Origin of the sequence: Pseudonocardia sp. C8 (genome assembly GCF_014267175.1) — a bacterium.
GTDB lineage: Bacteria > Actinomycetota > Actinomycetes > Mycobacteriales > Pseudonocardiaceae > Pseudonocardia.
In genome coordinates, this window is the sequence record NZ_JACMTR010000002.1 from 1,283,229 (window position 1) to 1,340,463 (window position 57,235).

The following is a 57,235-nucleotide window of genomic DNA, read 5'->3' on the forward strand; positions in this document are numbered from 1 at the left end:
TTGGCGTCGTAGAGCCCGTTCAGCAGGTGGATGGCCCCGGGGCCGGAGGTGGCCGCGCACACGCCGACCTTCCCGGACAGCTTGGCGTAGCCGACCGCCTCGAAGGCGGCCAGCTCCTCGTGCCGGGACTGGACGAACCGCGGGGCCTCGTCGCCGGCCCGGGCCCAGGCCGCGACCAGGCCGTTGATGCCGTCGCCGGCGTAGCTGAACACGTGCTCGACATCCCACTCGCGCAGTCGGCGCAGCAGGTGGTCCGCAACGTTCCGTGCCATGCGTCCACTCCTCATCGGTGACGCAGGGCTCGAGGTGGCGGGTGAGGGCCTCGAGCCACGGCACCACCGTCCGTCGGTCGTCCGGGCCGGCGGCGGGCCGCTCCCGGAGGGCCCACCACTTCCTGCGCGTCTGCCCGGCGAAGGCGGGTCGCACACCTTCCGGAGCCGATCCCGGCCGGCCGTTCACCGATCCGGGCGCGGAACAGTGCCCGGGCGGGAGGGTCCGGACACGACGAAGGCCCGGTCCCTGCCGGGATCCGGGCCTCCGGTGGTTCGGGTCTCGCTGCCCGCACCGCGTCAGACGCGGGCGACCTTCCCGGCCTTCAGGCACGAGGTGCAGGCGTTGATCCGGCGGCGGTTCCCGCCGTTGATCGCGGCCCGCACGGTCTGGATGTTCGGGTTCCAGCGGCGGTGGGTGCGGCGGTGCGAGTGCGAGACGGACATGCCGAAGCCCGGACCCTTGCCACAGACGTCGCAGACGGCAGCCACGTCGGACACTCCTCGAGGTTGGCGAACAATTCATGAAGCCCGGGCGTGCCGGGGCTCGGCCGTCAAGTCTAGCGAGCCGCGCGCCGGTACCTCCGCGGGGGCCCGCCACGCAGCTCCGCACGACCCGCCCGACCTAGGCTGGCGGGGTGGCCCCGCCGTTCGACCCTGCGCTGCTGCGCCGCTGGATCGACACCGCCGCCGAGCGGCTCGCCGCCGGCCGGGCCGAGATCGACCGGATCAACGTGTTCCCGGTCGCCGACCACGACACCGGGTCGAACCTGCTGCTCACGGTCCGCGCGGCCGCGGCGGCGCGGCTGGACGGCGGCCCGGTCCGGGCGGCCGCGGCGCTCGCCGCCGCGGCGGTGCGCGGGGCCCGCGGCAACTCCGGGCTCATCCTGTCGCAACTGTTCCGCGGGCTGGCCGAGGAGCTCGCGGCGGACGCCGACGCCGCCGCGACCCGGGGGCCGGGCGAGGTGCTGGCGGGAGCGCTGCGCCGTGCCGCAGCACTCGCCTCGGCCGCGGTCACGGAGCCGCGGGCGGGCACCGCGCTCACGGTGCTCGAGGCCGCCGCCCACGCTCTGGCCGAGCGGGTTTCCCGGCGCGACGGCGGCCCCCGTTCCGGCGAGGGGGACGGGCGCGCAGGGGGCGGCGCGCTGGCCGGGATCGCGCGGGTCGCCGCCGACGCCGCCCGCGAGGTGCTCGCCCGCGGTGCGGGGCGCCCGGCCGAGCTGGTCCGGGCCGGGGTGGTCGACGCCGGCGGGTGCGGCCTCGTCGTCGTCCTCGACGCGCTGGTCGCGGCCGCCGGAGGCACTCCCGGTCCGCCCCCGCCGGTCCGGATCGGCGAGCCCACCGACCCGGACCCCGGTTCCTCGCCGTGCGTGCCGCAGCCGGTCTACGAGGTCACCTACTGGTTGGCCGACCCCGGGCCGGACGCCCTGGACCGGCTGCGGGCCCGGCTGCGCGGGCTCGGCGACTCGGTCGGCGTCGCCGGGGACGGGGCGGGCGGCCACCGGATCCACGTGCACACCACGGAGGCGGGGCCGGCCGTCGAGGCGGGGCTGGCGGTGGGCCGGCCGTCGTCCATCCGGATCGAGGCACTGCCCCCGGCGGCACCGACCCGGGCCCGCGCGGTCCTGTTGATGATCGAGAGCAGCGGTGCGGGGGCACTGGCCCGTGACGCGGGCGGCGACGTCCTCGTCGCCGACCCGGACCCGGCCCTCGACGAGGTGCTCGCCGCGATCCGCGCCACCGGGGCCGCGCACGTCACCGTCCTGCCGTGCGCGACGCAGCGCCGCACGCTCGCCGAGACCGCGGCGGACCGGGTCCGCGGCGAGGGGATCGAGGTCGTGGTCGTCCCGTCGTCCTCGGTGCTGCAGGGCCTGGCCGCGCTGGCCGTGCACGACCCGGACCGGCGGGCGTCCGACGACGTCGTCGCCATGGCCGAGGCCGCCGCCGGGACCCGCACCGGGGGCCTGGCCGTCGCCGAGACCGAGGCGCTCACCTGGGCCGGCCCGTGCCGGCCGGGAGAGGTCCTGGGCCTGTCCGACGGCGAGGTGGTGCTGATCGCCCCCGACCTCGCTGTCGGTGCCCTGTGGTTGGCTCACCGCATGCTCACTGCGGGTGGGGAACTCGTGACCGTGCTGCTCGGCTCGGCCGCCGACGACGCATTGGGCGAGCAGCTCGCCGACGACCTGCGGCGGACCCATCCGGAGGTCGACGTGCTGGTGCACCGGGGGGAGCAGGGCGACTACCCGCTGGTGCTGGGGGTGGAGTAGGTGGACTGGGACCTCGACAGCAGGCTCGACGGGCCGGCCGGGAAGAGGGCGGCGGACGCGCTGGCCCACCTCGGGCTGGAGACGGTCGGCGACCTGCTGCGGCACTACCCGCGGCGCTACGTCGACCGCGGCCGCCTGACCGACATCGCCGGACTGGTCGCCGGGGAGCACGCCACCGTCGTGGCGATGGTCGAGAAGGCGGACCTGCGCTACATGCGCAACCGGCCCCGGCAGCAGATGCTGAAGATCGTCATCCGGGACGAGAAGGGCGGTCAGCTGGAGTGCACCTTCTTCCACGGCCGGAAGCTGGAGCACCTCCTCAGACCCGGCGTGGTCGGCGTGTTCTCCGGCAAGGTCGGGATGTTCGCCAAGAAGCTGCAGCTCACCCACCCGCAGTTCGAGGAGATCGACGAGAACGACTCGCTGCGACCCTTCCTGTCGGTCTACCCGGCGAACGCGAAGGTGACCTCGCAGGCCGTGGCGCGGTCGGTCCGCCAGGTCCTCGACCAGGTCGACGACCCGACCGACCCGCTGCCCGAGGCGCTCCGGGAGCGGGAGGACCTGCCCGATCTGGGCCGGGCCCTGCGCCGCATCCACGTCCCCGAGACCGAGGCCGACATCCACGCGGCCCGGCACCGCCTCGTCTGGGACGAGGCGCTCGGGGTCCAGCTGGCGCTCGCCCTGCGCCGGCACGACGCGGCCGCCCGCCCGGCCCCGCCCTGCCCACGGGTCCCCGGCGGGCTGCTCGACGCGTTCGACTCCGACCTTCCGTTCCCGCTCACCGAGGGCCAGGAGGCCGTCGGTGCGGAGATCGCCGCCGACCTCGCGGGCGAGCACCCGATGAACCGGCTCGTGCAGGGCGACGTCGGTGCCGGCAAGACGATCGTCGCGCTGCGGGCGATGCTGCAGGTCGTCGACGCCGGCAAGCAGGCCGCGATGCTCGCCCCGACCGAGGTCCTCGCCGCCCAGCACGCCCGCTCGCTGCGCGCCATGCTCGGCGCGCTCGGCCGGGCCGGGGAGCTCGACGCCGACGAGGGCGCCACCTCGGTCACCCTGCTGACCGGGTCGATGGGGGCGAAGGCCAAGCGGCAGGCGCTGCTCGACGCCCAGTCCGGGGCGGCCGGCATCGTCGTCGGCACCCACGCCCTGATCCAGGACACGGTGGGGTTCGCCGATCTCGGCCTGGTCGTCGTCGACGAGCAGCACCGGTTCGGGGTCGAGCAGCGCGACGCGCTGCGGGCCCGCGGCGCGAGCGCCCCGCACATGCTGGTGATGACCGCGACCCCGATCCCGCGGACGGTGGCGATGACCGTCTACGGCGATCTCGCCGTGTCCGAGCTGAAGGGGCTGCCGCGCGGCCGGTCCCCGGTGACGACGACCGTCGTCCCGCTGGCCGAGCACCCGTCCTGGATCAAACGGGTGTGGCAGCGGATCCGCGAGGAGGTCGAGCGCGGCCACCAGTGCTACATCGTGTGCCCGCGGGTCGGTGACGCCGACAAGGACGACCCGGAACTGGCGGGACCGCCCCCCGAGAACGGGGAGCCGGACCGGCGGCCGCCGCTGGCCGTCCTCGACATCGCCCCGATGATCACCGAGAAGCTGGCGGGCCTGCGGGTCGGGATCCTGCACGGCAAGCTCCCGCCGGACGAGAAGGACGCGGTGATGCGCGCCTTCGAGGGCGGCGAGCTCGACGTCCTGGTCGCGACCACGGTGATCGAGGTGGGCGTCGACGTGCCGAACGCGACCGGGATCGTGCTGCTCGACGCCGACCGGTTCGGCCTGTCCCAGCTGCACCAGCTCCGCGGCCGGGTCGGCCGGGGCAGGGCGCCCGGGCTGTGCCTGCTGGTCACCGAGATGCCGGCGGCCACCGCCGCCCGCCAGCGGCTGGACGCGGTCGCCTCCACCACCGACGGTTTCGAGCTGGCCCGGCTCGACCTGGAGCTGCGCCGGGAGGGCGACGTGCTCGGCGCCAGCCAGTCCGGGGTCCGCTCCGGGCTGAAGCTGCTGTCGTTGCTGCGGCACGGAGACGTGATCGCCAAGGCGCAGCTGTACGCCCGGGACCTGGTGGACCACGACCCGGAGCTGCGGGAGCACCCGCGGCTGCGCGACCTGGTGGGGGAGACGCTCGGCGACGAGGAGCGGGCGGCCTTCCTCGACAAGGCCTGACGGGGATCAGGAACCGGGCAGCGCGCCGCGGGCCCGCGCGTCCAGCTGGGCCCGCGCCGGGCGGGGCAGGTGGACGACGCCGGCCCGGTCCAGCCGGTCCAGCTCGCTGCGGGCCCGGGCGTACGCGGCCAGCCGCTCCGGCTCGGAGTCCGAGTCCCGGGCGGTGGTCAGGAGCTTCACGACCCGCTCCACGGTGCGGCGTTCCTCCGGGTCGAGCCCGGACAGCCGGATCCGGTCGGCCGCCTCGACGGCCGCCCGCCAGGCCCGGCGGGCCTGCTCGACGGCGCGGACGTACGACGCGCCGTACGGCTCGCCCGGATAGCCGTCGGTGTCGAGCGCCTGCGCGGCGGCGAAGGCGTCGACGAACCGCGCGGTGGGGCCGACCGAGACGTCGGACAGCGCCGGGCGGTGCAGCACCGCGAGCGGGTCGGTCTCGTGCGCGGCGAACTCACCGCGGACGCGCTGGAAGTCGGCGCGGGCGCGGCGCCAGGACTGCTCGGCGGTCACCGCCGCCGTCGGCCCGGCCGCCTCGCCGGAACCGGACGCCGCCGACCGGCGCACCGCGCCCTGCACCGCCCGGAAGGTCCCGACCGCGACCAGGCCGAGGAGCAGGATCGCCAGGATCTGCGCGATCACGACCATCACCATGCCCACCGCCGTCCCCGCGAGGAGCACCACACCGGACACCACGACGACGACCCCGACCGGGTGCCGTGGCCGGCCGCCGTGCGGCAGCCGGTGGTGACGGCGGGCGGCGTGCCGCTCCGCCCGGTGCCCGGCCGGCCCGTGCCACGGGCCGGGGTGGCCGTGCCGCCCGGATGTGCGCCGTGTCATGACTCCTTGCTACCGGAATCGGGGCGGCCGCGGTGCGGTCCGACCGGGTGGCTCTGTGCGCAGGAGCGTCCCGACAGGTGGTCGGCCTGTGGTCCCGGGGCGTCCCACGTGTCAGGATCACCCGCCCGGTCTGCGGAAACCCCGCGGAACCGGGACTGGAGTCATCGAATCTGGACGAGGAGACAGATGTTCCGCAAGGTACTGGTGGCCAACCGGGGCGAGATCGCGATCCGGGCGTTCCGGGCGGCCTTCGAGCTGGGGATCTCCACCGTCGCGGTGTTTCCCTACGAGGACCGCAACTCGCTCCACCGGGCGAAGGCCGACGAGTCGTACCAGATCGGTGAGCCGGGGCATCCGGTGCGCGCCTACCTGTCGGTCGACGAGGTGATCAAGGCGGCGAAGAAGGCGGGGGCCGACGCCGTCTACCCGGGTTACGGGTTCATGTCGGAGAACCCGGACCTGGCGCGGGCGTGCCGCGAGGAGGGGATCACGTTCGTCGGGCCGCCGACCGAGGTGCTGCACCTGACCGGGAACAAGTTCCGCGCGGTCGCGGCCGCCCGGGAGGCCGGGGTGCCGGTGCTGGAGTCGTCGGACCCGTCGTCGGACGTCGACGAGCTGCTGGCCGCGGCCGAGCACATCCGGTTCCCGGTGTTCGTCAAGGCCGTGGCCGGCGGCGGCGGGCGCGGGATGCGCCGGGTCTCCGAGCCGGGCGCGCTGCGGGACGCGATCGAGGCCGCGATGCGCGAGGCCGAGTCGGCGTTCGGGGACCCGACGGTGTTCCTGGAGCAGGCCGTGGTGAACCCGCGGCACATCGAGGTGCAGATCCTCGCCGACGGCGAGGGCAACGTCGTGCACCTGTTCGAGCGGGACTGCTCGGTGCAGCGGCGGCACCAGAAGGTCGTCGAGATCGCGCCGGCACCCAACCTGGACCCGGAGATCCGGGACCGGATCTGCGCCGACGCCGTGGCCTTCGCCCGCACGATCGGCTACGTCAACGCGGGTACCGTCGAGTTCCTGCTCGACGAGCGCGGCCAGCACCACTTCATCGAGATGAACCCGCGGATCCAGGTCGAGCACACGGTGACCGAGCAGGTCACCGATCGGGACCTGGTGATCGCCCAGCTGCGGATCGCGTCCGGGATGACGCTGCCCGAGCTGCGGCTGACCCAGGACGACATCACGCTGACCGGGACCGCGATGCAGACCCGCATCACCACCGAGGACCCGGCCAACGAGTTCCGCCCGGACGTCGGGACGATCTCGGTGTACCGCTCGCCGGGCGGGCCCGGGGTACGCCTGGACGGCGGGACCGTGCACGTCGGCGCCGAGGTCAGCGCGCACTTCGACTCGATGCTGGTGAAGCTGACCTGCCACGGGCACGACTTCGCCAACGCCGCGCGCCGGGCCCGGCGGGCGATCGCGGAGTTCCGGATCCGTGGCGTCGCCACGAACCTGCCGTTCCTCGCCGCGGTGCTGGAGGACCCGGACTTCAAGGCCGGGAAGGTCACCACCGGGTTCATCGAGGAGCGCCCGCACCTGCTGCGGGCCCGGCCGTCGGCCGACCGCGGCTCCCGGATCCTGCAGTACCTGGGCGAGATCACGGTCAACCAGCCCAACGGCCCGCGGCCGGTGGTCGTCGAGCCCGCGGAGAAGCTGCCGGCCGTCGACCTGGAGGCGCCGGTGCCGGACGGGTCGGCGCAGCTGCTGCGCTCGCTCGGACCCGAGGGTTTCGCGCGGCGGCTGCGCGAGCAGACCCCGGTCGCGGTGACCGACACCACGTTCCGTGACGCGCACCAGTCGCTGCTGGCCACCCGGGTGCGGACCCGGGACATCGTCGCGGCGGCGCCGGTGGTGGCGCGCACGGTGCCGCAGCTGCTGTCGATGGAGTGCTGGGGCGGGGCGACCTACGACGTCGCGCTGCGGTTCCTGGCCGAGGACCCGTGGGAGCGGCTGGCCGCGATCAAGGACGCGGCGCCGAACATCTGCACGCAGATGCTGCTGCGCGGCCGCAACACGGTCGGTTACACGCCGTACCCGACCGAGGTGACCGACGCGTTCGTCGCCGAGGCCGCGCAGACCGGGATGGACATCTTCCGGATCTTCGACGCGCTCAACGACGTGTCCCAGATGCGCCCGGCGATCGACGCCGTGCGCGCGACCGGGACGGCGGTGGCCGAGGTCGCGCTGTGCTACACCGCCGACCTGTCCGACCCGGCCGAGGACATCTACACCCTGGACTACTACCTGCGGCTGGCCGAGCAGATCGTCGACGCCGGCGCGCACGTGCTGGCGATCAAGGACATGGCCGGGCTGCTGCGCCCGCCGGCCGCCCGCCGGCTGGTCACGGCGCTGCGGGAGCGGTTCGACCTGCCGGTGCACCTGCACACCCACGACACCGCGGGCGGGCAGCTCGCCACCCTGATGGCGGCGATCGACGCCGGGGTGGACGCCGTCGACGGCGCGGTCGCCTCGATGGCCGGCACCACCAGCCAGCCGTCGCTGTCGGCGCTGGTCGCAGCCACCGACCACACCGAGCGGGCGACCGGGCTGTCGCTGGCCGCGGTCGGGGACCTGGAGCCGTACTGGGAGGCGGTCCGCAAGGTCTACGCGCCGTTCGAGTCCGGGCTCGCGTCCCCGACCGGGCGGGTGTACCACCACGAGATCCCCGGCGGGCAGCTGTCGAACCTGCGCCAGCAGGCGATCGCGCTCGGGCTCGGTGACCGGTTCGAGCTGATCGAGGACTGCTACGCCGCCGCGGACCGGATGCTGGGCCGGCTGGTCAAGGTCACGCCGTCGTCGAAGGTCGTCGGGGACCTGGCCCTGCACCTGGTCGGGGCCGGGGTCGAGCCCGCCGACTTCGAGAAGGACCCGGCCGGCTTCGACATCCCGGACTCGGTGATCGGGTTCCTGCGCGGCGAGCTCGGCGCCCCGCCGGCCGGGTGGCCGGAGCCGTTCCGGACCCGGGCGCTGGAGGGCCGCAACCCGCGCGCCGAGCGGGCCGAGCTGTCCGCCGAGGACCGCGACGGCCTCGCCGACGACCGGCGCCGGACGCTGAACCGGCTGCTGTTCCCCGGGCCCACCGCCGAGTTCGACGCCCACCGCGAGCACTACGGCAACACCTCGGTGCTGTCGTCGAAGGACTTCTTCTACGGCCTCGAGGAGGACCTCGAGCACAACGTCGTGCTCGAGCCCGGGGTCACGCTGCTGATCGAGCTGGAGGCGATCTCCGAGCCCGACGAGCGCGGCTACCGCACCCTGCTCACCACCCTCAACGGGCAGCTCCGGCCCGTGTCGGTGCGCGACCAGTCGATTGCCACCGAGGTCAAGGCCGCGGAGAAGGCCGAACGCGGCAACGACGCCCACGTCGCCGCCCCGTTCGCCGGTGTGGTCACCCTGCAGGTCGCCGAGGGCGACACCGTCGAGGCCGGGCAGACCGTGGCCACCATCGAGGCCATGAAGATGGAGGCCTCGATCACCGCCCACCGGGCCGGCACCGTGAAGCGGCTCGCGATCGGCGACGTCCAGCAGGTGGAAGGTGGCGACCTGCTCGTCGAGCTCGACTGACGGCTACTGCCTCGTCCGCCTCGCCCGTCACCGACTCATGGACCTGAGGTCCCGTCCCACGGGACCACAGGTCCATGAGCCGGGGTCCGGACGACCCGATGGCCGCACGGGGGATCATGGGTCCGTGACGAGGGTGATCGCGGGCCGGGCCGGGGGCCGCCGGCTCACCGTGCCGGCATCGGGCACCCGGCCCACCTCGGACCGGGTCCGTGAGGCGCTGTTCTCCGCACTCGACCACGACCCCGGGCTCGACGGCCGCGCCGTGCTCGACGTCTGCGCCGGCTCCGGGGCGCTCGGCCTGGAGGCGCTGTCCCGGGGCGCCGCCGACGCCGTGTTCGTCGAGTCCGACCGGCGCGCGGCCGGGGTGCTGCGGCGCAACGTCGCCGAGGTCGGGCTCGGCGGCCGGGTGATCGCCGGGAAGGCGGGGACCGTCCTGGCCGGGCCGGCGCCGCGCGCGTTCGACGTCGTTCTCGTCGACCCGCCCTACGCCGTCACCGACGACGAGGTCGCCGGCTGGCTGACCGCCGCCGCCGGGAACGGGTGGCTCGCGTCCGGCGCGGAGGTCGTGGTGGAGCGGGCCCGGTCGTCGGGGGAGTTCGGCTGGCCCGGCGGCTTCGCGCCCGGCCGGTCCCGGCGCTACGGCGACACCGTCCTGCACCACGCCCGGTACGCCACCTGACCCGCCGTGCCGCTGCTCCCGCCGGCACCGGTAGAGCGGTACCTGGCCACCGATCCCGCGGCGCCGCACAGGTTCGCTGCACGCCGCACAAGACCGAACCTGTGCGGCGCCAGCCGAACCTGTGCGGCGGCCCGCGAGGAGCCCGCCGGAACCGGTGCGGGGTGCGGCAGGGGAGCGAGCGCCTCGGTCGGATGATCACCGGCTGGTAGGTTCCGCCGCATGTCCGACGTGCGTCGCGCGGTGTGCCCCGGTTCCTACGACCCGCCGACGGTCGGCCACCTCGACGTCATCGTGCGCACGGCCGCGCTGTTCGACGAGGTCTTCGTCGCGATCCTGGTGAACCCGCGCAAGCAGGGCCTGTTCGCGATCGAGGAGCGGGTCGAGATGCTGAAGGAGATCACCGCCGACCTGCCGGGCGTGCAGGTCGAGTCGTTCTCCGGGCTCGTCGTCGACTACTGCCGCGACCGGGGGGCCCAGGCGCTGGTCAAGGGCCTGCGCGGGGCCACGGACTACGACTACGAGCTCCCGATGGCGCACATGAACCGGCACCTCACCGGTGTTGAGACGCTGTTCCTGCCGGGCGCGCCCGGCCAGGTGTACGTGTCCAGCTCGCTGGTCAAGGAGGTCGCCCGCGGGGGCGGGGACGTGACCCCGTTCCTGCCGGCCAGCGTCCACGCGCGGCTGGTCGAGCGGCTGCGGCTGAACCCACCCGTGTGAGGGTCACCCGCTCGGAACTTGACACGCGGGCGCGGCGGGTAATAACGCCCCCCGGCGGGGTCCGGGTGCGATGATCCCCGGCGTGTACCGGGTCTTCGAGTCACTGGACGCGCTGGTGACGATCGTCGAGGAGGCGCGCAGCGTCCCGATGACGTCCAACTGCGTCGTCCCGCGCGGCGACGTGCTGGAGCTCCTCGACGACGTCCGCGAGGCGATCCCCGGGGAGATGGACGACGCCCAGGACGTCCTCGACCGCCGCGACGAGGTCGTCTCCGAGGCCGAGCGGGAGGCCGAGGAGACCCGGACCGCCGCGAACTCCGAGGCCGAGGAGACGCTGCAGAACGCCCGCACCGAGGCCGAGCGGCTCGTCGCCGAGGCCCAGGAGGAGGCGTCCCGCACGCTCGCCGAGGCCCGGCACGAGGCCGAGCGCGCCGTCGCCGACGGCCGCCGCCAGTACGCCGAGCTCACCGACCGGGCCCGGGACGAGGCCGAGCGCATGACCCACGCCGGGCGGGCCGCGCACGACCGCCTCATCGCCGACGGCCAGAACGAGCAGGCCCGGCTCGTCGCCGAGACCGACGTCGTCCGGGCCTCGCACGCCGAGGCCGGCCGCATCGTCGACGCCGCACACACCGAGGCCGAGCGGCTGCGGCGGGAGTGCGACGAGTACGTCGACACCACACTCGGCGAGCTCGAGGCCACGCTCAACAACGCCCTCGGCGTCGTCGGGCGGGGCCGCAGCCAGCTCTGGCGCGGCCAGTACGGCGGCGGCTACGAGACCGGTGGCTACCCGGCCGGCGGGCGCTCCGGCACCGGGATGGACCTGATCGACTAGAGCCTCGTCAAGCCGCCGAGTTCGTGCCGGACGTTGCTTGACGGGGCACCAGCTACTGGCCCTGCGCCGCCGCCCAGTCGGCGACCCGGCGCTCGCTCTCCTCCGGTGAGAGGTCCTCGACCCGCGTCATGACCGCCCAGCGGATGCCGTACGGGTCGACGACCGAGGCGAACCGGTCCCCGGACACGAACGTCGTGGGCCGTTCGCGGATCGTCGACCCGGCCTCGGCCAGCACGGCGACGGCGGCGTCGACGTCGGGCACGTAGACCGCCAGCGACATGCTCACCGGGTGATCGCCCGGCTCGGCCGCGGCCAGCCCGAAATCGGGCATCGGGTCGCTGACGGTGAACCGGCCCGGCGGCAGCTCCAGCTCGGCGTGCGCGACCAGCCCGCCCATCTCGGTGACCGAGACGGTCCGGGCGCCCAGCGCCGCGGAGTAGAGTGCGATCGCCTCGCGGGCCGGCGAGGCGACCAGGTGCGGGGTCAGCGACGTGCTGACGTGCGGGCGGCCGTCGGTGGTGTGCGCGCCGGTGAGTGCGGTGATGGTGTCGGTCATGGGACCAGCCTCGCGACCGGCACCGCGGAACTCTTGAACATTCCCGACAGCTCGGCGGGCAGGGGAGGACCGGGGTGGTCGAGTCACGCGGGCACCTGAACCCGGGCGCGCCGGAGGTGTCGCTGTCCCGGTTCCCGATGGGGCTCGACGACCTCGTCCGCTGGGTGTGGGTCGCGCGCTGGGACGTGCCGCCCGGCCGGACGGTCACCCAGCGGGTCCTGCAGTACCCGACGTTCAACCTGGTCACGGGCCCGGACGGGGCGAACCTGTACGGGCCGCGGACGGTCGTCGGGACCCGCGACCTGACCGGGCGGTCCTGGGTGGCCGGGGTGCTGCTGCGCCCGGCCGCGACCCCGCTGCTCACCACGACCCCGCCGGTTGCGCTGCACGCCGGCGAGGAACCGTTCCCGGGCGCCCCGGTGGCCGCGGTGACGGCCGCCGTGCACGACTCCGCCGACCCGGACCGCGCGGTCGCGGCCGTGCTGCGGGACTGGCTGCGCCCGTACGCGGAGCGGGTCACCGACGCCGGCCTGCTGGTCAACCGGGTGTGCGCGCTCGCCGAGGAGCGTGACGACGTCCTCCGCGCCGACCAGCTCGCCGAGGAGGCCGGGGTGACACCCCGGACGCTGGAGCGCATGGTCCGCGCCCACGTCGGCGTCACCCCGCTGTGGCTGATCGAGTGCCGCCGCCTGCAGCACGCCGCCACCGTGCTGCGCGAGGACCCGGGCACCGACCTCGCGGCCCTGGCCGCCGGGCTCGGCTATGCCGACCAGGCGCATTTCACCCGCCGCTACCGCGCCGTCGTCGGCGAGACGCCCGGCGCGACCCGGCGGGCGGCCCGCGCGGACACCGGCTGAGCGCGGGTCTTCCGGCGGCCCCGGCCGCTGTGGTCCGATACGTCCGTGACCTGCCGCGGCGCGTGACCGCCGTACTACCCTCCGCTCATGGCGCGCCGGACCGAGCCCGACCCGACCACCTGGTGGGAGCGCTACGGGCACCGGCTGGAAGGACCGCCCGTGACGACCCGACCGGCCGACCAGCCGGAGCAGCCACCGCCCCCGGCGGCTCCGGACCTCCGCGAGGACGAGGTGCTCCGTCCCCGGGCCGACCGGCCCCGTTCCGGCTGGCGGCGCCTGCTGCACGACCTCACCGGCGGCCGCGTCAACCCCGGGCCCAGCGACGCCGACGAGCGGCGCGCGGAGCTGCTGGAACGGGTGCGCACCCCGCTGCACGGGGCGCACCGGGTCGCGGTGATGTCGGTGAAGGGCGGGGTCGGGAAGACGACGGTGGCCGCCGGCCTGGGCATGACGCTGTCCGAGCACCGCGGTGACCGGGCCGTCGTGCTCGACGCCAACCCGGACGCCGGCACGCTCGCCGACCGGCTCACCGGCGACGCCCGGGTCACCGTCCGCGAGCTGCTCGACGACCTGGAGCAGGTCGCCACCTGGACCGACGTCTCCCGGTACACCAGCCTCGCCGGGCGCCTACAGGTGCTCGCTTCCGAGCAGGACCCGGCCTCGGGCGACGCGTTCCGCCGCGATGAGTACGAGCGCGTCTGCGACCTGCTCGGCCGGTACTTCAACATCATCGTCACCGACTCCGGCACCGGCCTGGTGCACTCGGCGATGGAGGGCACCCTGGCCAGGGCCGACTCGGTCGTCGTGGTGGGCGCCCCGACCGTCGACGGCGCCGGGCGGGCCAGCAAGACCCTGGACTGGCTGGTCGCCCACGGGCACGCCGGACTGGCGCGGGACGCGGTCGTCGTCCTGTCCTGCGACCGGCACAGCCGCGAGATCGACGCCGGCCGGATCCTCGAGCACTTCCGCACCCGGGTCCGGGGCGTCGTCGAGATCCCGCACGACCCGCACCTGGCCACCGGCGGCCGGATCGACCCGGCCCGGCTGCAGCCGGCCACGACCGACGCGTTCCTCGAACTGGCCGCCCTGGTGGCGGACGCGTTCGACGTGCGCCGCGGTGGCTGAGCCGGGAGGCGTACCCTGGTCCCGGTCATGAGCACGCAACGCACGTCCGCCCGGCCCGACGAGAACCCGTGGATCTTCAGCACCCGTGAGCTGGGCCGCCGGCCGGGCGCCCAGCGCACCGTCGCCCGGACCGTGCCCGCCCCCGAGGGGGACGAGGTGATCGGGCTGAGCGGCGTGATCGCCGTCCCCGGTGGTTCGGACATCGACCTCGACCTGTCCCTGGAGTCGGTCACCGAGGGCGTCTACGTCTCGGGGACCGCGGCCGCGCGGCTCGAGGGCGAGTGCTCCCGCTGCCTCGACCCGATCACCGACGACATCGAGATCCGGGTCGGGGAGCTGTTCGCCTACCCGGACTCGGTGACCGAGGAGACCACCGACGCCGACGAGATCCCGCGGCTGGTCGACGAGCGGTTCGACCTCACCCAGACCGTGCGGGACGCCGTCGTCACCGATCTCCCGATGGCGCCGCTGTGCACGCCGGACTGCCCCGGCCTGTGCAGCGGGTGCGGCGAGAGGTGGGCCGATCTCCCGTCCGATCACGGGCATGAGACACTGGATCCTCGTTGGGCGGCGCTCAAGGAGCGCCTGCCCTCCACCGACTGAGCGCCCGGTTCCCTGGCGGGGCCCGCTTCCGGTGGACAGACCTGATCGTTCGAAGTACGAGGAGTGTCATCATGGCCGTTCCCAAGCGCCGGATGTCGCGGTCCAACACGCGTGCGCGCCGGTCGCAGTGGAAGGCCACTGCGCCGAACCTGGTCGCCTGCTCGAACCGCGCCTGCCGCGAGCCGAAGCTGCAGCACGTCGCCTGCCCGACCTGCGGGCAGTACGACGGCCGGCAGGTCACCAGCCCGGCCTGATCCCGACGTGGGCGAGAAGAGCGTGACCGGTCCGGTGACGGACCGGTCTCCTCTGCTGTCCGCACTCGGTGTGGAGCTGGACGACGACCTCCTGACCCTGGCGCTGACCCACCGCTCGTACGCGTACGAGAACGGTGGGCTGCCCACCAACGAGCGCCTGGAGTTCCTCGGCGACTCGGTGCTCTCGATCGTCGTCACCGAGCGGCTGTACCGGGACCACCCGGACCTCCCCGAGGGCCAGCTCGCGAAGCTGCGCGCCAGCGTCGTCAACATGCACGCGCTGGCCGGGGTCGCGGCCGCGCTGCCGGCACCCGGCGGCGCCCCGGAGGGGCTCGGCGCCTACCTCTACCTGGGCCGCGGTGAGGAGCTGACCGGCGGTCGCACGAAGGCCAGCATCCTGGCCGACGCCACCGAGGCCCTCCTGGGCGCGGTGTACCTGCAGCACGGCCTGGAGCCGTCCCGGGAGCTGATCCACCGGCTGTTCGCGGACCTGCTGCGGTCCGCGCCGCTGCTCGGCGCCGGCCTGGACTGGAAGACCAGCCTGCAGGAGCTCACCGCCGCCGGCGGGCACGGCGTGCCCGAGTACCGGATCGACGAGGAGGGCCCGGACCACCTGAAGGTGTTCACCGCGACCGCCGTCGTCGGCGGCCGGGACCTCGGCAGCGGCGCCGGGCGCACCAAGAAGGAGGCCGAGCAGAAGGCCGCCGAGATCGCCTGGCGGGTCCTGTCGGCCGAGCAGAACACCGGCTCCTCCCTCTAGACGGTCCCGGTGCCCGAACTGCCCGAGGTGGAGGTCGTCCGCCGCGGCCTCGCCGACCACGTCGTCGACCGGCGGGTCGCCGCCGTGGAGGTGCGCCACCCGCGCGCGATCCGCCGGCACGTCACCGGCCCGGACGACTTCGCCGCCCGCCTGACCGGCCGGGTCCTGCGCGCCGTGTCCCGGCGCGGCAAGTACCTGTGGCTGGAGCTCGACGCGGCCGAGGCCGGCGATGACGCCCTGCTCGCGCACCTCGGCATGTCCGGCCAGATGCTCGTCGAGGACCCGGCACAGCCGGACGAGAAGCACCTGCGGGTACGGATCCGGTTCGACGACGACGGCCCCGAGCTGCGGTTCGTCGACCAGCGCACGTTCGGCGGGCTGTCGGTCCACCCGCTGGCCCCGGCCGCGGGCGGCGGGCTGGTGCCCGAACCGGTCGCCCACATCGCCCGCGACCCGATGGACCCGGAGTTCTCCGCGGCCGGCACGGTCGCGGCGCTGCGCCGCCGCCGGACCGAGCTCAAGCGGGCGCTGCTGGACCAGACGGTCGTCTCCGGGATCGGCAACATCTACGCCGACGAGGCCCTCTGGCGGGCCCGGCTGCACGGTGCCCGCCCGACCGCGACGCTCACCCGCGCGCAGGGGCACGCCGTCCTCGACGCGGCCACCACCGTCATGACCGAGGCGCTCGCCCAGGGCGGGACGTCGTTCGACGCCCTCTACGTCAACGTCAACGGGGCGTCGGGGTACTTCGACCGGTCGCTGGCCGTGTACGGGCGCGCGGACCGGGCCTGCGGCCGCTGCGGCACCCCGATCCGGCGGGACCGGTTCATGAACCGGTCGTCGTTCACCTGCCCGCGCTGCCAGCCGGCGCCCCGGCTCACAACCAGTCGTTCATCTTGAACGCCACGTAGAGCACGCCGGCCGCGAGGAGCATCAGCCCGACCGCCATCGGATACCCGACCGTCCAGTGCAGCTCGGGCATGTGGTCGAAGTTCATGCCGTAGACGGCGGCGATCAGGCTGGGCGCGAAGATGATCGCCGCCCAGGACGACACCCGCTTCATCTGCTCGTTCTGCTGGTAGCCCGCCTCGGTCAGCCGGGTCATCTCGTCGTTCTGCCGCTGCGCGACCAGGGTCGAGTTGACGGTGAGGATGTTGCCGAGCAGGTCGCGGAAGCCCTCGACGCGTTCCTGGACCCGGGTGGCGTGGTCGATGACGTCGCGCATCGCCCGGCGCAGCTCCAGGTCCGGGCTCTCCCCGGTCTTGGCGAACCGGTTGCGCAGCTCGACGAAGATCTCCTGGAGCGGTTCCACCGCCCGCTGGAACGCGATCACCTCGCGGATCAGCTGGTAGATCCGCCGGGACACGGTCGGGTCGCCGTGGAAGACCTGCTCCTCGATCTCGTCGATGTCGTCCTGCAGGCCGTCCAGGACCGGGAAGTAGTCGTCCACGACCCGGTCGAGGACCGCGTACAGCACCGCCATCGGCCCGTGCGCCAGCAGCTCCGGGTCGTTCTCGAGGCGCCCGCGGACCTCGTGCAGGTCCGGTTCGACGGCGTGCCGCACGGTGATCACGAAGTCCGGGCCGAGGAACAGGTGGACCTCGCCGAGCTCGACGACCTCATCGCGGTCGACGTAGCGGGCCGGCCGGAGGACGACGAACTCGGTGTCGCCGTAGCGCTCCAACTTCGGCCGCTGGTGGGCGTTGACGGTGTCCTCGACGGCGAGCGAGTGCAGGTCGAACTCCTTGGCGAGCTCGTGGATCTCGCTGACGTCGGGCCGCAGCGTCCCGATCCAGCAGAAGCTGCCCGGCGCGGTCGTGCCGGTGCCGTTGCCGCGGCAGCGGTGCAGCTCCGCGAGCGCCCCGCCGACGGAGTCGGGGGCAGCGGCGCGGCGGCCGTCGACGTACACCGCATTGTCGATCACCGACATGCCCGTGCCTCCCGGTCCGCGGCCGTCCACCCGGTCGTCCGCAGCGTAACCGCCCGGACGGCGGGCGACCGGCACGGCCGGTAACGTGCCCGGACTGTGAACGGCAGCACCGATTCGACCGTCCGGCTGACCGCCTGGGTGCAGGGGCGGGTGCAGGGAGTCGGTTTCCGCTGGTGGACGCGGGCGCGCGCGCTGGAGCTCGGGCTCGTCGGGCAGGCCCGCAACCTGCCCGACGGCCGGGTCGCGGTGACCGCGGAGGGTGACCGCGGCGCCTGCGAACGCCTCCTCGGGCTGTTGAAGGGCGGAGCCACTCCGGGGAACGTGACCACGGTCACGGAGAGCTGGAGCGAGGCGACGGGGACGTTCTCCGGCTTCGCCGAGGCGTGACACGGACGGGTGGACCGGCGAGTTCTTGTCGGTGCCGGGGTCTACAACGGTGCCCACCACTCGCAAGGAGGTCCCATGACCGTCCAGATGAACCCCTACCTGACCTTCGACAACAACGCGCGCCCTGCGATGGAGTTCTACCGCTCCGTGCTCGGCGGCGAGCTGACCATCATGACGTTCGGCGACATGGGGGCCGAGGGCCCGGTCCCGCCGCCGGACGGCGTGATGCACGCCAACCTGGAGACCCCCGACGGGTTCGTCCTCATGGCGTCCGACGGCGACTCGGAGCGTCCCGTCGGATCCGCCGCCGCGGGGGTGTCGATCAGCCTGTCCGGTGACGACCTCGGCAAGCTCGAGGGCTGGTTCCACGCACTCGCCGACGGCGGCACGATCGACGTGCCGTTCGAGAAGCAGATGTGGGGCGACATCTTCGGCCAGGTCACCGACCGGTTCGGCGTGCGCTGGCTGGTGGACTCGGCGGCGCCCGCGGCCTGAGACGGTGGGGCGGGTCGTCCCGGGAGGCGGCGGCCCGCCCCGATATCCTGGCGGGCCCCGGCCTGCTGGAGTACCTGCCCGTGCACCTCAAGACGCTGACGATGAAGGGCTTCAAGTCCTTCGCCTCGGCCACCACGCTCCGCCTGGAGCCGGGCATCACCTGCGTGGTCGGGCCGAACGGGTCCGGCAAGTCCAACGTCGTCGACGCGATCAGCTGGGTGCTCGGGGAGCAGGGCGCCAAGGCGCTGCGCGGCGGCAAGATGGAGGACGTGATCTTCGCCGGCACGTCCGGCCGGGCGCCGCTGGGCCGCGCCGAGGTCACGCTCACGATCGACAACTCCGACGGGGCACTGCCGATCGACTACTCCGAGGTCTCGGTGACCCGGCGGATGTTCCGGGACGGCGCCGGCGAGTACGAGATCAACGGTTCGCGGGCCCGGCTGCTCGACGTCCAGGAGCTGCTCTCCGACTCCGGCATCGGCCGGGAGATGCACGTGATCGTCGGGCAGGGGCAGCTGGACTCGGTCCTGCAGTCCAAGCCGGAGGACCGCCGCTCCTACATCGAGGAGGCCGCGGGCGTCCTCAAGCACCGCAAGCGCAAGGAGAAGGCGCTGCGGAAGCTCGACGCGATGCAGGCCAACCTGACCCGCCTGACCGACCTCACCGCCGAGCTGCGCCGCCAGCTCAAGCCGCTGGGCCGGCAGGCCGAGATCGCCCGCAAGGCCCAGGCGGTGCAGACCGAGCTCCGGGACGCCAGGCTCCGGATCGCCGCCGACGACCTCGTCACGCTGCAGGACGAGATCAGCCGCGAGGAGGCGTCCCAGGAGCAGGCCCGGCGCCGGCGCGCCGAGGTCGAGGAGCAGCTGGAGGTGGCGCGGGAGCGCCAGCAGGAGCTGGAGACCGCGCTCGCCGCGGACGCGCCGCGCCTGCAGGCCGCCCAGGACACCTGGTACCAGCTGTCCGCGCTGGCCGAGCGGCTGCGCGGCACCGTCCGGCTGGCCGAGGAGCGGGTCCGGCACCTGACGTCGTCGGAGGCCGCCGAGCGGACCCCCGGCCGGGACCCGGACGAGACCGAGGCCGAGGCGGACGCGATCGCCGAGCAGGAGGAGGAGCTCGTCGCCGCGGTCGCGGAGGCCCGCCGCAGGCTCGACGAGGTCGTCCAGGAGAAGGCCGAGCGGGAACGCACCCTGGCCGCCGCCGAGCGCGAGCACCTCGCCGCCGTGCGGGCGATCGCCGACCGGAAGGCGGGCATCGCCACCCTCGCCGGCAAGGCCGACGCGCTCCGCTCCGGGGTCGCCGCGACCGCCGAGGAGATCGAGCGGCTGTCCGAGGCGCTCGCGGAGGCGTCCGCGCGGACCGAGGAGGCCGAGGCGCAGCTGGAGGCCGCCCGGGACGGGCTCGGTCCGGAGTCGTCCGGCGAGGGCGAGGACGCGCTCGCCGAGCGGGTCGAGCAGGCCGAGGCCGCCCACCGGGCCGCGCAGGAGCGGGTCGCCGAGCTGGCCAGGGCCGAGCGGGACGCCGAGCAGCGCCGCGCGCACTGGCGGGCCCGGGTGGACGCCCTGCAGGTCGGCCTGGTCCGGCGGGACGGCACGGGGGCGCTGCTGGACACCGCCGACCCGGTGGCCGGCGTGCTGGGCGCGGTCGCCGAGCTCGTCGAGGTCGAGCCGTCCGGGCGGACCGCCGTCGCGGCCGCGCTCGGGGAGGTCGCCGAGGGGGTCGCGGTGACCTCGGTGCCGTCGGCGGCCGCCGCGCTGCAGGCCCTGCGGTCCGGTGACGCCGGCCGGGCCGCCCTGCTGGTCGCGTCCGGCCCGGACGGCGCGGAGGCGGAGGTGAGCGGACCGGCGGTCCCGCTCCCGGTACCGGACGGCGCGCCGCCCGCCGGGCGCTGGGCCGCGTCGCTGGTCACCGCCCCGGCCGGGCTCGCGGGCGCGCTGGGGGCGCTGCTGGGGGACGTCGTCGTCGTCGACGACCTCGACGCGGCGGCCGCCGCCCTGGACGCCCGGCCCGACCTCACCGCCGTCACCACCGAGGGGGACCTGCTCACCGCGCACACCGCACGCGGCGGCGCCGGGGCCGGCGAGGGGGCGTTGGAGCTGCAGGCCGCCGTCGACGACGCGGTCGCCGAGCGGGACGCCGTCGATGCCGAGCTGGAGTCGCTGCGCCCCACCTGCGAGGGCGCCCGCGCCGAGGAGGAGGCCCGGAACGCGGACCTGGTGGCCGCGCGGGCCGCCGCCGCCGAGGCCGACAAGCAGCGGGCGGCCGCGGCCGCCCAGCTGGGCCGCCTGGAGCAGGTCGTGACGTCCGCGCGTGCCGAGGCGCAGCGGTTGCGGGAGCGCCGCGACGCCGTCGAGACCCGCCGGTCCGAGTCGCTGATCGAGCTGGAGGCCGCCGAGCACCAGCTCTCGCTCGCCGAGGACGCCCCGGCCGAGGACGAGCCCGACACCGAGCTGCGCGACGAGGCCGCCGAGCGGGTCGAGGCGGTCCGCTCCGAAGAGGTCGAGTGCCGGCTGGCGCTGCGGACGGCCGAGGAGCGGGCCCGAGCGATCGCCGGCAAGGCCGAGTCGCTGCGGCGGCAGGCGCACTCCGAGCGGCAGGCCCGCGCCCGGGCCGCCGCAGCGGCCGCGGAGCGGGAGCGGGCCCTGGAGATCGCGCAGCTCGTCGTCGAGGCGGGCGGCACGGCGTCCGAGCGGATCGAGGTCTCCCTGGCCGCCGCGGCCGCCGAGCGCGACGAGGTCCAGGCCGCCCGGGCCGAGCGGGAACGCGCCCACCACGAGGCCCGCGACGCGACGACCTCGCTGACCGTGCAGCTCGAGAAGCTCACCGACGCCGTCCACCGCGACGAGATGGTGCGCCAGCAGACCCGGATGCGGCTCGAGCAGCTGACCGAGAAGATCCTCGCCGACCACGGCATCGGCGTCGACGACCTCGTCGCCGAGTACGGGCCGGACGTGCCCGTGCCGCCGTCGGAGTCCGAGATCGCCGAGTACGAGGCAGCGAAGGAACGCGGCGAGCAGGTGTCCGCCCCGCCCGCCGTCCCGTTCGACCGGGCCACCCAGCAGCGCCGGCTCAAGCGGGCCGAGAAGGACCTCTCGCTGCTCGGCAAGGTCAATCCTCTGGCGCTCGAGGAGTTCGCGGCGCTCGAGGAGCGCTACCGGTTCCTGTCCACCCAGCTGGAGGACCTCAAGAACACCCGGCGCGACCTGCTCACGGTGGTCCGCGAGGTCGACGACAAGATCCTCGAGGTCTTCACGACCGCCTACAACGACGTCGCCCGCGAGTTCGAGACCGTGTTCGCGACGCTGTTTCCCGGCGGCGACGGCCGGCTGGTCCTCACCGACCCCGACGACATGCTCACCACCGGGATCGAGGTGGAGGCCCGCCCGCCGGGCAAGAAGGTGAAGCGGCTCTCGCTGCTCTCCGGTGGTGAGCGGTCCCTGACCGCGATGGCGCTGCTGGTCGCGATCTTCCGCGCCCGGCCGTCGCCGTTCTACGTGCTCGACGAGATCGAGGCGGCCCTCGACGACGTCAACCTCCGCAGGCTCATCTCGCTGATGGAGGAGCTGCGCTCGACCAGCCAGCTGATCGTCATCACCCACCAGAAGCCGACCATGGAGGTCGCCGACGCCCTCTACGGCGTCTCCATGCGCGGGGACGGCATCACGCAGGTGATCTCGCAGCGGTTGCGGCCGGCGTCGTAGCGCTCGCCCGGTGTGCCTCGCCGGTGGGGTGCACGCCGACGGGGCCGCACGGAGTCGTCGTCCTTCGTGGGGCGGAATCGTACGTGTCGAGGTCGGCGGGCTCGGTGATCAGCGCGGAAACGTCCTTCGTGGGGCGGAATCGTGCGTCTCGGGGCTGGGTGGCGCGGTGATCAGCGCGAAGGTGCCCGTGGTGGGGCGGAATCGTGCGTGTCGGGGTCGGCGGGCTCGGTGATCAGCGCGGAAACGTCCTTCGTGGGGCGGAATCGTGCGTCTCGGGGCGGCGCGGCGCGGTGATCAGCGCGAAGATGCCCGTGGCGGGGCGGAATCGTGCGTGTCGGGGTCGGCGGGCTCGGTGATCAGCGCGGTTTCGTCCGTGGCGGGGCGGAAGGGTGCGTGTCGAGGCGGGGTGGCCTTGGTGATCAGCACGTTTCTGCCGGTCGCAGGGTGCGCTCGTGCGCGTCGACCGCGGGCCGGCCGGGTGAGCGGCACGGATTCGCCCGTCGTCGGGCGGAAGCGTGCGAGTCACCGTCGGCACGAACCCGGCCCGGGGCGGTTCGTGCCTCTCCACGTGGCACGGCTCGGCGATCGGGGCAGCCCGCACCCGGTCGTCGGCTCCGCGGTGACCCGTGCCCGGGGAACCTCGTCCTCGCCCTACTCGGCACGGCGCTCCCGGACAGGGCGGGCCCAGGTGCGCTCCCGGCGGCGGGCTCCTCGCCGGGCGTGGCAGGGTTGGTCGGGTGAGCACGCAGACCATCTGGATCGTCGTCGCGGTCGTCGTGGCCGTGCTGCTGATCGCCCTCGTCGCCGGGGTGGTGATCGCCCGCAAGCGGCGGATCAGCCTGCGCGACGCCGAGCAGCAGCGTGAGATCGAGGCCGAGAAGGAGCCTCCGAAGAAGGGCGGCACCTACCAGGCCGGCGGCGGGTTCAACTTCGCCGCCGGCACGGCGGCCCCGCCCGAGCGTCCGCGCGCCCCCGGCGACACCGGCGGTGACGCGGGGACCGCCCCGGCCGAACCGGCGGCCCGGCCCGAGACGGGCCCTGCGCCGGTCGACGAGAGCCCGACCGCCGACGACGTGCGGACCCCGCCCGGCGGAACGCCGATCGTCGGCGGCGCCACCGAGGCCCGCACCCCGCCCGGGGGCATCCCGGTCAGCACCGCGCCCCCGGTCACCGGGGCGGCGCCGAGCAGCCCCACGGTCCCCACCGAGCGCCGCGAACCGGACGGGACGGTCACCGGCACCCCGGACGACGGCCGGGTCATCGACACCGCCGAGGCCAGCAAGGACCCGGCGACCCAGCAGCTCGCCCGCCCGGACGCCGACACGACCCAGCAGCTCGACACCACCGACGGCGGCGCCACCCAGCAGCTCCCGGCCGGGACGGGCGGTGCCACGGCCGCTCCGCCGGACCGCGGCACACCGTCCACCGGTACTGCAACCACCGGCACCGCACCGGCCACCGAGCGCGGGGCGGCACCCGCCGGGACGACGCCGACCGACACCGCCCCCTCCACGGACACCCGGACCGCGCCGTCGGCCGGCACCACGGCGGCGGGGACTGCCGCGGCCGCGGGTGCGGCGGCTGCTGCCGGTGCGACTGCCCCGACGAGGACCGAGCGGCCGTCCGACACCACGGCGCCGACGAGGACCGGGCAACCGACGGACACCACCGCACCGACCGAGACCGAGCGGCCGGCGGGCACGACCGGGACCGCGCCGACGGAGACGACCGCGCCGCCGGGGACCACCGCGCCGACGGAGACGACCGCGCCGAGGGGGACCACCGCGCCGACCGAGACCGACCGGCCGGCCGGTTCGACCGGGACCGCGGCGCCGGCGACGTCCCCGACGGCCGCGGCACCGCCGGACACCACCGGGACCACGGCACCGTCCGAGACCGCGCCCCTCGCCCCCGGCGCCCCCGCCGAGGAGATCGCCCCCGCCGAGGGCCGGATCGGACGCCTCCGCGGGCGCCTGTCCCGCTCCCGGTCCGGCTTCGGCCAGAGCCTGCTCGGCCTGCTCGGCGCCGGTGATCTGGACGAGGAGTCCTGGGAGGACGTCGAGGCCACCCTCCTGCAGGCCGACCTCGGCCCCGAGATGACCGTCGAGATCACCGAGAAGCTGCGCGAGCAGCTCGCGGCCCGCGGCGTCCGCACCGCCCAGGAGGTCCGCCAGACCCTCCACGACGTGCTGGTCGAGGCCCTCGACACCGGACAGGACCGCTCCGTGCACGCCCTCCCGCACGACGGCCGCCCCGCCGTCCTGCTGATCGTCGGCGTCAACGGCACCGGCAAGACCACCACGACCGGCAAGCTCGCCCGGGTGCTGGTCGCGGGCGGCCACCGGGTGACCCTCGGTGCCGCCGACACCTTCCGCGCCGCCGCCGCCGAGCAGCTGGTGACCTGGGGTGAACGGTCCGGCGCCGGCGTCGTCCGCGGGCCCGAGGGCTCGGACCCGGCCTCGGTGGCGTTCGACGCCGTCAAGACCGGGACGGCCGACGGCGTCGACGCCGTCCTGCTCGACACCGCCGGCCGGCTGCACACCAAGACCGGCCTGATGGACGAGCTGGGCAAGGTCAAGCGGGTCGTCGAGAAGCAGGCCCGGGTCGATGAGGTGCTGCTCGTGCTCGACGCCACCACCGGCCAGAACGGGCTCGTCCAGGCGCGGGTGTTCGGGGAGGTCGTCGACGTCACCGGGATCGCGCTGACCAAGCTCGACGGCACCGCCAAGGGCGGGATCGTGTTCCGGGTGCAGCGCGAGCTCGGCGTCCCGGTGAAGCTCGTCGGCCTCGGCGAGGGACCGGACGACCTGGCACCGTTCGAGCCGAAGGCGTTCGTGGACGCCCTGCTCGACTGAGCACTCCGCCCCCACCCACCGCCGACCCTTCACCCACTCATGGAGCTTAGTCCCGTGCCACAGGACTAAAGCTCCATGAGTGGCACCGGGGGACAGGGGGAGCGAAGGCGCGAGGGAGCGGGGGCGCGGGGGCGCGGGGGCGCTGCTGTCCGGTGCGGTTACGCAACCGTCATGCGAACCGGCGGCCTGTTAACCCCGGCGAAACGGACCGGCGCCGGGTGCGAAACACGAGGTCACCATTCTTCCTCCCCAAGTCGGACACCCGACGGACGTGGGAGGGAATAGACGTGCCACAGGAAGCCCTGAACGGCGGCGATACCGCCTGGATCCTGGCGAGCGCCGCGCTCGTACTGCTGATGACTCCCGGGGTGGCGCTGTTCTACGGCGGCCAGGCCCGGTCCAAGAGCGTCCTGAACATGATGATGATGTGTTTCAGCGCGCTCGGCCTCGTCGGGGTGCTCTGGATCCTCGTCGGCTACTCGATGGCCTTCGGCCCGGACCTGGGCGGGGGCCTGCTCGGCAACCCGTTCGCCTACTTCGGTCTCACCGCGATCCTGGCGAACGACCAGGCCACCGAGACGTTGCCGCAGCTGGCGTTCGTCAGCTTCCAGGCGATGTTCGCGATCCTCACGGTCGCGCTGATCGCCGGTGCGGCCGCCGACCGCATGAGGTTCGGCGCCTGGATGCTGTTCTCGGGCCTGTGGGCCACCCTGGTCTACTTCCCGATCGCGCACTGGGTGTTCGACCTGGAGCAGGGCTGGATCGCCACGACCCTGGGCGCGCTCGACTTCGCCGGCGGCACCGCCGTCCACATCAACGCCGGTGTCGCCGCGCTGGTGCTCTGCATCGTCCTCGGCAAGCGCCGCGGCTGGCCGCGCGAGGCGATGCGCCCGCACAACCTCACGATGGTCATGCTCGGCGCCGGGCTGCTGTGGTTCGGCTGGTTCGGCTTCAACGCCGGCTCGTCCGGTAAGGCCGACTGGGCCGCCGCCTACGCGTTCACCAACACGATCGCCGCCACCGCCGCCGCCATCCTCGGCTGGCTGGTCGTCGAGCGGATCCGGTACGGCAAGGCGACCTCGCTGGGCGCCGCGTCGGGCATCGTCGCCGGCCTGGTGGCGATCACCCCGGCCTGTGCCGCGGTCTCCCCGCTCGGGGCGCTGGCCATCGGCCTCCTCGCCGGCGTGCTGTGCGCCTACGCGGTCGGCTGGAAGTTCCGGCTGGGCTACGACGACTCGTTCGACGTCGTCGGCGTCCACCTGGTCGCCGGGCTCTGGGGCACGCTGGCGATCGGCCTGTTCGCCACCGACGTCGCGCCCGACGAGACCAACGGCCTGTTCTACGGCGGCGGGCTGGCCCAGCTCGGCATCCAGGCGGTCGCCGCGCTCGCCACCGTCGTCTACTGCGGCGTGGTCACCGCGATCATCGCCCTGATCGTCAAGTTCACCCTCGGCCTGCGGGTCGACGACGAGGCCGAGCAGACCGGCATCGACGAGGCCGAGCACGCCGAGACCGGGTACGAGTTCTCCGGCCTGCGCGGCGGCAGCGGCCTCGGCTCCGCGCCGAAGCCCTCGGTCGCGGCACCGACCACCCCGGCCAAGCAGGAGGCCTGATCCATGAAGCTCGTGACCGCCATCGTCAAGCCGTTCGTCCTGGAGGACGTCAAGGGCGCGCTGGAGCAGATCGGCGTGCTCGGTCTGACCATCAGCGAGGTCCAGGGCTACGGCCGCCAGAAGGGCCACACCGAGGTCTACCGCGGCGCCGAGTACGCGGTCGACTTCGTGCCGAAGGTGCGGGTCGAGGTCGTCGTCGACGACGCGCTGCAGGACAAGGTCGTCGACGCGGTCGTCGAGGCCGCCCGCACCGGGAAGATCGGCGACGGGAAGGTCTGGGTGACCCCCGTCGAGACCGTCGTCCGGGTCCGCACCGGCGAACGCGGCACCGACGCCATCTAGTCGACTGCCACGGCGGGCCCGTCACCTCCGGGGGCGGGCCCGCCGGCCGTCCGGAGTCGTGACCGGACGATCCGGCCCGCCTCCGGGCCGCACCAGGGTGGAACGAGCGGGAAGCGGGTGGCGCGGGGCATGACGGTCCTCGGGTCGGGCGAAGCGGCGGACCTGGTCAGGGCGCGGGCGGTCCTCCTGGAGTCCAACGGCCGGAACCATCACGGGCCGGAGGCGTTGCGGACGGCGCTGGCCGACCTGCACGACTTCTGGCTCTCCTCGCGGTGTGCCGGCCTCGGCGTCACCGGTGACGGCAGCGGGGTCGCCCTGGTCGCGGTCGGGGCGCTCGGCCGCCGGGAGCTGTGCCCGTACTCCGATCTCGACCTGGTCCTCGTCCACGACGGCCGCGCCGGCGTCGACACCGTCGCCGAGCAGCTCTGGTACCCGCTGTGGGACGCCGGCATCGGGCTGGACCACGCCGTCCGCACCCCCGGCCAGGCCGTCCAGGTCGCCGCCACCGACCTGCGGGCCGCGTTCGGCCTGCTGGAGGTCCGGCACATCGCCGGCGACCCGGCGCTGTCGGCGACGGTCCGCGACACCCTCCGGCAGGCCTGGCGGGCCGGGATCCGCAACCGGTTCGACGAGATCGTCGAGAGCGCCACCGAGCGGTGGCGGCGCAACGGCGACGTCGCGCACCGGATCGAACCGGACCTCAAGAACGGGCACGGCGGCCTGCGCGACATCCAGCTGATCGACGCGCTGGCCACCGCCCAGCTCCTCGACCGGCCCTCGGGGGAGGTCACGGCGGCCCGGTCGCTGCTGCTCGACGTCCGCACCGAGCTGCACCGGCGCTCAGGGCGGGCCCGGGACGTGCTGCGCGCCCAGGACGCCGACGAGATCGCGGCGACCGTCGGGTTCCCGGACGTCGGTGACCGCTTCGACCTGGCCCGCGCCCTGTCCGGTGCGGCCCGCGCGGTCGCGTACGCCGCCGAGGTCGGGCTGCGCCAGGCCCGCGCCGCGCTGCCCCGGCGCGGGCTGGCCGCTCTGCGCCGCCCACCGGTCCGGCGGCCGCTGGACTCCGGGGTCGTCGAGCACGCCGGAGAGGTCGGCCTCGCCCGGGACGCCTCCGCCGCCAAGGACCCCGCCCTCGTCCTGCGGGTGGCCGCGACCGCCGCCCGCACCGGCCTGCCGATCTCCGCCGGCACCCTCGCCCGGCTCGCCGACACCGCCCCCGAGCTCCGCGCGCCGTGGCCGCGGGCCGCGCTCACCGAGCTGCTCGCGCTGCTCGGCACCGGCCGGCCGAGCGTCGACGTGATCGAGGCGCTCGACCGCACCGGGCTGTGGGGACGGCTGCTCCCGGAGTGGGGCGCGGTGCGCGACCTGCCGCCGCGGGACCGCATGCACGTCTGGACCGTCGACCGGCACCTCGCCGAGGTGTGCGCGCAGGCGGCCCGGCTGACCACCCGCGTCTCGCGCCCGGACCTGTTGCTGCTCGGGGCGCTGCTGCACGACATCGGCAAGGGCCGCGACGGTGACCACTCGCTGGTGGGGGAGTCGCTGGCCCGCCAGATCGGGACCCGGATCGGCCTGCGCGACGACGACGTCGTCCTGCTGGCCGCGACCGTCCGGCACCACCTGCTGCTGCCGCACACCGCGACCCGGCGCGACCCGGAGGACCCGGCGACCGTCGCCCGGGTGCTGGACACCCTGCGCGAGGCGGCCAGCGGCGACGACGGCGCCGTCGCGACCCTGGTGGAGGTGCTGGACGCGCTCGCCGAGGCCGACTCGCTGGGCACCGGGCCCGGGGTGTGGAGCCCGTGGCGGCGGACCCTGATCCAGGGCCTGTCCGGACGCTGCCTGTCCGCGCTGGACGGCCGGCCGTTCGTCGAGCCGGGTCCGCCGGACCCGGCGGACAAGGAGATGATCGAGGCGGTCGCCGAGGACGGCGCGCCGCAGGTCCGGTTCTCCCGCGGCGACGACGTCGCGACCCTCGCCGTCGCCCTGCCGGACGCGCGCGGCGCCCTGTCCGCGGTCGCCGGGGTGGTGGCCCTGCACTCGCTGCAGGTGCACGCCGCGGACCTCGTCACCTCCGACGGGGTCGACGTGGTGACGCTCGCGGTCACCCCCCGCTTCGGGGGCCTGCCCGACCCGGCCCTCCTCCGCACCGACCTGGTCCGGGTGCTGGGCGGGTCGCTGCGGCTCGGCGAGGCACTGGCCCGCAAGGAACGCGACTACGCACCCTCGACGCCGGAGGTGGAGCGGACCGCGCCGCCCCGGGTGCTCTGGTTCGACGACGAGGCCACCGGCGCGGTCGTGCTCGAGCTGCGCGGCACCGACCGGATCGGGCTGCTCCACCACGTCACGGCCGCGCTGGAGCGCGCGGGGGTGGACCTGGTGTGGGCCCGGGTCGAGACGCTGGGGTCCTCGGTCGTCGACTCGTTCGGGATCGCCGGGACACCGGACCGGGCGGCCCGCACGGCGATCGAGCGGGCGGTGCTGGGCGTCGCGGCCGGGCGGCCTGCGGTCGGCCGCTGAGCGGGGCGGGTCCGCCGCGGCATCGCGGCCCGGCCGGGCACGACGTGGCCAGGAACGAATCCCGGCGCCCGGCCGTTCCCCCGCACATGACCACCGCGCGCGCCGCCGTGCCGTACGACGTGCCGTCCCGGGGCGTGCCGCCCGGGGACGCCGCGCCGGATCCGCGCGTGGCGCCGGCCGGTGAACCGGTGCGGTTCGCGAGCACCGCGCCGCCCGGGGAGGTGCCGGCGGGTGAACCGGTGCCGCTCGCGAGCACCGCGCCGGCAGAGCTCGCGACGACCGCGCCTGCCACGGACGTGCCGGCCGGCGCCCCTCGAGCCGAGCCCGGCGGTGCAGGCCCGCTCGTCGTTCGCCTGCCCGGACGGACGGTGCTGCTGGTGGCGGGGCTGCCCGGCGCGGGCAAGTCGACCCTGCTGGCCGCGCTCACCGCGCCGCCGGGGGCCACCGTCCTCGACTCCGGCACCGCCCGGGCCGTCGTCGCCCGCCGGCTCCCCGCCGGGACGCCGTACCCGGCCTACCGCTGGCTCACCCACCTGGTGCACCGCGCCGGCGTCGTCCGGGCGTGTCTCGGACCGTCGGAGACGGTCGTCGTCCACCTGCCGGCGACCGCGCCACGGGTCCGGGCGGTGGTCCGGGCGCTCGCCCGGCTGACCGGCCGGGCACCGCACCTGCTGTGGCTGGACGTGCCCCCGGAGCAGGCACTGGCCGGGCAGCACGCGCGCGGCCGCGTCATCCGGAGCCGCACGTTCGCCGTGCACGCGGGGCGGGCCGCGCGGACCACCGCACTGCTCCGTGCGGGCGACGAACCGGGCTGGACGTCGGTCCGGACGACGGACCGCTCCGGCGCCCGCCGCGGTCTCGTACTCGCCAAGTAGGCTGGTAAGGGTGTTCGACTCCCTCTCCGAGCGGCTCGGATCCACGCTGCGGGATCTCCGCGGCAAGGGCCGGCTCTCCGACGCCGACATCGACGCCACCGCGCGCGAGATCCGGATCGCGCTGCTGGAGGCGGACGTCGCCCTCCCGGTGGTCCGCGGGTTCATCGCGCGGATCAAGGAGCGGGCCAAGGGTGCGGAGGTCTCGCAGGCCCTGAACCCGGCCCAGCAGGTCGTCAAGATCGTCAACGAGGAGCTCGTGGCGATCCTCGGCGGCGAGACCCGGCGGCTGAACTTCGCCAAGGAACCGCCGACGGTGATCATGCTCGCCGGCCTTCAGGGGTCCGGCAAGACGACGCTCGCCGGCAAGCTGGCCCGCTGGCTCTCCGGCCAGGGCCACACCCCGCTGCTGGTGGCCTGCGACCTGCAGCGGCCCAACGCCGTCAACCAGCTGCAGATCGTCGGCGAGCGGGCCGGGGTGCCGACGTTCGCGCCGCACCCGGGCGCGACCGGTTCCGGCGAGCTGCCGGAGGGTCCCGGCGACCCGGTCGGCGTCGCCCGCGACGGCGTCGCGCACGCCCGCGAGAAGCACCACGACGTCGTCGTCGTCGACACCGCGGGCCGCCTCGGCGTCGACGAGGAGCTGATGCGGCAGGCGTCCGACATCCGGACCGCGGTGCAGCCCGACGAGGTCCTGTTCGTCGTCGACGCCATGATCGGTCAGGACGCCGTCACCACCGCCGAGGCGTTCCGCGACGGGGTCGGTTTCACCGGTGTCGTGCTCACCAAGCTCGACGGCGACGCCCGCGGCGGCGCGGCGCTGTCGGTCCGCGAGGTGACCGGGCAGCCGATCCTGTTCGCGTCCAACGGGGAGAAGCTCGAGGACTTCGACGTCTTCCACCCGGACCGGATGTCCTCGCGCATCCTCGGGATGGGCGACCTGCTCACCCTCATCGAGCAGGCCGAGCAGGTCTTCGACGCCGAGCAGTCCGCGGCCGCCGCGGAGAAGATCGGTTCCGGCGAGCTGACCCTGGAGGACTTCCTCCAGCAGATGCTGCAGCTGCGCAAGATGGGGCCGATCGGCAACATCCTGAACATGCTCCCGGGTGCCAACCAGGGACAGATGAAGGCGGCGCTGGACCAGGTCGACGACCGGCAGATCGACAAGCTGCAGGCGATCATCCGCGGGATGACCCCCGCCGAGCGGGACGACCCGAAGATCATCAACGCGTCCCGCCGGCAGCGCATCGCGAACGGCTCCGGCGTCACCGTCGCCGATGTGAACGACCTGGTCAACCGGTTCTTCGAGGCCCGCAAGATGATGAAGCAGATGGCCGGGCAGTTCGGCCTCGGCGGCGGCGGGCGCAAGGCGACCAAGAAGGTCCCGAAGAACCCGCGCAAGGCCCGCCAGGCCAAGAAGAACCGGCGGAGCGGCAACCCCGCCAACCGGGCCGCGCAGGCCGGCAAGCCGGACCTGTCGAACCTCCCACCGAGCCTGCGGGAGCTGCCGCCCGGCCTGGCCGGGATGGACCAGCTCCCGCCCGGTTTCGACCCCTCCAGGCTGAACTTCGGCAAGAAGGAGTGACGTAGCCTCCCCCCATGCCGGATCTTCCTGCCGCGGGGTGGCGGCTGCGTGGAACGCTGCTGGGTGCGGACGGCGCCGCGAGCGCCGACCTGTACGTCGACGGCACCGGGCGGATCAGCCCGGAGCCGCTGCCCGGCGCCGAGGACCTCGTGACCGAGGGCTGGATCGTGCCCGGCCTGGTCGACGCGCACTGCCACATCGGGCTCGGGCCCGACGGCCCGGTCACCGACGTGCTGGAGGAGTGCGCGGCCCAGGCCCGCATCGACCGTGACGCCGGGACCCTGCTCATCCGGGACTGCGGCTCCCCGGTCGACACCTCGCCGCTGCAGGAGCGCGCGGACCTGCCGGAGATCATCCGGGCGGGCCGGCACCTGGCGCGGCCCAAGCGCTACATCCCCGGCCTGGCCGTCGAGCTGGACGACCCGCGGCTGCTCGTCGACGAGGTCCGCACCCAGGCCGCCCGCGGTGACGGCTGGGTGAAGCTCGTCGGCGACTGGATCGACCGCGGCCTCGGCGACGGCGCGGACCTGGCGCCGCTGTGGCCGGACGACGTCCTGGCCGACGCGATCGCCGCCGCGCACGACGCCGGTGCCCGGGTCACCGCGCACGTCTTCGGTACCGAGGCGCTGCCCGGCCTGATCCGGGCCGGGATCGACTGCATCGAGCACGGGCCGGGGCTCACCGACGACCTGATCGACGAGATGGCCTCCCGGGGGACCGCCCTGGTCCCGACCCTGATCAACGTCCAGACGTTCCCCTCGATCGCGGACAGGGCGACGAAGTACCCGCGCTACGCCGGCCACATGCGGGACCTGCACGACCACGCCTGGGAGACCGTCGGGAAGGCGATCGAGGCCGGTGTGGCCGTCTACGCCGGGACCGACGCCGGCGGCGGCATCCGGCACGGCCGGATCGCCGACGAGATCGCCGAGCTGGCCCGGGCCGGGCACCCCGACCCGATCGGGGCCGCGAGCTGGGCGGCCCGGTCCTGGCTCGGCCGCCCGGCCGGCCCGGCCGCCGGGGTGTCCGCCGACCTCGTCGTCTACGACCGTGATCCGCGTGACGACCTCGGCGTGCTGCGGCATCCGTCGGTGGTTCTGATCCGCGGACGTCGGGTATCTGTGGGGGCATGAGCTCTCCCTCCGGGCCGTGGCCGGGACCCACCGGGGCGCCGACCGGCCCGGACGACGCCCCCGCGGCCGTCGCACAGCCGGGGGGATGGCCGCCGGACCCCGGCCGGCCGCGTGGGCCGTTCGGGCTCACCCCCTCGCCGACCCCCCGGGTGCGCTGGGGGCTGTGGGCGTTCGGAGTCGTCGAGCTCGTCTTCCTCGGGTCGTCGGCCGTGCTCGGGCTCACGGTGGGCGTCGACTCCGCCCCCGAGGTGCTGCTGGCGATCGCGGTCCCGACGCTGCTGGCCGCCCTGACCAGCATCCTGTGGACGACCTGGCGGGGCGACGGGCCGGCCGCCGACCTGGGGCTGCGGTTCCGGTGGGAGGACGTCGGCGTCGGCCTGCTCGTCGGCGTGACCGGGCTGTTCGTCACCGTGCCCGCCGCGGTCGGCTACCTCTACCTGGTCGGGCCCGACCTGAGCACGTCGATCGGGGTCGCGTTCGAGGGGATCCGCGCGAGCTGGCCGGTCGCGCTGGCGGTCATGTTCGGCGTGGTGGTGGTCGCCCCGGTCTGCGAGGAGGTCGTCTACCGCGGGCTGCTCTGGAACGCGGTCGCGAAGTGGATCTCCCGGCCGTGGCTGGTGTACCTGGTGACCACGGCGGTGTTCGCGCTGGCGCACCTCGAGCTGCTGCGGGCGCCGCTGCTGTTCGTCGTGGCGCTCCCGCTGGGTGTGGCACGGCTGCTGACCGGCCGGCTCACCGCGAGCATCGTGGCGCACGCGGTCAACAACTTCCTGCCCGGCCTGGCGCTCGCCCTCATGCTGGTCGGGGCCCTGCCCGCGATGTGAACACCGTCTGGCAGAATGGTGAGCCGGGTCCGTGGCCGGCCCTCTATCCTGCCGCGGCCGATGACCTTCGAGTGAGCGAGCCCGTACCCCACGCGAGCGCCAGCTGACTCATCGCAGCACGACACGACATTCGCGAGGAGCACCACAGCGTGGCCGTCAAGATCAAGCTGATGCGTCTGGGCAAGATCCGCCAGCCGTACTACCGCGTCGTCGTCGCGGACTCCCGTACGCGCCGCAACGGCCGGGCCATCGAGACCATCGGCAAGTACCACCCGAAGAGCGAGCCGAGCCTGATCGAGATCGACTCGGAGCGCGCGCAGTACTGGCTGGGCGTCGGCGCGCAGCCGACCGAGTCGGTGCAGAGCCTGCTCGAGGTCACCGGCGACTGGCAGAAGTTCAAGGGCCTGCCGGGCACCGAGGGCACCCTGAAGCCGCAGCCGGAGAAGGTCGACAAGCTGGCCCGGTTCCAGCAGGCGCTGGCCGAGGCGAACGACGAGCCGAGCACCGCGGCCACCACGCCCAAGAAGAAGGGCGGCGGATCGCCGGAGCGCGTGGGCAAGACCGCCGACGCCGCGCCGGCCGGGGCCGCGACCACGAGCGACGACGTCGTCGACGCCACCAAGGACGCCGACGAGCCTGCCACCGAGTCGACCGAGTCGTGACGGCCGACGTGCTCGTTCCCGCGGAGGCCGCATCATGACCGTGTTGGCGGACGCGCTCGAGCACCTCGTGCGCGGCATCGTCGACCACCCCGATGACGTGCGGGTGGACCTCGTCACCGGGCGACGCGGCCGGATCCTCGAGGTCCGCGTGCACCCGGACGACCTGGGCAAGGTGATCGGCCGCAGCGGCCGCACCGCCACCGCCCTGCGCAACGTCATCGGCGGCGTGGGTGGCCGCGGGGTGCGGGTCGACGTGGTCGACACCGACCGGTGACCAGCCGCGCCACCCGCGTGACCAGCAGCTCCGACGACGCCGGCCGGGACCTTTCCGAGGTCCTGGTCGGCGTCGTCGTGCGTGTGCACGGGCTGCGCGGCGAGGTCGTCGTCGAGCCCCGTACCGACTCCCCGCAGGAGCGTTTCGCGCCCGGTGCGGTCCTGCGCGGCCGCCGCAGCCGCGGCGCCGGACCGGGGCCGCTGACCGTGCGCGGCGCCCGGGCGCACTCGGGGCGGTGGCTGGTGCTGTTCGACGGCGTCACCGACCGGGACGCGGCCGAGGAGCTCCGCGGCGTGCAGCTGGTCGTGCCGACCGCAGAGCTGGCCGAGCCCGAGGACGCCGACGAGTTCCACGTCCACGAGCTCACCGGGCTGCGCGCCGAGCTGGCCGACGGGTCCGTCGCCGGCACCGTCACCGACGTCGTCCACGGACCGGGCGGGTCACTGCTGGTCGTCCGGCGCCCGGCCGGGCACGACGCACTGGTGCCGTTCGTCGGGGCGATCGTCCCGACCGTCGATCTGGCGGGCGGACGCGTCGTCCTCGACCCGCCCGAGGGCCTGCTCGACCCCGAGTCCGACTGACTCCCTCCCTGTGTGTCAACTTCTGTTGACACGGCCGCGGTGTCAACCTATGTTGACACCATGAGCGATGCGACGGCGGTGGCCGCGGCGGCGTCCAGCAAGGACCCGGCCGTGGGTCTGCGGGCGGTGGCGGCCCTGCGCGAGCTGCAGGAGTCCCTGGAGGAGCTCCAGGTGGCCAGCGCCCGCGACCAGGGCTGGTCCTGGCAGCAGATCGCCGACGCGCTGCAGATCAGCCGGCAGGCGGTGCACAAGAAGTACCGCCGGCTCGGCCTGTAGAGGGGAGTCGGACGTGTTCGAGAGGTTCACCGACCCGGCCCGGCGTGCCGTGGTGATCGCCCAGGAGGAGGCCAGGGAACGGCGATCCGCCCGGATCGGCCCGGAGCACCTGCTGCTCGGGATCCTGCGCTGCCCGGGGACGCCGGGCGAGGAGCTGCTGCGGGCGGCCGGTGTGGGCGTCGACGAGGTCGACCGCGGGCTCGCGGGCCTCCGGCCGGCCGACGCCGACGCCCTCGCGACGCTGGGGATCGATCTCGACGAGGTCCGCCGGGCGGCCGAGGAGTCCTTCGGCCCGGGCGCGCTGGACCGCACGGGGGGACGGCGCGGGCGCTGGTTCGCCGGGCACATCCCGTTCGAGAAGGCGTCGAAGAAGGCCCTGGAGCTCGCGTTGCGCGAGGCGATCCGGCTGGGTGACCGGACCATCGGCACCGAGCACCTCCTGCTGGGGCTGCTGCACCCGGAGCACGCCGCGTCGCGCATCCTGGGTGCCTACGGCGTCACGCTCGACGGCGTGCGGCGGGCGGTCGCCGAGCGGGGGCGGCGCGCGGGCTGAACCGTTCCTGCGACGATCCGGGAGTGCGGATCGACGTCGTCACCATCTTCCCGGCCTACCTCGCCCCGCTGCGCGAAGCACTGCTCGGGCGGGCGATCGAGCGCGGGCTGCTCGACGTGGCGGTGCACGACCTGCGGCAGTGGACCCACGACGTGCACCACGCCGTCGACGACGCCCCGTACGGCGGCGGTCCGGGCATGGTCATGCGCCCGCAGGTGTGGGGGGAGGCGCTCGACGAGGTCCTCGCACTCGACGGGGCCCCCGGACGCCTGGTCGTCCCGACCCCGGCCGGGCGACCGTTCACCCAGGCCACGGCCCGTGCCTGGGCGGGGGAGGAACGCCTGGTCTTCGCCTGCGGCCGGTACGAGGGCATCGACGAGCGGGTGCTGCTCGACGTCCGTGGGCGCGGGATCGCGGTCGACGAGGTGTCCATCGGCGACTACGTCCTCGTCGGGGGCGAGGTCGCCGTGCTCGTGATGGTCGAGGCCGTCGCCCGGCTGCTGCCCGGGGTGCTCGGGAACCCGCGCTCGGCCGAGGAGGACTCGTTCTCCGACGGGCTCCTGGAAGGACCGTCCTACACCCGGCCCGAGACGTGGCGCGGGCTGTCCGTGCCCGAGGTCCTGCGCAGCGGCAACCACGCCGCGATCGAGCGGTGGCGGCGGGACCGGGCCCTCGAACGGACCCGCGAACGCCGGCCGGACCTGCTGGCGGCGCTCCCGGACGGCGCGCTCGACGCCGCCGACCGCGCGGTGCTGGCCGCCGGGCGCACGGACGGCGGGGGCGGCGACGGGGCCTGAGGGGCCGCGCCCTCGTAGCCCCACCGGACCGTGTGGGCCTGACCGACACTGAACGGGCCGCAAGTGTTTGGGTCCCGCCCGCAGGCGCACTCGGCCCGTCTGGCACTATGGACCAGTTGCCAGCGCCGTGTGCGGTGCCCGGCGACGGCCGCGTGCGCCGGTCGGTGAGACCAGGCGCGGCGCGGGCCGCGCCGGAGCCCGCCACCCGGACGAGCGTCCCACCGCCGAGGTACGGACGGCCCGGGTGGCCCGGGAGGAGACCCCGGAACGACCCGGGGCGGCACCGCACGACCCGCACGAACGACACACGAGGACGGACCGTCGACATGAACACCCTGGACGCCCTGGACGCGCAGGTCCTGCGCTCCGACATCCCGAACTTCCGGCCCGGGGACACGCTCAAGGTGCACGTGAAGGTCATCGAGGGCAACCGCACCCGCACCCAGGTCTTCCAGGGTGTGGTCATCCGCCGCCAGGGCTCCGGCGCCCGGGAGACCTTCACCGTCCGCAAGATCTCGTTCGGCGTCGGTGTCGAGCGGACTTTCCCGGTGCACACGCCGAACATCGACAAGATCGAGGTCGCCACCCGCGGCGACGTCCGGCGGGCGAAGCTGTACTACCTCCGCGACCTGCGCGGCAAGGCCGCGAAGATCAAGGAGCGTCGGGAGACCCCGTCCGCGTCCTGACCGTCACCCCGTCGTGACGGCCCGGTGACGTAATCTCGACGCGTGGCCTACCCCGAGCTCCCCGATGACCGCCGGGCCCGCCCCCGGCGGTATCGCGGCGGCGATGCCCCCGATGGCACCGGCCGGCGGCGGGCCCCCGAGAACCCGCCTGCCGCGGCCCCGGAGCCCGGGGTCGACGACCAGGACTGGCTCCTCGGTGCCGCGCTGCAGCACGGGGTGCCGGTGCGTGACGACGTCGACGGGACGGCCGAGCCCGAGCCGCGGAGCCTGCGGACCCGGCACGCGCCGTATCCGGACGGCGAACCGGTCGCCGGCCGCCGGTACCGCAACGGCTTCGACGAGCTGACCGGCGAGCAGCCCGGCCGGCACGGAGCCCGGCGCAACGGTCACGGCAACGGCGACCCCGCCGGCGGCCGGCACGGGAGCGGTGCGCACAGCCGCCCGGACGAGGAGCCCGACTCGCTGCGCGCCCGCTATGCCGACCGGCTGCGCGACGCGCGGCCCTACGAGGCCGACGCGACACCGGGCCGCGGCCGCCGCGCGGCCGCGGCGTGGCCGCCCCCCGGGCGTCCGGGCGGCCACCGCCACGACCCCGCCGGGAGCCCGCCGCCGGCCGAGGACTCCGGCCGCCACGCCGGCGCCTCCGGGAACGGCTCCGGCCGGCACGGTGCCCGCGCCGGTGATCCCGGACCGTTCGACGGCCACCTCTACGGTGCGCCCGGCCCGTCCGGGCACGGTCCCTACGGCGGGCCCGACTCGCCCCCGGGCCTCGCCCGGCCCCGCGATCATTCCGGCCGGCCCGACGTCCCCGGCGGCCAGGGCGCCGACCTGCGACGTCCTCTCGACGCCGGGCGGCCTCGCCGCGCGCGCGGTCCCGAACAGCCCCGCGGGCAGCGCGACCCCGAGCTGCCTCGCCGTGCCGTCGAGCCGAACCAGCCTGGTGGGTTCGGCCCGGAACGGCCCGGTCGTGCGCTCGCCCCCGAGCAGCCCGGCCGCGCGCTCGACCCGGAGCAGCCCCACGGTCCGCGCGACGCCGATCGGTACCGCGGTCCGCGTGATTCCGGGCCGCCGGCCCCGACGTTCGCCCCCGGCCCGCCCGCCGCGGGTCCCGCACCCGCCGCGGCACCGCCCGTCCCCGGCGACGGTCGCCCGCGCCGCGGCGACCGCCCGGTCGCCGACGGGGTGGCCCCGGACGGCGTCCCGTACCGCCCGCGCGGCCCGCGGCCTCCGCTCGACGGTGCCCCGGCCGCGTTCGACGCCCCGCGCCACCCCCGCCCACCGCAGGTCCCGTCCGACGGTGGGCGGGCGTTCGACGGCCCCGGTCCGCAGCACCCGGAGGGGGCGTTCGATGCTGCTCCCACCGCGTTCGGTACGCCCGCACACCCCGGGGGGCCGCAGGCACCGCCCGCGGAGCGCTCCCGTGCAGCCGGACCCGCCCCGGACGGCGCGCCACGCGCACCCGGCCCGACGGAGGCCACGGTCGGCGCCCCCGGTGTCGCACCGCCGGGACCGGCCGTGGAACCCCGCGGTCGCCCGCCGGCCCCGGGCGGCGACGCCGCCCCCGACGAGGCCCCGGCCGGTGCCGGGACCGTCGACCGCCGGCGACGGCGCCGCGCCGGCACACCGCCGGCGGTGGAGCCCCCGGGCCCGGACGACGTCCTCGAGGCCCCGCCGGACGAGGAGCTCGAGGCCGACCAGGACCCCGCCGACGACCGGCCGGACCCGCGCGAGGGGAAGCGCAGCGGGCCCGTCGGAATCGGCGCGAAGGTCGCGGCGCTCGCCGGACGGCGCACGGGACCGGACGGCGAGAAGCAGCAGCTCGCGTTCTGGAAGGAGCTGCTGCTCCTCGCCGGCGTGGCGATCCTGCTGACGATCCTGATCCAGACCTTCCTCGCGAAGGTCTACGTGATCCCGTCCGGGTCGATGGAGACCACGCTGCACGGCTGCACCGGCTGCACCAACGACCGCGTGCTCGTCGACAAGGTCACCTACAACTTCACCGACATCGCGCCGGGGGACATCGTCGTGTTCCGCGGAACCGACGGCTGGGCCAGCGAGTCCTACACCGGTGAGGGCACGCAGAACCCCTTCCTGCGCGGGCTGGAGCTGCTCGGCTCGCTCGTCGGGATCGCCCCGCCGGACGAGAAGGACTTCGTCAAGCGGGTGATCGCCGTCGGGGGGCAGACCGTCGCCTGCTGCGACGCGCTGAACCAGGTGATGGTGGACGGCCAGCCCCTGGAGGAGCCGTACGTCTACTACCTGCCCGAGGCGGGACCCGCCCGGCAGATCCCGTTCGGTCCGGTCACGGTGCCCGAGGGCGAGTACTGGATGATGGGCGACTCGCGGAACAACTCGGCCGACTCGCGGGCGGCCGGGCACGGCCCGATCCCCGAGGAGAACATCATCGGGAAGGTCCGCCTGGTCGTGCTGCCGTTCGACCGGTTCGGCTGGGTGAGCTCCGCCGATCCGCAGACGACGGCGACCGCGGCCGGGACACCGGGGCTGCCCGCCGGCGTCCCGCTGGCGCTCGGCATCATGGGGACCCTCCCGCTCGCCGCGGCCCGGCGCCGGACGCTCCGGGCCCGGGCCGAGGCCGAGCGGTTCCTGCCCGTGACGCGCCGCCCCGCGGGGTGGCGCCGGAGAGCCTGACCGGGAGCACCGTGCCGGTTTCCCCCGACCGCACCGCGACGCCCCGCCGTACCCGTGGCACGCCGGGCACCCGCCGGCGTCCGGTCCGGGTGCTGCCGGACGGGCTCCGGCCGCCCCGCGCGATCGTCCGCGACGCCGGGAGCTGGACCCTGCAGTCGGTGCTGCAGCGGTACGGCCTCGGGCCGGTCGCCGGTGTCGACGAGGCCGGCCGGGGCGCCAGCGCCGGCCCGCTGGTGGTGGCGTCCTGCGTGCTGCGCCCGGCCGACGCGAAGGCGCTCGACGGGCTCACCGACTCCAAGCTGCTCACCCCCGCGGCGCGCGAGTACTGGTACGGCCGGATCACGAAGCGGGCCCTGGACCTCGCGGTGATCGTGATCCCGGCCGCCGAGGTGGACCGGCGCGGCGTGCACGTGGCGAACATCGAGGGCATGCGGCGGGCGGTCGCCGCCCTCACCACGGCGCCGCCCGGGTACGTGCTCACCGACGGGTTCCGGGTCCGCGGGTTCGGCAGGCCTGCGCTCGCCGTACCGAAGGGGGACCAGGTCGCGGCGTGCATCGCGGCCGCGTCGGTGCTCGCGAAGGTCACCCGGGACCGGATCATGACCGAGCTGGACGCGGTGCACGGCGAGTACGGGTTCGCCGTCCACAAGGGCTACAACACCCCGGATCACGATGCGGCACTGCGTGCACACGGACCGTGCCCGGAGCACCGGTTCTCGTTCGCGAACGTCGCCGCGGTGGCCGGGCGCGGGCTGCCGACCGGTCTGGTCCACAATGAGGCCGTGCCCGAGGACGAGTTCGGCGACGCCGACGAGGTGGAACCGGACCGATGGGAGCCGATGGAGATCGTCACAGGAGGAGCGGGCCGGTGAGCGCCGAGGATCTCGAGAAGTACGAGACCGAGATGGAGCTCACGCTCTACAAGGAGTACCGGGACATCGTCGCCCAGTTCTCCTACGTGGTGGAGACGGAGCGCCGGTTCTACCTGGCCAACTCGGTCGACGTGGCACCCCGGAACGCCGACGGCGAGGTCTACTTCGAGGTGCGCATGTCGGACGCGTGGGTGTGGGACATGTACCGGCCCGCGCGGTTCGTGAAGAACGTGCGGGTGGTGACGTTCAAGGACGTCAACATCGAGGAGCTGGACACCCCCGACCTGCGGCTGCCCGACAGCGACGCGTTCCCCGGCTGATCCTGCCACGGACCACCGACACCGCACCGGGGTCCGGGCCGCGGCCGGCGGTGCCGATCCCCAAGCGGGGAATCCGTCCACAGGATCCGGATCCGCGGGTCCGGCGGGTCGCCACGGCCCCATCGTGGAGCCATGGCTGCGAAGGACGAGCTCGGCCGCCGCGGTGAGGACACGGCCGCCGAGTACCTCGAGCGGGAACACGGGATGGTCGTGCTCTCCCGCAACTGGCGGTGCAAGGACGGCGAGCTCGACATCGTCGCCACCGACCCGGACCGCCGGCTGATCGTCTGCGAGGTGAAGACCCGGTCGGGGACCCGCTACGGCGAACCCGCCGAGTCGATCACGCCGCGCAAGATGCGCCGGATCCGCGGGCTGACCCGCACCTGGATGGCGGCCCACCACCTCGCCTGGACCGAGGTGCGGTTCGACGTCGTCGCCGTGCTGATGCCACCCGGCGGGCCGGCCACGCTCACCCACTACCCGGCGGCGTTCTGATGGCCGCCCCGGCCCGGGTCTGGTCGGTCGCCCTGCACGGCGTCGACGGCGTCCCGGTCGAGATCGAGGCCGTGATCGGCGGCGGCATCCCCGGCGTGTACCTGCTCGGGCTGCCGGACGCCGCGCTCAACGAGGCGAAGGACCGGGTGCGGTCCGCGATCGTGCAGTCCGGGCGGACGTGGCCGAACGAACGGATCGTGCTCGCCCTGTCCCCGGCGACGCTGCGCAAGTCCGGCAGCCGGTTCGACGTCGCGCTGGCCTGCGGTGTGCTCACGGCGACCGGGGCGATCCCGCCCGACCGGCTGAAAGGCACGGCGCTGCTCGGCGAGCTCGCCCTCGACGGGCGGCTCCGCCCGGTGCGCGGGGTGCTCCCGTGCCTGCTCGCCGCCCGCGCGGCCGGTATGGCCCGCGCGATCGTCCCGCGGGCGACGCTCGCCGAGGCCGGACTCGTCGACGGCCTGGCGTCGTACGGCGCCGACAGCCTCGCCGAGGTGCTCGACTGGGCCGCAGGCAACCGGACCCTCACCCAGGTCCCGGCGGCCCCCGGTCCCGGCCCGGCCGCCGACGTGCCCGAACTGGCCGACGTGATCGGCCAGCACGACGCCCGCCGGGCCCTGGAGATCGCCGCCGCCGGCGGGCACCACCTCCTGATGGTCGGCCCGCCCGGGACGGGGAAGACGATGCTCGCCCAGCGGATCATCGGGTTGCTCCCCGAGCTGGACCGGGACGAGGCGCTGCAGCTGGCGGCGATCCGTTCGGTCGCGGGCCGGCTCGGGCGCTCGGCCCCGTTGAGCACGCTGGCGCCGTTCGTCGCCCCGCACCACTCGGCGTCCGCGGCCGCGCTGCTCGGCGGTGGCAGCGGCGTCGCCCGTCCCGGGGCGGTCTCCCTGGCTCACCGCGGGGTGCTCTTCCTCGACGAGTGCCCGCACTGGCCGGCCTCCATCCTGGACTCGCTCCGCACCCCGCTGGAGGAGGGCGAGGTCCGGCTGGCGCGAGCGGACGGCACCGTCCGCTACCCGGCACGGTTCCAGCTGGTCCTGGCGGCGAACCCGTGCCCGTGCGCGCCGCCGATCGACCGGGACTGCACCTGCCGGCCCGACGTGCGCCGCCGCTACATGGCGCGGGTGTCCGGGCCGCTGCTGGACCGGGTCGACCTGCGCGTCACGATGGAACCGGTGATCGCGCTGACGGACACCGGGGAGCGCGGTGACGACACCGCCACCGTCCGGCGCCGGGTGCTCGCGGCACGCGCGGCCGCCGAGGCCCGCTGGTCGCCGCACGGCTGGCGGTGCAACGCCGAGGTGCCCGGCACCGAGCTCCGCGGCCGCTTCCCGCTGCCACCCGACGTGCGGGAACCGTTGGAGAAACGGCTGCGGGCGGGGGAGCTGAGCGCCCGGGGCGCCGATCGGGCACTCCGGGTCGCCTGGACGCTCGCGGATCTTGCCGGGGCGGACCGGCCCGGCCGCTCCGACGTCGACGGCGCCCTCTACTTCCGCGACCGGGGTGCGGCATGAGCGGGCGCGGCGAACCGGCCCGGTCCGGCACCCGCGCGGCGCCCGCCGGCCCGCCGCCTGCGGTGACGACGCCGAGCGCCCCGGCCGTGCCCGAGGAGATCGTCCGGGCGCGGGCCTACCTGCTGCGCTGCGTCGAGCCGCCGAACCGGCACCTGATCGGGCTGGTCGAACGGCACGGGCCGGTCGAGGCCGCGGACCGGGTGCGCCGTGGCGCGGTCCCCGAGGAGCTCCTCGACGCCGTGACCGCCCGGCGTGGCTCCGACCTGGTCGACGCCGATCTCGACGCCGCCGCGGCGGCCGGGGCCCGGCTGCTGGTACCGGAGGATCCGCAGTGGCCGTGCTGGCCGTTCGCGGCGTTCGCGACCGCGAAGCGCGCCGACCTGGCCCCACCGGTCGCGCTGTGGGCGCGGGGGCCGGGTGACGTCTCGGCCCTGGCCGACCGGTCGGTGACCATCGTCGGATCCCGCGCCGCGACCCGGTACGGCGTGCACACCGCCGTCGAGTTCGCTTCCGCGCTCGCCCGGTGCGGGGTGACGGTGTTCTCCGGCGCGGCGTTCGGCATCGACGCGGCCGCCCACCGCGGCGCGCTCGCCGTCGGCGCCCCGACGGTCGCCGTGCTCGCCTGCGGCCCGGACCGCGCCTACCCGGCCTCCCACACGGGCCTGATCGAGCGGATCGCGGCGACCGGGCTGGTCCTGACCGAGTATCCGCCCGGCACCCTCCCGGGCCGGCTGCGCTTCCTGGTCCGGAACCGGCTCCTCGCGGCGCTGGGCGCGGGATGCCTGGTCGTCGAGGCGGGCGCACGCAGCGGCACGCGCCGCACGGCGGGGGACTCGACCGCACTCGGCCGGCCGGTGATGGCGGTACCGGGACCGGTCACGTCGGGGCTGTCGGTCGGGTGCCACGAGCTCGTGCGTTCGCGGCAGGCCGAGCTCGTGGGCCGCCCGGAGGACGTCCTGGAGATCGTCGGACGGCTGGGTCTCGACCTCGCCGTGCCGCCGGCGGGGGAGCGGCGACCCACCGACGGGCTCGGCCCGCACGCCCAGGCCGTGCACGACGCACTACCGGCCCGCGCCGCCTGGCCCCCGTCCCGGATCGCCGAGGCCTCCGGTGTGGACCCGGACGCGGTCCGTGCGGCACTCACCGAGCTGGAGGCGCGCGGGCTCGCCGAGTACCACCAGGGCCTCTGGCAACGTCCGGCGCGCCGGAGCGGTCCTTGACCGGGCCCGTCGCGCGGCGGACCGTCCCGGTATGCCGAGCAGCCAGGACCGTGGACGTCGTGTGCCCGGGGGCTCCCGCACGCCCGATACCGGGCCGGCTCCGGACGTCGCGGCCGCGCTCGAGGCCTTCGCCGAGCACCTGCGCCACGAGCGCGGCCGGTCCCCGCACACGGTGCGCGCGTACCGCTCCGACCTCACCGACCTGCTCCGGGACCTGCCCGGGCTGGGCGCGCTCGATCTCGACCACCTGCGCCGCCGGCTGTCTGCGACGCACACCGCCGGTGCCGGGCGGGCCACCGTCGCCCGCCGGACGGCGGCCGCGCGGACGTTCTGCGCCTGGGCGGTCCGCACCGGGCGGCTCGACCGCGACCCGGCCGCCCGCCTCGGTTCGCCACGGTCGGCGGCCGTGCTGCCGGAGGTCCCGTCCGCGGAGGAGGCCGGCGCCGTGCTGGACGCCGCGATCTCCGGGGCGACCGAGGACCACCCGGAGGCCCTGCGCGACCTGCTGGTCCTGGAGCTGCTCTACGGGACCGGTATCCGGGTCGCCGAGCTGTGCGGCCTGGATCTCGACCGGGTCGACGAGCCCGGCCGGACGCTGCGGGTCCGCGGCAAGGGCGACCGGGAGCGGACCGTCGTGTTCGGCGTGCCCGCCGCGCGGGCGTTGCGGCGCTGGCTCGAGCGGGGCCGGCCGGCACTGGCGACCCCGGCATCACCGCCGGCGTTGGTGCTCGGCGTCCGCGGCGGACGCCTCGATCCGCGCGTCGCGCGCATCGTCGTGCACCGCGCGATGCGTGCGGTCCCGGGCGCCACCGACGTCGGCCCGCACGGGCTCCGGCACGCCGCAGCCACGCACCTGCTCGAGGGAGGCGCCGACCTCCGTTACGTACAGGAGTTGCTCGGTCACGCTACGCTGTCAACGACTCAGCTCTACACCCACGTGACCGTTGACCGGCTGAAGGTGGTTCATGATCAGGCCCACCCTCGGGCGTGAGGCGCCCCGCCCGGCGCCCACCCTGTCCGAACCGTTTCCGGGCAACCTGGCCACGGCCCCCGACCGGGTCGAACGTGGCCGGACGTCCCCGCCGTGCACGGCGGCCGCGGCGTTCCCCGAGGTCCTGACCGGGGCTCCGGTGCCGGCCCGGACCGCCGCCGTCCGCCGGACGATCGCCCGGACCAGGATCGCGGCCGCACGGATGGCCCTGGTCCCGGTGCCCGATCGGTCCGCGTGCGACACGCCCGGAGCGGGCCGGAACCACCTCATCGAGACCGTCGAGCCGGACGCCGCACCGCTGTGGCGGGAGTTCCTCGACGGCCGCGGCACCGATTCCCGGCGCCGCCTCGTCGAGCATCACACCCCGCTGGTCCGCGGGGTCGGCGCGAAGCTCGCGGTGCGGCTTCCGTCGTCGATCGAGCTGTCGGACCTGATGCAGGCCGGCATGTTCGGGCTGATGGAGGCCGTCGACCGATTCGACCCCGCCCGGGGCGTCCGGTTCGAGGGCTACGCGGCGGCGCGGATCCGCGGGGCGATGCTCGACGAACTGCGGTCCCAGGACTGGGTGCCCCGGACGGTCCGGGCCCGGAACCGGGAAGTCGAACGCGCACGCGACGCCGTGCAGTCCCGGACGGGCCGACCCGCCTCCGAGCGGGAGCTCGCCGGCGAGCTCGGCATCGGCGTCCGCGAGCTGCGTCAGACGCTCCGGCCCGTGCACCTGGTGAGCGTGGAGGACCTGGGCGAGGCGACGGTGCAGGGCGCGACCGGGCTGGCCGGATTCGGCGCCGACGACTCCGGTGACCCCGTCCTCGTCGCGGCCCGGCGGGAGACCGGGGACGAGCTCCGGGCGGCCATCGCGCAGCTCGGTGAGCGGGACCGGACGGTGCTGCGGCTCTACTACCTCGAGAACCACACGCTCGCCGAGATCGGTGCCCTCCTCGGGGTGACCGAGTCCCGGGTCTGCCAGCTGCACGCCCGGATGATCACGCGGCTGCGCGGCCGGATGGAGCCGGCGCTGGCCGGTTGACCCACTGACCCGACGGCGTGGCAACCAGTGGCGCCCGCCCGGGGATCACACTGCCGCGAGGTGCAGCGACCCGCTCGGCCGGGCCGAGTGCTCGATGACGGAGGGGCCCACGCAGGCCGAGGGTCCACGCCGTTCCCAGCACGACCACCGACGACGACTACCGGCCGCGGCAGTGCCGGGCTGATCGACGATCGGGCACGGAACGCGGCCAGATCTGGCCGCGTTCCATGCCAGACCGTCGATCAGCCGCGGGGCCGGGCCGGTGACCTGCACGTTTCCGGCCCGCACCGGCCGGGTCCGTACGGACCGACGAGGCCGGACGCGCTGACGCTGCGCACCTCTCGCTCAGGTCGGGCGGCTTCTGTGCCGATCGACGCGGTGCGCGCCGGCGAGGTGCACGTCTTGGCCGTCTGTGGGGCGCGTTCGTGCTGATCGACGTGGCGTGCGTCGGCGAGGTGCACGTTCTGGCCGTGGGTGGGGCGGGTTCGTGCTGATCGTCGGGATGTGGGGTCGTGAGTTGCACGCTTGCGTCGCTGGTCGGGCGGGTTCGTGCTGATCGACGTGGCCGGGGCGCCCGAGTCGCGCGTTCTCGCCGTGGGTCGGGCAGGTTCGTGTTGATCGACGCGGTGCGCGTCGGCGAGGTGCACGTTCTGGCCGTGGGCGGGGCGGGTTCGTGCTGATCGTCGGGATGCGCGTCGGGCGAGGTGTAGGTCTTGGCCGTCTGTGGGGCGCGTTCGTGCTGATCGGCGTGGTGCGCGTCGGCAAAGATGCGCCTGCGCCGGACACGGACGGGCTCGTCAGGGTCGGCGCCGCGCCCTCTCGAGTCGCACGGTCCCCGTCCCGCGCGGGGCGAGTTCGTGCCGATCGCCACCCGTTTTCGGCCGCGAGGTGCCGGTTCCCGAACGCGGGAGATGGTGCCGCGCCGAGGGACCGGCCGGCGCACCGGCTACCCGGCTCGTCGTCCGAGCCCGACGGTCCGTGTCGACCTCCCCGAACCGCGCGGCTCAGGGCGGAGCGCCCTCCCACGGCAGCAGCCGGACCCGGGGCGGGCGCAGGAGCACCAGCGGATCGAGGTGGTCGAGCCGGTCCCGCCGGACACCCCAGTGCAGGCAGGCAGCGACCGGGCACCCGCGGTGCCCCGCCTCCAGCACCCCGAGCGGATCTCCCGCCGCGACCCGTGCCCCGGCGGCGACGGTCGCCGTCACCGGTTCGTAGGTGCTGCGCAGCCCGTCGGGGTGGTCCACCGACACCACGCCGCGGCCGGCGACCGGACCGGCGAACACGACCACGCCCTCCCGGGCGGCCAGCACCGCTTGCCCGGGGACACCGGCGAGGTCTGCGCCGCGATGCCCGCGGCCGAACTGGTACGTCGGCTTCCGGAACATCCCGGTCACGGCCGGGGCGGGAACCAGCGGCCAGGAGTACCGGGCTCCGGGCGCCGGGATCCCCGCGCCCGGTGGCCGGGGCGGTGCGACGACCGCCCCCGTGCTCGGACCAGCCCCGGGCGACCGCCAACTGTCGCCGGATGGTTCCTGCGCGCCGGGCGGCCCCGGGGCACCGGCCTGCCCGGTACCACCGGACGACGGTGCCCCGGCGAGCCGCCGGGCATCACCGGACGGTCCGTGAGTTCCGGACGGCGGTGCCCCAGGTGGCGGTCCCGCAGCGCCGGGCGGCTTCGGATCGCCCGGTGGCCTTGCCTCACCGGGCGGTCCGTGACCGCCCGACGGCGGCGCCTCACCCGCCGGCCCTGCGGCGCCGGGCGGCGGCGCCTCGGCCACCGGTCCCGCCTCGGCGGGCGGTGGCGCTTCGGGCACCGGTCCCGCCTCGCCGGGCGGTGGCGCTTCGGGCACCGGTCCCGCCTCGCCGGGCGGTGGCGCTTCGGGCACCGGTCCCGCCTCGCCGGGCGGCGGCGCCTCGGCCACCGGTCCCGCCTCGGCGGGCGGCGGCGCATCGGGCACCGTCCCGGCATCGCCGGTCGGCCCCGGCCCACCCGGTGGCCTGGCGACGCCCCGATGTGCGTCGTCCCGCGACGGGATGACGCCGGGCGGTGGCGGTGGATGCCCGGGTGGTAGCGCGGGCACCACGGCCGGGGGCGCGCCGCCGAGCCCGGCCGGCTCCCCTCCGCCCCGCGCCACCGACGGCGACGCGACGGCCAGCAGCACGACGACGACCGCCGACCCGACCGCAATCGCGCGCAGCACGCCCCGGGCCCGCCCCCGTGGCGCCGGACCACGGAGAAGCGCGCGGCGGAGGTCGAGCAGCGCCCGTCCGCCCAGCAGTGCCGTTCCGTCGAGCAGCGCCCGTCCGAGCAGCGCCCGTCGACCGCGCAACGCCCCTCGACCGCGCAGCTCCTGTCCGTCGAGCAGCCCCGCCCCACCCCGATCCAGGTCGGCGGTCCGGCTCGAGGGCGGCGTGGTCCCGGTCACCCGCCCAGCCTGCGCCGCCGACCGCCCGCCGCACCGCTCGTCCCGCGAACCTGTGGACGTACCCGCCGGTTGTGGACGACCATGCCCACCCACGGGCTCCGATGCGATCGCCGGGAGTGCCCCGGCGTACACTGGATCCCGCACCACGACCCGTCGTGGTGACTTCGCGCGCCCGCGTGCCCGGCGTGCCGTGCCCCAGGGTACGGCGCCGGGAGCGGAGGCCGGGCGGTCCCGCGAACCCGCCGTCGTCGAGCAGAGCCCGACGACCCGGCGGGGAACCGGGTCCGGCCCCGCCGCGGGTGCCAGGGCGGCCCACCGACCGGTGGGCCCGCGACAACCGCACGCGCGGCCCCCGCCGCGCCCGATCGAGAGGTGAACGCAGGCCATGGCCGTCGTCACCATGAAGCAGCTGCTCGACAGCGGCGTGCACTTCGGGCACCAGACCCGCCGCTGGAACCCGAAGATGAAGCGCTACATCCTCACCGAGCGCAACGGCATCTACATCATCGACCTGCAGCAGACGCTGTCGTACATCGACCGCGCCTACGAGTTCGTGCGCGAGACCGTCGCGCACGGCGGGACGATCATGTTCGTCGGCACCAAGAAGCAGGCCCAGGAGGTCATCGCCGAGGAGGCGGCCCGGGTCAACATGCCGTACGTCAACCAGCGCTGGCTGGGCGGCATGCTCACCAACTTCCAGACCGTGCACAAGCGGCTGCAGCGCCTCAAGGAGCTCGAGGCGATGGAGCAGAACGGCGGCTTCGAGGGGCGCACCAAGCGCGAGATCCTCACGCTGACCCGCGAGAAGGACAAGCTCGAGAAGACCCTCGGCGGCATCCGGGACATGTCCAAGGTCCCGTCCGCGGTCTGGATCGTGGACACCAAGAAGGAGCACATCGCCGTCGGCGAGGCCCGGAAGCTCAACATCCCGGTCGTCTCCATCCTGGACACCAACTGCGACCCGGACGAGGTCGACTACCCGATCCCGGGCAACGACGACGCGATCCGCTCGGCCGCCCTGCTGACCAAGGTCATCGCCAAGGCCGCCGCCGACGGCCTGGTCTCCCGCGGCCAGCGCCGTGGCGAGGGCGAGGCCGCGTCCGAGCAGCCGCTCGCCGAGTGGGAGCAGGACGTGCTGGCCGGCAACGAGGTCGGCACGGACGGCGCCAGCCTGTCCGCCGCCGGTGGTGACGGCGCGAGCGCCGCGACCGCCCCGGCCTCGACCAGCAACGGCGCCCAGAACTGATCTGCCGGGGCGGGCGGGCCGGTCCGGCCCGCCCGCCCCGTGATCCCGGTGATCCATTCCCGTCACGACCCCAGAGGACGAGAGACACCTGATGGCGAACTACACCGCCGCCGACGTCAAGCGGCTCCGTGAGCTCACCGGCTCCGGGATGATGGACTGCAAGAAGGCCCTGGAGGAGTCGGAGGGCGACTTCGACAAGGCCGTCGAGCTCCTCCGCATCAAGGGTGCGAAGGACGTCGGCAAGCGTGCCGAGCGCGCCACCGCGAACGGCCTGGTCGTCGCCGAGGGCGGCACCCTGGTCGAGCTGGACTGCGAGACCGACTTCGTCGCCAAGTCCGACGACTTCATCGCGCTGGCCGAGAAGATCCTCGCGGTCGCCGTCGAGCAGCGCCCGGCCGACCTGGCCGCGCTGACCGAGGTCAAGCTGGACGACAAGACCGTCGGCGAGGCCGTCCAGGAGCTGTCCGCCCGCATCGGCGAGAAGTTCGAGCTGAAGCGTTACGCCCAGGTCGACGGCCAGACCGCCGTCTACCTGCACAAGCGTTCCACCGACCTGCCCCCGCAGATCGGCGTCGTGCTGTCCTACGAGGGCGGCGACGACGAGGCGGCCCGCGGCCTGGCGATGCACATCGCCGCCGCCCGCCCGCAGTACACCACCCGCGAGCAGGTCCCGGCGGAGGTCGTCGAGAACGAGAAGCGCATCGCCGAGGCCACCGCCCGCGAGGAGGGCAAGCCCGAGCAGGTGCTCCCGCGCATCGTCGAGGGCCGGGTCAACGGGTTCTACAAGGACGTCGTGCTGCTCGAGCAGGCCTCCGTGCAGGACAGCAAGAAGACCGTGAAGGCCGTCGCCGACGAGGCCGGCGTGACCGTCAAGGACTTCGTCCGCTTCGAGGTCGGCCAGAACTGATCCACCCACCTCCCGCCCGGGCGGTGCGCCCGGGCGGGAGGTGAGAGGATCGACGTGACAGCGAGTACGACAGGGCCGGGGGAAGCAACCGTGATCGAGGAAACCCTCTTCGACGTCGAGGAGAAGATGGAGAAGGCCGTCGCCGTCGCGCGGGACGACCTGGCGTCGGTGCGCACCGGCCGGGCCACGCCGAACATGTTCTCCCGGATCGTCGTCGACTACTACGGTTCCGCGACCCCGCTGAACCAGCTCGCGTCCGTCTCCATCCCGGAGGCGCGGATGGCGGTCATCAAGCCGTACGACGCCAGCCAGCTCAAGGCGATGGAGAAGGCGATCGCCGAGTCCGACCTCGGCGTGAACCCCAGCAACGACGGCCAGATCATCCGCGTCATCATTCCCGCGCTGTCCGAGGAACGCCGCCGGGACATGGTCAAGGTCGCCCGCAGCAAGGGCGAGGACGCCCGCGTCGTCGTGCGCGGCCTGCGCCGCAAGGCGATGGACGAGCTGCACCGCATCCAGCGCGACGGCGAGGCCGGCGAGGACGAGGTCGGGCGGGCCGAGAAGGAGCTGCAGAACGTCACCGACCGCTACGTCGCCCAGATCGACGAGCTGGTGAAGAACAAGGAATCCGAGCTCCTCGAGGTCTGACCCCGGTGACCTCCTCCTCCGACGCCGCCGTTCCCGTGACGCCCGACCTCCCTCCACCGGGGCCGGCCGGAGATCCGGCGACGTCGGACGACGGCACGCAGGCGTCCCGGCCGTCGAAACGTGCCCGGCTGGGGCGCAACCTGGCCGCGGCCATCGCCGTCGGCGTCGGGCTCGGCGCGATCATCCTCGTCAGCCTTCTGATCGTGCCCGAATGGTTCGTGCTGGTCCTCGCCGCGGTCACGGCGATCGGGACCTGGGAGCTCGCCGGTGCGCTGCGCCGCGGCGCCGACATCCGGGTCGCGCTGCCGGTGCTGCTGCTCGGCGGGCAGGCCGTCGTCTGGCTGTCGTGGCCGTTCGGGCTGCGGGGCGCGGCGATCGCGCTCGCCGCGACCGTCCTCGGCTGCCTGCTGTGGCGGATGCGTGAGGGTGCCGCCCACTTCGTGCGCGACATCGGTGCGTCCCTGTTCGTCGCCGGCTACGTCCCGCTGCTGGTCGCGTTCGCCGTCCAGCTGACGGTCGCGCCGCAGGGTGTGGGCCGCGTCCTCACGTTCCTGATCTGCGTGGTCGCCTCGGACGTCGGCGGGTACGCGGCCGGGGTGGTCGCGGGCCGGCACCCGATGGCCCCCACGATCAGCCCGAAGAAGTCCTGGGAGGGCTTCCTGGGCTCGCAGCTCGCCGGGATGCTCGCCGGCGCGCTGTGCGTGGCGCTGCTGCTCGGCATCCCCTGGTACTGGGGGGTGCTGGTCGGTGCGCTGCTCGTCGCCACCGCCACGCTCGGCGACCTGGTCGAGTCGCTGGTCAAACGCGATCTCGGCATCAAGGACATGGGCACGCTGCTTCCCGGGCACGGCGGCCTGATGGACCGGCTCGACTCGCTGCTGCCGGCCGCGTTCGTCGCCTGGGCGGTGCTCGGGCTCCTCGTCCCGGTCGGGTGAGGCGCACCTTCGCCGGGTTCGGGGGCCAGCGGAAACCCGGCCCCGCGATCCCCAGCCCGAACATCTGGCACTGGCCGGACGTCTACGAGATCGAGAACCGCGCGCAGGACGCCGACGGCGCGCTCTGGGCGGCGCTGCGCGAGGAGACCGGGGGCTGGGCCGGGCTCGACGTCGTCGACGTCGGCTGCGGCGACGGGTTCCACCTGCCGCGGTTCGCCGAGGACGCGGCCACGGTCGCCGGCGTGGAACCGCACCCGCCGCTGGTGGAGCGGGCCCGGCAGCGCTGCGCCGGGGACCCCCGGATCCGGGTGCACACCGCCGGCGCCGAGGCGCTCCCGCTGCCGGACGCGAGCGCCGACGTCGTCCACGCCCGCACCGCCTACTTCTTCGGTCCCGGCTGCGAGCCCGGTCTCGCCGAGGCCGACCGGGTGCTGCGGCCCGGCGGGGTGCTCGCCGTCGTCGACCTGGACTTCGCATCCCGGCCGTACGGCACCTGGCTGCGTGCGGACCTGCCGCGCTACGACCCGCCGGCGGTCGACCGGTTCTTCGCGGGCCAGGGGTTCGCGCTGCGCCGGGTCGTGGCCACCTGGCGGTTCGCCACCCGTGCGGACCTGGAGGACGTCCTGCGCATCGAGTTCTCGGCGCGCACCGCCCGCGCCGCGATCGACGACGTGCCCGGCCTGACGATCCGGGTCGGCTACCGGGTGCACACCCGCCGCCGCCCCACCGGCGTGATCCTGCCCTGAGCGAACCTCCGCGCTGAGCGGAGCTCAGGCCAGGGCGATCGACCCGTCCGCGACGGTCACCGGGCGCTGGGGCAACGGCTGCGTCGCCGGTCCCTGCACGACCGCGCCGTCGAGCCCGAACCGGCTCTGGTGGCACGGGCAGACGATCGCGCCGTCGGCGACCGCGTTGACCGTGCACCCGGCGTGCGTGCAGATCGTGGACAGCCCGGTGAACTGCCCGGCCGCCGGCTGGGTGACGACGATCTGCGCCTCGGAGTAGATCTTCCCGCCGCCCACCGGCACCTCCGAGGCCGGGCCGAGGACGGTGCCCGGGGCGCCCTGCGGGACGTCCCCGGCCTGCTGCTGCTCGGTGTCGTCGGTGGTGGCCCCGCCGCCGCAGGCGGCGACGGCGCCGACCGCGGCCACGCCGGCGCCGGCGAGCACCGCGCGGCGCGCGACCGCGGGCACCGGGGTGCGGGTGTCGTTCTCGGGGAGGGTCATGGAAGCTCCTCGCGGGGAGGCCGGGTGGCCCGGCGGTGGTGGTGGCGGGGTTCGGGAGACGCCCGCGCGATCAGCGTGCCACGGCGCCCGGCGCGCGGTCGGTGGGGCACGGGCGTCGACCGCCGGGCGCAGCCGGGGGAGTGGCGGCGAACGGGCGGGCGGTCTCGCTACCGTGGACGGCATGCCGTACACGTCGCGCCAGCGCTCGCTCGGTGTGCCCGCCCCGAGCCTGGAGGTCGTCCTCGCCATGGTGGCGTGGACGGTCGGCGCGGCCGGTCTCGCGAGCGGGTTCGGCACCGTGCTCGTCGCCCTCGGGTTGTTCCTCACCGCGTACCTGTGGGTCGTCCGCCGCCGCAACAGCGCGATGGTCGTGGTGCTGCACCCGGAGCGGAAGCGCCGCATGCAGCGGCTGGTCCTCGTCGGCGTCGCGGGAATCGTGCTGCTGCCCTCGCTGCTGGGCCTGGTCGGGTTCGGGGAGCTGTCCGTCGCCGTGTCCGCGGCGCTGATCGGCGTGCTGCTCATCCAGGCGTCCACCGTGCTGGAGGAGCGCAGCCTCGTCGCCACCGGCGCGCTGGTCCTGCTGATCGCCGCGTTCGGGGCCTACCTGGCGCTGAGCTGGACCGGCCAGGGCACCGGGTCGTCCCAGCCGGTGATCGGTCTCGGGTGCGGGCTGGTGCTGTGGGTGGCCGCGATGCGCCGCCTCGGCGTGCTGGAGGACCTCTCGCACCGCTTCAACCTGCGCCTGCCGGGGGTCCGCTGAACGGCACTGGCACACTGGTGGGTGCCATGTCCAGCCTCCCGCTCGTCTTCGACGCACCGCGCCGCGGCACGCCGCCGCGCCACCTCGCCGACCTCGACCCCGCCGACCGTCCCGCCGCGGCGGCCGAGCTCGGCCTGCCGAAGTTCCGGCTCGACCAGCTCGCGCGGCACTACTTCGGGCGGCTCACCGCGGACCTCGAGGCGATGTCCGACCTGGGCGCGGACGCCAGGGAGAAGCTCGGCGCGCTGCTCCCGCCGCTGGTCACGCCGCTGACCGAGAAGGCGTGCGACGGCGGCGCCACCCGCAAGACGCTGTGGCGCGGCCACGACGGGGTGCTGGCCGAGTCGGTCCTGATGCGCTACCCGGACCGGGCGACGGTCTGCATCTCCAGCCAGGCCGGCTGCGGGATGGCCTGCCCGTTCTGTGCGACCGGCCAGGGCGGGCTGCAGCGCAACCTGTCGACCGGCGAGATCGTCGACCAGGTACGGCGGGCCGCCGCCGCGGCCCGGGACGGTGCCCTCGACGAGCCGGCCCGCCTGTCGAACGTCGTGTTCATGGGCATGGGCGAGCCGCTGGCCAACTACAAGCGGGTGGTCGCCGCGGTCCGCCGGATCGTCGAGCCCGCCCCGAACGGGTTCGGCATCTCCGCCCGCGGTGTCACCGTGTCGACGGTCGGCCTGGTCCCGGCGATCGACCGGCTGCGCGAGGAGGGCATCCCGGTCACGCTCGCGATCTCCCTGCACTGCCCGGACGACGAGCTCCGCGACACGCTGGTGCCGGTCAACAACCGGTGGAAGGTCGCCGAGGTCCTTGACGCCGGGCGCCGCTACGCCACCACGACCGGCCGTCGCGTCTCCATCGAGTACGCGTTGATCCGCGACGTCAACGACCACCCGTGGCGGGCCGACCTGCTCGGGAAGGTGCTGCGGCAGCACATCGGCACGTCCCGGGTGCACGTCAACCTGATCCCGCTCAACCCGACCCCGGGCAGCGAGTGGGACGCCTCGCCGAAGCCGGTCGAGGAGGAGTTCGTGCGACGGGTGCGGGCCGCCGGTGTCGCCTGCACCGTCCGGGACACCCGGGGCCAGGAGATCGACGCGGCGTGCGGCCAGCTCGCCGCGTCCCACCCCGGCTGAGCCGGGCGGTCAGGCCCGGCCCGCGAGCACCTCGGCGAGGTCGAAGTTGACCGGCCGTTCCAGCTGGTCGTAGCCGCAGGAGGCCGGGTCCCGGTCGGGGCGCCACCGCACGAACTGGGTGGTGTGCCGGAACCGGTTGCCCTCCATGTAGTCGTAGCGCACCTCGACCACCCGCTCCGGGCGCAGCGGCACGAAGGACAGGTCCTTGCCGGCGTTCCACCGGCTCGTCTCGGACTTGCGCGGGGTCCGCTCGCCCTCCAGCTGCTTGGCCCAGGCCCACGGGTGGTCGTCGAAGTCGGTGACGAGCGGCTGCAGCTCGGCCATCAGCTCGCGGCGGCGGGCCATCGCGAACGCACCGACCACCCCCACCGAGACCAGCACGCCCCGCTCGTCGTGCAACCCGAGCAGCAGCGACCCGACGGCGTCCGGCCCGGACTTGTGCACCCGGTAGCCGGCGACGACGCAGTCCGCGGTCCGCTCGTGCTTCACCTTGGTCAGGACACGCTTGTCCGGCTGGTAGGTGCCCTCCGGGTCCTTCGCGATCAGCCCGTCCAGGCCGGCGCCCTCGAACCGGTCGAACCAGCGTTTCGCGGTGCCGGTGTCCGCGGTGATCGGGGTGACGTACACCGGCGGCGCGGCGCCGGCGAGCGCCTCCTCCAGCCGGGCCCGGCGCTCGGCGAACGGGCGGCCGGTCAGGTCCTCGGAGCCCAGTGCCAGAAGGTCGAACGCGACGAACGACGCCGGCGTCTGCTCCGCGAGCAGCCGCACCCGGCTCGCTGCGGGGTGGACGCGCTGCTGCAGCGCCTCGAAGTCGAGCCGGTTGCGCTCCCGGTCGGCGACGACGATCTCGCCGTCGATCACGGCCCGCGGCGGGAAGTTCGCCGTCACCGCCTCGACGACCTCGGGGAAGTAGCGGGTCATCGGCCGCTCGTTGCGGGAGCCGATCTCGACGTCGTCGCCGTCCCGGAAGACGATCGAGCGGAAGCCGTCCCACTTGGGCTCGTAGAGCTTCCGGTCGGGGATCGACGGGGCGGGCTTGGCCAGCATCGGCTTCACCGGGGGCATCACGGGCAGATCCACGGTGGGCAGTCTCCTCTCGGCGCGCGGTGCGGGCATCCCGGTTCACCCGTCGCGAGGGTGGACCGCCGGCACGGCCGGAACTCAGCGGTCGGCCAGACTGTCCGCGTGGGACGCCTGCCGGATCGCGACGCGCTGGAACGGGCCCGGGACCGGACGATCCCGGACGTGCTGCCGGGGCCGGGCGACCCGGCCCTGCGGGTGCTGTTCTGCG

54 protein-coding genes (2 of these 54 only partly in view) are annotated in these 57,235 nt (G+C 75.0%); 46 read left to right on the forward strand and 8 right to left on the reverse strand.

What is annotated here, in order from left to right:
* Positions 1-272 carry the start of a thiamine pyrophosphate-requiring protein gene (locus tag H7X46_RS06640; RefSeq protein WP_186358562.1) on the reverse strand. 1,516 nt of this gene lie to the left of the window's left edge, so only the first 272 of its 1,788 coding nucleotides appear in the window; the start codon lies at positions 270-272; its stop codon lies off the left edge, out of view.
* Between the two features lie 297 nt (positions 273-569).
* Complete coding sequence (gene rpmB / locus H7X46_RS06645; protein WP_186358563.1) at positions 570-761, reverse strand: 50S ribosomal protein L28; 192 nt, start codon at positions 759-761, stop codon at positions 570-572.
* A gap of 146 nt (positions 762-907) precedes the next feature.
* Here rpmB and H7X46_RS06650 point away from each other — a divergent pair, with 146 nt between their 5' ends.
* Together H7X46_RS06650 and recG are read left to right on the forward strand one after the other, a co-directional pair.
* Complete coding sequence (locus H7X46_RS06650; RefSeq protein ID WP_370588643.1) at positions 908-2,536, forward strand: DAK2 domain-containing protein; 1,629 nt, start codon at positions 908-910, stop codon at positions 2,534-2,536.
* The gene (recG, locus tag H7X46_RS06655) at positions 2,537-4,702 is read left to right on the forward strand and encodes an ATP-dependent DNA helicase RecG (RefSeq protein ID WP_186358564.1); all 2,166 of its coding nucleotides are present in this window, start codon (positions 2,537-2,539) and stop codon (positions 4,700-4,702) included.
* Between the two features lie 6 nt (positions 4,703-4,708).
* Here the strand turns inward: recG and H7X46_RS06660 are convergent, their stop codons facing one another.
* Positions 4,709-5,536, reverse strand: coding sequence for a hypothetical protein (locus H7X46_RS06660; RefSeq protein ID WP_186358565.1), 828 nt, complete (start codon positions 5,534-5,536; stop codon positions 4,709-4,711).
* A gap of 186 nt (positions 5,537-5,722) precedes the next feature.
* Between H7X46_RS06660 and H7X46_RS06665 the strand changes: the two genes are divergently transcribed.
* From H7X46_RS06665 to H7X46_RS06680, 4 genes are all read left to right on the forward strand, one after another.
* The gene (locus H7X46_RS06665; protein WP_186358566.1) at positions 5,723-9,100 is read left to right on the forward strand and encodes a pyruvate carboxylase; all 3,378 of its coding nucleotides are present in this window, start codon (positions 5,723-5,725) and stop codon (positions 9,098-9,100) included.
* A gap of 124 nt (positions 9,101-9,224) precedes the next feature.
* Entirely contained in the window at positions 9,225-9,779 is a 555-nt protein-coding gene (gene rsmD / locus H7X46_RS06670) for a 16S rRNA (guanine(966)-N(2))-methyltransferase RsmD (protein ID WP_186358567.1), read from the forward strand.
* Positions 9,780-10,007: 228 nt separating this feature from the next.
* Complete coding sequence (gene coaD, locus H7X46_RS06675; protein WP_370589054.1) at positions 10,008-10,496, forward strand: pantetheine-phosphate adenylyltransferase; 489 nt, start codon at positions 10,008-10,010, stop codon at positions 10,494-10,496.
* An 82-nt stretch (positions 10,497-10,578) separates the two neighbouring features.
* Complete coding sequence (locus tag H7X46_RS06680) at positions 10,579-11,331, forward strand: DivIVA domain-containing protein (protein ID WP_186358569.1); 753 nt, start codon at positions 10,579-10,581, stop codon at positions 11,329-11,331.
* Between the two features lie 52 nt (positions 11,332-11,383).
* Here H7X46_RS06680 and H7X46_RS06685 read toward each other — a convergent pair whose 3' ends face one another.
* The gene (locus H7X46_RS06685; protein WP_186358570.1) at positions 11,384-11,887 is read right to left on the reverse strand and encodes a glyoxalase/bleomycin resistance/extradiol dioxygenase family protein; all 504 of its coding nucleotides are present in this window, start codon (positions 11,885-11,887) and stop codon (positions 11,384-11,386) included.
* A gap of 74 nt (positions 11,888-11,961) precedes the next feature.
* On the opposite strand from H7X46_RS06685, the gene H7X46_RS30530 reads away from it, so the two are divergent.
* The 6 genes from H7X46_RS30530 to mutM all read left to right on the forward strand — a co-directional run bounded on the left by H7X46_RS30530 (position 11,962) and on the right by mutM (position 16,386).
* Complete coding sequence (locus H7X46_RS30530) at positions 11,962-12,744, forward strand: helix-turn-helix domain-containing protein (RefSeq protein ID WP_222131215.1); 783 nt, start codon at positions 11,962-11,964, stop codon at positions 12,742-12,744.
* Between the two features lie 87 nt (positions 12,745-12,831).
* Positions 12,832-13,869: a MinD/ParA family protein gene (locus H7X46_RS06695; RefSeq protein WP_222131216.1), complete on the forward strand. Its 1,038-nt coding sequence runs from the start codon at positions 12,832-12,834 to the stop codon at positions 13,867-13,869.
* A gap of 27 nt (positions 13,870-13,896) precedes the next feature.
* Positions 13,897-14,472: a DUF177 domain-containing protein gene (locus H7X46_RS06700; RefSeq protein WP_186358571.1), complete on the forward strand. Its 576-nt coding sequence runs from the start codon at positions 13,897-13,899 to the stop codon at positions 14,470-14,472.
* A gap of 71 nt (positions 14,473-14,543) precedes the next feature.
* Positions 14,544-14,726 (forward strand): 50S ribosomal protein L32, encoded by a 183-nt coding sequence (gene rpmF, locus H7X46_RS06705; RefSeq protein WP_186358572.1) that lies wholly within the window; start codon positions 14,544-14,546, stop codon positions 14,724-14,726.
* Between the two features lie 7 nt (positions 14,727-14,733).
* On the forward strand, positions 14,734-15,486 hold the full coding sequence (rnc, locus tag H7X46_RS06710; RefSeq protein WP_186358573.1) for a ribonuclease III: 753 nt from the start codon (positions 14,734-14,736) through the stop codon (positions 15,484-15,486).
* A gap of 9 nt (positions 15,487-15,495) precedes the next feature.
* The gene (mutM, locus tag H7X46_RS06715) at positions 15,496-16,386 is read left to right on the forward strand and encodes a bifunctional DNA-formamidopyrimidine glycosylase/DNA-(apurinic or apyrimidinic site) lyase (RefSeq protein WP_186358574.1); all 891 of its coding nucleotides are present in this window, start codon (positions 15,496-15,498) and stop codon (positions 16,384-16,386) included.
* Here mutM and H7X46_RS06720 read toward each other — a convergent pair.
* Positions 16,364-17,416 (reverse strand): magnesium and cobalt transport protein CorA, encoded by a 1,053-nt coding sequence (locus H7X46_RS06720; protein ID WP_186358575.1) that lies wholly within the window; start codon positions 17,414-17,416, stop codon positions 16,364-16,366. The genes mutM and H7X46_RS06720 overlap by 23 nt on opposite strands.
* Before the next feature lie 96 nt (positions 17,417-17,512).
* On the opposite strand from H7X46_RS06720, the gene H7X46_RS06725 reads away from it, so the two are divergent.
* The 26 genes from H7X46_RS06725 to H7X46_RS06850 all read left to right on the forward strand — a co-directional run bounded on the left by H7X46_RS06725 (position 17,513) and on the right by H7X46_RS06850 (position 46,660).
* Positions 17,513-17,803, forward strand: coding sequence for an acylphosphatase (locus H7X46_RS06725; RefSeq protein WP_186358576.1), 291 nt, complete (start codon positions 17,513-17,515; stop codon positions 17,801-17,803).
* 75 nt (positions 17,804-17,878) lie between these two features.
* Positions 17,879-18,298 (forward strand): VOC family protein, encoded by a 420-nt coding sequence (locus H7X46_RS06730; RefSeq protein WP_186358577.1) that lies wholly within the window; start codon positions 17,879-17,881, stop codon positions 18,296-18,298.
* 80 nt (positions 18,299-18,378) lie between these two features.
* Positions 18,379-21,996 (forward strand): chromosome segregation protein SMC, encoded by a 3,618-nt coding sequence (gene smc / locus H7X46_RS06735; RefSeq protein ID WP_186358578.1) that lies wholly within the window; start codon positions 18,379-18,381, stop codon positions 21,994-21,996.
* Between the two features lie 737 nt (positions 21,997-22,733).
* Positions 22,734-24,851, forward strand: coding sequence for a signal recognition particle-docking protein FtsY (gene ftsY, locus H7X46_RS29425; RefSeq protein WP_186358579.1), 2,118 nt, complete (start codon positions 22,734-22,736; stop codon positions 24,849-24,851).
* A gap of 356 nt (positions 24,852-25,207) precedes the next feature.
* Positions 25,208-26,464: an ammonium transporter gene (locus H7X46_RS06745; RefSeq protein ID WP_370589055.1), complete on the forward strand. Its 1,257-nt coding sequence runs from the start codon at positions 25,208-25,210 to the stop codon at positions 26,462-26,464.
* Between the two features lie 3 nt (positions 26,465-26,467).
* Positions 26,468-26,806, forward strand: a complete 339-nt coding sequence (locus H7X46_RS06750) for a P-II family nitrogen regulator (RefSeq protein WP_186358580.1) — start codon at positions 26,468-26,470, stop codon at positions 26,804-26,806.
* A gap of 129 nt (positions 26,807-26,935) precedes the next feature.
* Complete coding sequence (locus tag H7X46_RS06755) at positions 26,936-29,329, forward strand: [protein-PII] uridylyltransferase (protein ID WP_186358581.1); 2,394 nt, start codon at positions 26,936-26,938, stop codon at positions 29,327-29,329.
* An 86-nt stretch (positions 29,330-29,415) separates the two neighbouring features.
* Positions 29,416-30,204 carry an AAA family ATPase gene (locus tag H7X46_RS06760; protein WP_186358582.1) on the forward strand — a complete coding sequence of 263 codons (789 nt, stop codon included), beginning with the start codon at positions 29,416-29,418 and terminating at the stop codon, positions 30,202-30,204.
* Between the two features lie 10 nt (positions 30,205-30,214).
* Positions 30,215-31,786 (forward strand): signal recognition particle protein, encoded by a 1,572-nt coding sequence (gene ffh / locus H7X46_RS06765; protein WP_186358583.1) that lies wholly within the window; start codon positions 30,215-30,217, stop codon positions 31,784-31,786.
* A 14-nt stretch (positions 31,787-31,800) separates the two neighbouring features.
* The gene (locus tag H7X46_RS06770; protein WP_222131217.1) at positions 31,801-32,919 is read left to right on the forward strand and encodes an amidohydrolase family protein; all 1,119 of its coding nucleotides are present in this window, start codon (positions 31,801-31,803) and stop codon (positions 32,917-32,919) included.
* Positions 32,916-33,743 (forward strand): CPBP family intramembrane glutamic endopeptidase, encoded by an 828-nt coding sequence (locus tag H7X46_RS06775; RefSeq protein ID WP_186358584.1) that lies wholly within the window; start codon positions 32,916-32,918, stop codon positions 33,741-33,743. Before H7X46_RS06770 ends, H7X46_RS06775 begins: the two co-directional genes overlap by 4 nt.
* A gap of 149 nt (positions 33,744-33,892) precedes the next feature.
* Positions 33,893-34,405 (forward strand): 30S ribosomal protein S16, encoded by a 513-nt coding sequence (gene rpsP / locus H7X46_RS06780; protein WP_186358585.1) that lies wholly within the window; start codon positions 33,893-33,895, stop codon positions 34,403-34,405.
* Positions 34,406-34,439: 34 nt separating this feature from the next.
* Positions 34,440-34,679, forward strand: a complete 240-nt coding sequence (locus tag H7X46_RS06785; protein WP_186358586.1) for an RNA-binding protein — start codon at positions 34,440-34,442, stop codon at positions 34,677-34,679.
* Entirely contained in the window at positions 34,676-35,260 is a 585-nt protein-coding gene (rimM, locus tag H7X46_RS06790) for a ribosome maturation factor RimM (RefSeq protein WP_370588644.1), read from the forward strand. The genes H7X46_RS06785 and rimM overlap by 4 nt, the downstream gene beginning before the upstream one ends.
* Positions 35,261-35,320: 60 nt before the next feature.
* The gene (locus tag H7X46_RS06795; RefSeq protein WP_186358588.1) at positions 35,321-35,536 is read left to right on the forward strand and encodes a helix-turn-helix domain-containing protein; all 216 of its coding nucleotides are present in this window, start codon (positions 35,321-35,323) and stop codon (positions 35,534-35,536) included.
* 13 nt (positions 35,537-35,549) lie between these two features.
* Positions 35,550-36,089 (forward strand): Clp protease N-terminal domain-containing protein, encoded by a 540-nt coding sequence (locus H7X46_RS30535; protein WP_186358589.1) that lies wholly within the window; start codon positions 35,550-35,552, stop codon positions 36,087-36,089.
* A gap of 23 nt (positions 36,090-36,112) precedes the next feature.
* Positions 36,113-36,886: a tRNA (guanosine(37)-N1)-methyltransferase TrmD gene (gene trmD / locus H7X46_RS06805; RefSeq protein ID WP_186358590.1), complete on the forward strand. Its 774-nt coding sequence runs from the start codon at positions 36,113-36,115 to the stop codon at positions 36,884-36,886.
* A 326-nt stretch (positions 36,887-37,212) separates the two neighbouring features.
* Entirely contained in the window at positions 37,213-37,572 is a 360-nt protein-coding gene (gene rplS, locus H7X46_RS06810) for a 50S ribosomal protein L19 (RefSeq protein WP_186358591.1), read from the forward strand.
* A gap of 42 nt (positions 37,573-37,614) precedes the next feature.
* Complete coding sequence (lepB, locus tag H7X46_RS30540; RefSeq protein WP_370588645.1) at positions 37,615-40,221, forward strand: signal peptidase I; 2,607 nt, start codon at positions 37,615-37,617, stop codon at positions 40,219-40,221.
* An 89-nt stretch (positions 40,222-40,310) separates the two neighbouring features.
* Entirely contained in the window at positions 40,311-41,093 is a 783-nt protein-coding gene (locus H7X46_RS06820; protein WP_186362494.1) for a ribonuclease HII, read from the forward strand.
* Positions 41,090-41,413 carry a DUF2469 domain-containing protein gene (locus tag H7X46_RS06825; protein ID WP_186358592.1) on the forward strand — a complete coding sequence of 108 codons (324 nt, stop codon included), beginning with the start codon at positions 41,090-41,092 and terminating at the stop codon, positions 41,411-41,413. The genes H7X46_RS06820 and H7X46_RS06825 overlap by 4 nt, the downstream gene beginning before the upstream one ends.
* Before the next feature lie 132 nt (positions 41,414-41,545).
* Entirely contained in the window at positions 41,546-41,908 is a 363-nt protein-coding gene (locus H7X46_RS06830) for a YraN family protein (RefSeq protein ID WP_186358593.1), read from the forward strand.
* Positions 41,908-43,422, forward strand: a complete 1,515-nt coding sequence (locus H7X46_RS06835; protein WP_186358594.1) for a YifB family Mg chelatase-like AAA ATPase — start codon at positions 41,908-41,910, stop codon at positions 43,420-43,422. The genes H7X46_RS06830 and H7X46_RS06835 overlap by 1 nt, the downstream gene beginning before the upstream one ends.
* On the forward strand, positions 43,419-44,642 hold the full coding sequence (locus H7X46_RS06840; protein ID WP_186358595.1) for a DNA-processing protein DprA: 1,224 nt from the start codon (positions 43,419-43,421) through the stop codon (positions 44,640-44,642). Before H7X46_RS06835 ends, H7X46_RS06840 begins: the two co-directional genes overlap by 4 nt.
* Positions 44,643-44,673: 31 nt before the next feature.
* The gene (locus tag H7X46_RS06845; protein ID WP_186358596.1) at positions 44,674-45,633 is read left to right on the forward strand and encodes a tyrosine-type recombinase/integrase; all 960 of its coding nucleotides are present in this window, start codon (positions 44,674-44,676) and stop codon (positions 45,631-45,633) included.
* Positions 45,608-46,660, forward strand: coding sequence for a FliA/WhiG family RNA polymerase sigma factor (locus tag H7X46_RS06850; RefSeq protein ID WP_255426087.1), 1,053 nt, complete (start codon positions 45,608-45,610; stop codon positions 46,658-46,660). Before H7X46_RS06845 ends, H7X46_RS06850 begins: the two co-directional genes overlap by 26 nt.
* A gap of 1,004 nt (positions 46,661-47,664) precedes the next feature.
* Here the strand turns inward: H7X46_RS06850 and H7X46_RS06855 are convergent.
* Positions 47,665-48,045, reverse strand: a complete 381-nt coding sequence (locus tag H7X46_RS06855) for a M23 family metallopeptidase (protein ID WP_186362496.1) — start codon at positions 48,043-48,045, stop codon at positions 47,665-47,667.
* 1,426 nt (positions 48,046-49,471) lie between these two features.
* Between H7X46_RS06855 and rpsB the strand changes: the two genes are divergently transcribed.
* The 5 genes from rpsB (at position 49,472) to H7X46_RS06880 (ending at position 53,568) form a co-directional block, all read left to right on the forward strand.
* Positions 49,472-50,332 (forward strand): 30S ribosomal protein S2, encoded by an 861-nt coding sequence (rpsB, locus tag H7X46_RS06860; protein WP_186358597.1) that lies wholly within the window; start codon positions 49,472-49,474, stop codon positions 50,330-50,332.
* A gap of 91 nt (positions 50,333-50,423) precedes the next feature.
* The gene (gene tsf / locus H7X46_RS06865; RefSeq protein ID WP_186358598.1) at positions 50,424-51,239 is read left to right on the forward strand and encodes a translation elongation factor Ts; all 816 of its coding nucleotides are present in this window, start codon (positions 50,424-50,426) and stop codon (positions 51,237-51,239) included.
* Positions 51,240-51,329: 90 nt separating this feature from the next.
* Entirely contained in the window at positions 51,330-51,887 is a 558-nt protein-coding gene (gene frr / locus H7X46_RS06870) for a ribosome recycling factor (RefSeq protein WP_186358599.1), read from the forward strand.
* Between the two features lie 5 nt (positions 51,888-51,892).
* Complete coding sequence (locus H7X46_RS06875; protein ID WP_186358600.1) at positions 51,893-52,822, forward strand: phosphatidate cytidylyltransferase; 930 nt, start codon at positions 51,893-51,895, stop codon at positions 52,820-52,822.
* The gene (locus H7X46_RS06880; RefSeq protein ID WP_186358601.1) at positions 52,819-53,568 is read left to right on the forward strand and encodes a class I SAM-dependent methyltransferase; all 750 of its coding nucleotides are present in this window, start codon (positions 52,819-52,821) and stop codon (positions 53,566-53,568) included. Before H7X46_RS06875 ends, H7X46_RS06880 begins: the two co-directional genes overlap by 4 nt.
* Positions 53,569-53,592: 24 nt before the next feature.
* Here the strand turns inward: H7X46_RS06880 and H7X46_RS06885 are convergent, their stop codons facing one another.
* Complete coding sequence (locus H7X46_RS06885) at positions 53,593-54,048, reverse strand: Rieske (2Fe-2S) protein (RefSeq protein WP_186358602.1); 456 nt, start codon at positions 54,046-54,048, stop codon at positions 53,593-53,595.
* A 181-nt stretch (positions 54,049-54,229) separates the two neighbouring features.
* Here H7X46_RS06885 and H7X46_RS06890 point away from each other — a divergent pair, with 181 nt between their 5' ends.
* Together H7X46_RS06890 and rlmN are read left to right on the forward strand one after the other, a co-directional pair.
* Positions 54,230-54,808, forward strand: coding sequence for a hypothetical protein (locus H7X46_RS06890; protein ID WP_186358603.1), 579 nt, complete (start codon positions 54,230-54,232; stop codon positions 54,806-54,808).
* Between the two features lie 26 nt (positions 54,809-54,834).
* The gene (gene rlmN / locus H7X46_RS06895; protein ID WP_186358604.1) at positions 54,835-55,944 is read left to right on the forward strand and encodes a 23S rRNA (adenine(2503)-C(2))-methyltransferase RlmN; all 1,110 of its coding nucleotides are present in this window, start codon (positions 54,835-54,837) and stop codon (positions 55,942-55,944) included.
* Between the two features lie 9 nt (positions 55,945-55,953).
* Here the strand turns inward: rlmN and H7X46_RS06900 are convergent, their stop codons facing one another.
* Positions 55,954-57,024 (reverse strand): ATP-dependent DNA ligase, encoded by a 1,071-nt coding sequence (locus H7X46_RS06900; RefSeq protein ID WP_186358605.1) that lies wholly within the window; start codon positions 57,022-57,024, stop codon positions 55,954-55,956.
* Between the two features lie 105 nt (positions 57,025-57,129).
* Here H7X46_RS06900 and mug point away from each other — a divergent pair, with 105 nt between their 5' ends.
* On the forward strand, positions 57,130-57,235 hold the start of the coding sequence (gene mug / locus H7X46_RS06905) for a G/U mismatch-specific DNA glycosylase (RefSeq protein WP_186358606.1). 452 nt of this gene lie beyond the right edge of the window; 106 of the gene's 558 nt are visible here — the first part of the coding sequence; it begins with the start codon at positions 57,130-57,132; its stop codon lies off the right edge, out of view.

What these genes read in the sequence shown, in the direction of transcription:
- H7X46_RS06660 (WP_186358565.1), bottom strand. Translation starts at nt 5,536, where the DNA reads ATGACACGGCGCACATCCGGGCGGCACGGCCACCCCGGCCCGTGGCAC.
- rpmF (WP_186358572.1), top strand. Translation starts at nt 14,544, where the DNA reads ATGGCCGTTCCCAAGCGCCGGATGTCGCGGTCCAACACGCGTGCGCGC.
- H7X46_RS06700 (WP_186358571.1), top strand. Translation starts at nt 13,897, where the DNA reads ATGAGCACGCAACGCACGTCCGCCCGGCCCGACGAGAACCCGTGGATC.
- H7X46_RS06695 (WP_222131216.1), top strand. Translation starts at nt 12,832, where the DNA reads ATGGCGCGCCGGACCGAGCCCGACCCGACCACCTGGTGGGAGCGCTAC.
- H7X46_RS06885 (WP_186358602.1), bottom strand. Translation starts at nt 54,048, where the DNA reads ATGACCCTCCCCGAGAACGACACCCGCACCCCGGTGCCCGCGGTCGCG.
- H7X46_RS06785 (WP_186358586.1), top strand. Translation starts at nt 34,440, where the DNA reads ATGACCGTGTTGGCGGACGCGCTCGAGCACCTCGTGCGCGGCATCGTC.
- H7X46_RS06760 (WP_186358582.1), top strand. Translation starts at nt 29,416, where the DNA reads ATGACCACCGCGCGCGCCGCCGTGCCGTACGACGTGCCGTCCCGGGGC.
- H7X46_RS06890 (WP_186358603.1), top strand. Translation starts at nt 54,230, where the DNA reads ATGCCGTACACGTCGCGCCAGCGCTCGCTCGGTGTGCCCGCCCCGAGC.
- H7X46_RS06665 (WP_186358566.1), top strand. Translation starts at nt 5,723, where the DNA reads ATGTTCCGCAAGGTACTGGTGGCCAACCGGGGCGAGATCGCGATCCGG.
- H7X46_RS06685 (WP_186358570.1), bottom strand. Translation starts at nt 11,887, where the DNA reads ATGACCGACACCATCACCGCACTCACCGGCGCGCACACCACCGACGGC.
- H7X46_RS06755 (WP_186358581.1), top strand. Translation starts at nt 26,936, where the DNA reads ATGACGGTCCTCGGGTCGGGCGAAGCGGCGGACCTGGTCAGGGCGCGG.
- H7X46_RS06840 (WP_186358595.1), top strand. Translation starts at nt 43,419, where the DNA reads ATGAGCGGGCGCGGCGAACCGGCCCGGTCCGGCACCCGCGCGGCGCCC.
- rpsB (WP_186358597.1), top strand. Translation starts at nt 49,472, where the DNA reads ATGGCCGTCGTCACCATGAAGCAGCTGCTCGACAGCGGCGTGCACTTC.
- H7X46_RS06850 (WP_255426087.1), top strand. Translation starts at nt 45,608, where the DNA reads ATGATCAGGCCCACCCTCGGGCGTGAGGCGCCCCGCCCGGCGCCCACC.
- H7X46_RS06730 (WP_186358577.1), top strand. Translation starts at nt 17,879, where the DNA reads ATGACCGTCCAGATGAACCCCTACCTGACCTTCGACAACAACGCGCGC.
- H7X46_RS06845 (WP_186358596.1), top strand. Translation starts at nt 44,674, where the DNA reads ATGCCGAGCAGCCAGGACCGTGGACGTCGTGTGCCCGGGGGCTCCCGC.
- H7X46_RS06745 (WP_370589055.1), top strand. Translation starts at nt 25,208, where the DNA reads ATGACTCCCGGGGTGGCGCTGTTCTACGGCGGCCAGGCCCGGTCCAAG.
- H7X46_RS06835 (WP_186358594.1), top strand. Translation starts at nt 41,908, where the DNA reads ATGGCCGCCCCGGCCCGGGTCTGGTCGGTCGCCCTGCACGGCGTCGAC.
- rlmN (WP_186358604.1), top strand. Translation starts at nt 54,835, where the DNA reads ATGTCCAGCCTCCCGCTCGTCTTCGACGCACCGCGCCGCGGCACGCCG.
- H7X46_RS06830 (WP_186358593.1), top strand. Translation starts at nt 41,546, where the DNA reads ATGGCTGCGAAGGACGAGCTCGGCCGCCGCGGTGAGGACACGGCCGCC.
- H7X46_RS06750 (WP_186358580.1), top strand. Translation starts at nt 26,468, where the DNA reads ATGAAGCTCGTGACCGCCATCGTCAAGCCGTTCGTCCTGGAGGACGTC.
- tsf (WP_186358598.1), top strand. Translation starts at nt 50,424, where the DNA reads ATGGCGAACTACACCGCCGCCGACGTCAAGCGGCTCCGTGAGCTCACC.
- H7X46_RS06775 (WP_186358584.1), top strand. Translation starts at nt 32,916, where the DNA reads ATGAGCTCTCCCTCCGGGCCGTGGCCGGGACCCACCGGGGCGCCGACC.
- H7X46_RS06795 (WP_186358588.1), top strand. Translation starts at nt 35,321, where the DNA reads ATGAGCGATGCGACGGCGGTGGCCGCGGCGGCGTCCAGCAAGGACCCG.
- H7X46_RS06720 (WP_186358575.1), bottom strand. Translation starts at nt 17,416, where the DNA reads ATGTCGGTGATCGACAATGCGGTGTACGTCGACGGCCGCCGCGCCGCT.
- rplS (WP_186358591.1), top strand. Translation starts at nt 37,213, where the DNA reads ATGAACACCCTGGACGCCCTGGACGCGCAGGTCCTGCGCTCCGACATC.
- H7X46_RS06855 (WP_186362496.1), bottom strand. Translation starts at nt 48,045, where the DNA reads ATGTTCCGGAAGCCGACGTACCAGTTCGGCCGCGGGCATCGCGGCGCA.
- H7X46_RS06770 (WP_222131217.1), top strand. Translation starts at nt 31,801, where the DNA reads ATGCCGGATCTTCCTGCCGCGGGGTGGCGGCTGCGTGGAACGCTGCTG.